The organism is Alkalicoccus daliensis (genome assembly GCF_900103955.1).
In the GTDB taxonomy this organism is placed as follows: domain Bacteria; phylum Bacillota; class Bacilli; order Bacillales; family Salisediminibacteriaceae; genus Alkalicoccus; species Alkalicoccus daliensis.
Map to the genome: position 1 here is coordinate 59,523 of NZ_FNIL01000010.1, position 57,421 is coordinate 116,943.

The 57,421-nt window shown below is 40.4% G+C and carries 60 protein-coding genes and 1 pseudogene (1 of these 61 running past the window's edge); 32 read left to right on the top strand and 29 right to left on the bottom strand.

Features of this window, described 5'->3' with window-relative positions; genetic code table 11:
* From BLP92_RS13910 to BLP92_RS13925, 4 genes are all read right to left on the bottom strand, one after another.
* Positions 1–582: peptidoglycan-binding domain-containing protein (locus BLP92_RS13910; protein ID WP_175444303.1), on the bottom strand; the 582-nt coding region annotated here is incomplete at its 3' end.
* Between the two features lie 156 nt (positions 583–738).
* Positions 739–1,257 carry a GNAT family N-acetyltransferase gene (locus BLP92_RS13915; protein WP_090843562.1) on the bottom strand — a complete coding sequence of 173 codons (519 nt, stop codon included), beginning with the start codon at positions 1,255–1,257 and terminating at the stop codon, positions 739–741.
* A gap of 12 nt (positions 1,258–1,269) precedes the next feature.
* A complete protein-coding gene (locus BLP92_RS13920; protein ID WP_139148960.1) occupies positions 1,270–1,587 on the bottom strand; it encodes a hypothetical protein in 318 nt (105 codons plus the stop codon).
* A 511-nt stretch (positions 1,588–2,098) separates the two neighbouring features.
* A complete protein-coding gene (locus tag BLP92_RS13925; protein ID WP_090843564.1) occupies positions 2,099–2,569 on the bottom strand; it encodes a PulJ/GspJ family protein in 471 nt (156 codons plus the stop codon).
* A gap of 76 nt (positions 2,570–2,645) precedes the next feature.
* On the opposite strand from BLP92_RS13925, the gene BLP92_RS13930 reads away from it, so the two are divergent.
* From BLP92_RS13930 to map, 4 genes are all read left to right on the top strand, one after another.
* Entirely contained in the window at positions 2,646–3,122 is a 477-nt protein-coding gene (locus BLP92_RS13930) for a hypothetical protein (protein ID WP_090843565.1), read from the top strand.
* Positions 3,119–4,225, top strand: a complete 1,107-nt coding sequence (locus tag BLP92_RS13935; RefSeq protein ID WP_090843566.1) for a hypothetical protein — start codon at positions 3,119–3,121, stop codon at positions 4,223–4,225. Before BLP92_RS13930 ends, BLP92_RS13935 begins: the two co-directional genes overlap by 4 nt.
* Before the next feature lie 4 nt (positions 4,226–4,229).
* Positions 4,230–4,391 (top strand): hypothetical protein, encoded by a 162-nt coding sequence (locus BLP92_RS18075; RefSeq protein WP_175444304.1) that lies wholly within the window; start codon positions 4,230–4,232, stop codon positions 4,389–4,391.
* 74 nt (positions 4,392–4,465) lie between these two features.
* Positions 4,466–5,236 (top strand): type I methionyl aminopeptidase, encoded by a 771-nt coding sequence (gene map, locus BLP92_RS13940; protein ID WP_090843567.1) that lies wholly within the window; start codon positions 4,466–4,468, stop codon positions 5,234–5,236.
* 229 nt (positions 5,237–5,465) lie between these two features.
* Here map and BLP92_RS18290 read toward each other — a convergent pair whose 3' ends face one another.
* Entirely contained in the window at positions 5,466–5,597 is a 132-nt protein-coding gene (locus BLP92_RS18290; protein ID WP_280138095.1) for a hypothetical protein, read from the bottom strand.
* Between the two features lie 136 nt (positions 5,598–5,733).
* Between BLP92_RS18290 and BLP92_RS13945 the strand changes: the two genes are divergently transcribed.
* On the top strand, positions 5,734–6,585 hold the full coding sequence (locus tag BLP92_RS13945; protein WP_090843568.1) for an STAS domain-containing protein: 852 nt from the start codon (positions 5,734–5,736) through the stop codon (positions 6,583–6,585).
* 32 nt (positions 6,586–6,617) lie between these two features.
* Positions 6,618–7,466, top strand: coding sequence for a GNAT family N-acetyltransferase (locus BLP92_RS13950; RefSeq protein ID WP_090843569.1), 849 nt, complete (start codon positions 6,618–6,620; stop codon positions 7,464–7,466).
* A 62-nt stretch (positions 7,467–7,528) separates the two neighbouring features.
* Here BLP92_RS13950 and BLP92_RS13955 read toward each other — a convergent pair whose 3' ends face one another.
* Positions 7,529–7,852: a phasin family protein gene (locus tag BLP92_RS13955; RefSeq protein WP_090843570.1), complete on the bottom strand. Its 324-nt coding sequence runs from the start codon at positions 7,850–7,852 to the stop codon at positions 7,529–7,531.
* Between the two features lie 15 nt (positions 7,853–7,867).
* Positions 7,868–9,511, bottom strand: coding sequence for an ABC1 kinase family protein (locus BLP92_RS13960; protein WP_175444305.1), 1,644 nt, complete (start codon positions 9,509–9,511; stop codon positions 7,868–7,870).
* Positions 9,512–9,647: 136 nt separating this feature from the next.
* Between BLP92_RS13960 and BLP92_RS13965 the strand changes: the two genes are divergently transcribed.
* A complete protein-coding gene (locus tag BLP92_RS13965) occupies positions 9,648–10,697 on the top strand; it encodes a carbohydrate kinase (RefSeq protein WP_139148961.1) in 1,050 nt (349 codons plus the stop codon).
* Positions 10,697–11,608 (top strand): pseudouridine-5'-phosphate glycosidase, encoded by a 912-nt coding sequence (locus BLP92_RS13970; RefSeq protein WP_425284447.1) that lies wholly within the window; start codon positions 10,697–10,699, stop codon positions 11,606–11,608. The genes BLP92_RS13965 and BLP92_RS13970 overlap by 1 nt, the downstream gene beginning before the upstream one ends.
* Before the next feature lie 98 nt (positions 11,609–11,706).
* On the opposite strand, the gene treP is transcribed toward BLP92_RS13970, so the two are convergent.
* The 4 genes from treP to BLP92_RS13990 form a co-directional block, all read right to left on the bottom strand.
* Positions 11,707–13,128 carry a PTS system trehalose-specific EIIBC component gene (gene treP / locus BLP92_RS13975; RefSeq protein ID WP_090843574.1) on the bottom strand — a complete coding sequence of 474 codons (1,422 nt, stop codon included), beginning with the start codon at positions 13,126–13,128 and terminating at the stop codon, positions 11,707–11,709.
* 401 nt (positions 13,129–13,529) lie between these two features.
* Positions 13,530–14,552, bottom strand: a complete 1,023-nt coding sequence (locus BLP92_RS13980) for a hypothetical protein (protein ID WP_090843575.1) — start codon at positions 14,550–14,552, stop codon at positions 13,530–13,532.
* Entirely contained in the window at positions 14,545–15,417 is an 873-nt protein-coding gene (locus BLP92_RS13985; protein WP_090843576.1) for an ABC transporter ATP-binding protein, read from the bottom strand. Before BLP92_RS13985 ends, BLP92_RS13980 begins: the two co-directional genes overlap by 8 nt.
* Positions 15,407–15,802, bottom strand: a complete 396-nt coding sequence (locus tag BLP92_RS13990; RefSeq protein WP_090843577.1) for a GntR family transcriptional regulator — start codon at positions 15,800–15,802, stop codon at positions 15,407–15,409. Before BLP92_RS13990 ends, BLP92_RS13985 begins: the two co-directional genes overlap by 11 nt.
* Before the next feature lie 695 nt (positions 15,803–16,497).
* Here BLP92_RS13990 and BLP92_RS13995 point away from each other — a divergent pair.
* Both BLP92_RS13995 and chrA read left to right on the top strand, forming a co-directional pair.
* Positions 16,498–17,382: an NAD-dependent epimerase/dehydratase family protein gene (locus BLP92_RS13995; protein WP_090843578.1), complete on the top strand. Its 885-nt coding sequence runs from the start codon at positions 16,498–16,500 to the stop codon at positions 17,380–17,382.
* A 483-nt stretch (positions 17,383–17,865) separates the two neighbouring features.
* Positions 17,866–19,047 carry a chromate efflux transporter gene (gene chrA, locus BLP92_RS14000; protein WP_175444306.1) on the top strand — a complete coding sequence of 394 codons (1,182 nt, stop codon included), beginning with the start codon at positions 17,866–17,868 and terminating at the stop codon, positions 19,045–19,047.
* Between the two features lie 108 nt (positions 19,048–19,155).
* Here the strand turns inward: chrA and cydS are convergent, their stop codons facing one another.
* The 3 genes from cydS to BLP92_RS14010 are packed head-to-tail and all read right to left on the bottom strand — an operon-like array spanning position 19,156 to position 21,727.
* The gene (gene cydS, locus BLP92_RS18080; RefSeq protein ID WP_175444307.1) at positions 19,156–19,317 is read right to left on the bottom strand and encodes a cytochrome bd oxidase small subunit CydS family protein; all 162 of its coding nucleotides are present in this window, start codon (positions 19,315–19,317) and stop codon (positions 19,156–19,158) included.
* A gap of 22 nt (positions 19,318–19,339) precedes the next feature.
* A complete protein-coding gene (locus BLP92_RS14005) occupies positions 19,340–20,353 on the bottom strand; it encodes a cytochrome d ubiquinol oxidase subunit II (protein WP_090843580.1) in 1,014 nt (337 codons plus the stop codon).
* Positions 20,354–20,380: 27 nt separating this feature from the next.
* The gene (locus tag BLP92_RS14010) at positions 20,381–21,727 is read right to left on the bottom strand and encodes a cytochrome ubiquinol oxidase subunit I (RefSeq protein WP_090843581.1); all 1,347 of its coding nucleotides are present in this window, start codon (positions 21,725–21,727) and stop codon (positions 20,381–20,383) included.
* 169 nt (positions 21,728–21,896) lie between these two features.
* Between BLP92_RS14010 and BLP92_RS14015 the strand changes: the two genes are divergently transcribed.
* Positions 21,897–22,469 (top strand): LuxR C-terminal-related transcriptional regulator, encoded by a 573-nt coding sequence (locus BLP92_RS14015; RefSeq protein WP_090843582.1) that lies wholly within the window; start codon positions 21,897–21,899, stop codon positions 22,467–22,469.
* Positions 22,470–22,473: 4 nt separating this feature from the next.
* Here BLP92_RS14015 and BLP92_RS14020 read toward each other — a convergent pair whose 3' ends face one another.
* A complete protein-coding gene (locus tag BLP92_RS14020) occupies positions 22,474–23,115 on the bottom strand; it encodes an NAD(P)-dependent oxidoreductase (RefSeq protein ID WP_090843583.1) in 642 nt (213 codons plus the stop codon).
* A gap of 127 nt (positions 23,116–23,242) precedes the next feature.
* Between BLP92_RS14020 and BLP92_RS14025 the strand changes: the two genes are divergently transcribed.
* The 9 genes and pseudogenes from BLP92_RS14025 (at position 23,243) to BLP92_RS14065 (ending at position 31,488) form a co-directional block, all read left to right on the top strand.
* Positions 23,243–23,965, top strand: coding sequence for an urease accessory protein UreH domain-containing protein (locus BLP92_RS14025; protein WP_090843584.1), 723 nt, complete (start codon positions 23,243–23,245; stop codon positions 23,963–23,965).
* A 185-nt stretch (positions 23,966–24,150) separates the two neighbouring features.
* The gene (locus tag BLP92_RS14030) at positions 24,151–25,302 is read left to right on the top strand and encodes an acyl-CoA dehydrogenase family protein (protein WP_090843585.1); all 1,152 of its coding nucleotides are present in this window, start codon (positions 24,151–24,153) and stop codon (positions 25,300–25,302) included.
* A 19-nt stretch (positions 25,303–25,321) separates the two neighbouring features.
* Positions 25,322–26,654, top strand: a pseudogene (locus tag BLP92_RS14035) (acetyl-CoA carboxylase biotin carboxylase subunit).
* A 14-nt stretch (positions 26,655–26,668) separates the two neighbouring features.
* Entirely contained in the window at positions 26,669–26,881 is a 213-nt protein-coding gene (locus tag BLP92_RS14040; protein ID WP_090843586.1) for an acetyl-CoA carboxylase biotin carboxyl carrier protein subunit, read from the top strand.
* Positions 26,882–26,896: 15 nt separating this feature from the next.
* Positions 26,897–27,808 carry a hydroxymethylglutaryl-CoA lyase gene (locus tag BLP92_RS14045; RefSeq protein ID WP_244516860.1) on the top strand — a complete coding sequence of 304 codons (912 nt, stop codon included), beginning with the start codon at positions 26,897–26,899 and terminating at the stop codon, positions 27,806–27,808.
* Entirely contained in the window at positions 27,805–28,575 is a 771-nt protein-coding gene (locus tag BLP92_RS14050; protein WP_090843588.1) for an enoyl-CoA hydratase-related protein, read from the top strand. The genes BLP92_RS14045 and BLP92_RS14050 overlap by 4 nt, the downstream gene beginning before the upstream one ends.
* 21 nt (positions 28,576–28,596) lie before the next feature.
* On the top strand, positions 28,597–30,120 hold the full coding sequence (locus BLP92_RS14055; RefSeq protein WP_090843589.1) for an acyl-CoA carboxylase subunit beta: 1,524 nt from the start codon (positions 28,597–28,599) through the stop codon (positions 30,118–30,120).
* 17 nt (positions 30,121–30,137) lie between these two features.
* The gene (locus BLP92_RS14060) at positions 30,138–30,830 is read left to right on the top strand and encodes a CoA transferase subunit A (protein ID WP_090843590.1); all 693 of its coding nucleotides are present in this window, start codon (positions 30,138–30,140) and stop codon (positions 30,828–30,830) included.
* A gap of 16 nt (positions 30,831–30,846) precedes the next feature.
* Positions 30,847–31,488: a 3-oxoacid CoA-transferase subunit B gene (locus tag BLP92_RS14065; RefSeq protein WP_090843591.1), complete on the top strand. Its 642-nt coding sequence runs from the start codon at positions 30,847–30,849 to the stop codon at positions 31,486–31,488.
* 122 nt (positions 31,489–31,610) lie between these two features.
* Here the strand turns inward: BLP92_RS14065 and BLP92_RS14070 are convergent, their stop codons facing one another.
* The 4 genes from BLP92_RS14070 to BLP92_RS14085 all read right to left on the bottom strand — a co-directional run bounded on the left by BLP92_RS14070 (position 31,611) and on the right by BLP92_RS14085 (position 34,946).
* Positions 31,611–32,243 (bottom strand): 3'-5' exonuclease, encoded by a 633-nt coding sequence (locus tag BLP92_RS14070; protein WP_090843592.1) that lies wholly within the window; start codon positions 32,241–32,243, stop codon positions 31,611–31,613.
* 248 nt (positions 32,244–32,491) lie between these two features.
* Positions 32,492–33,583, bottom strand: coding sequence for an ABC transporter ATP-binding protein (locus tag BLP92_RS14075; protein WP_090843593.1), 1,092 nt, complete (start codon positions 33,581–33,583; stop codon positions 32,492–32,494).
* Positions 33,584–33,867: 284 nt separating this feature from the next.
* On the bottom strand, positions 33,868–34,722 hold the full coding sequence (locus BLP92_RS14080; protein ID WP_090843594.1) for a PucR family transcriptional regulator: 855 nt from the start codon (positions 34,720–34,722) through the stop codon (positions 33,868–33,870).
* 17 nt (positions 34,723–34,739) lie between these two features.
* Complete coding sequence (locus BLP92_RS14085) at positions 34,740–34,946, bottom strand: DUF5342 family protein (protein WP_090843595.1); 207 nt, start codon at positions 34,944–34,946, stop codon at positions 34,740–34,742.
* Between the two features lie 135 nt (positions 34,947–35,081).
* On the opposite strand from BLP92_RS14085, the gene BLP92_RS14090 reads away from it, so the two are divergent.
* The 3 genes from BLP92_RS14090 to BLP92_RS14100 all read left to right on the top strand — a co-directional run bounded on the left by BLP92_RS14090 (position 35,082) and on the right by BLP92_RS14100 (position 37,208).
* A complete protein-coding gene (locus BLP92_RS14090) occupies positions 35,082–36,221 on the top strand; it encodes a DUF445 family protein (protein WP_090843596.1) in 1,140 nt (379 codons plus the stop codon).
* Positions 36,222–36,313: 92 nt separating this feature from the next.
* A complete protein-coding gene (locus BLP92_RS14095; protein ID WP_090843597.1) occupies positions 36,314–36,670 on the top strand; it encodes a YlbF family regulator in 357 nt (118 codons plus the stop codon).
* Between the two features lie 100 nt (positions 36,671–36,770).
* Complete coding sequence (locus BLP92_RS14100) at positions 36,771–37,208, top strand: PaaI family thioesterase (protein WP_090843598.1); 438 nt, start codon at positions 36,771–36,773, stop codon at positions 37,206–37,208.
* Positions 37,209–37,229: 21 nt separating this feature from the next.
* On the opposite strand, the gene BLP92_RS14105 is transcribed toward BLP92_RS14100, so the two are convergent.
* Positions 37,230–37,415, bottom strand: a complete 186-nt coding sequence (locus tag BLP92_RS14105; RefSeq protein ID WP_090843599.1) for a YhzD family protein — start codon at positions 37,413–37,415, stop codon at positions 37,230–37,232.
* A gap of 74 nt (positions 37,416–37,489) precedes the next feature.
* Here BLP92_RS14105 and BLP92_RS14110 point away from each other — a divergent pair, with 74 nt between their 5' ends.
* The 5 genes from BLP92_RS14110 to yhaM all read left to right on the top strand — a co-directional run bounded on the left by BLP92_RS14110 (position 37,490) and on the right by yhaM (position 45,320).
* Positions 37,490–38,692: a metallophosphoesterase family protein gene (locus BLP92_RS14110; protein ID WP_175444308.1), complete on the top strand. Its 1,203-nt coding sequence runs from the start codon at positions 37,490–37,492 to the stop codon at positions 38,690–38,692.
* Entirely contained in the window at positions 38,689–41,211 is a 2,523-nt protein-coding gene (locus BLP92_RS14115) for an ATP-binding protein (protein ID WP_090843601.1), read from the top strand. Before BLP92_RS14110 ends, BLP92_RS14115 begins: the two co-directional genes overlap by 4 nt.
* Before the next feature lie 259 nt (positions 41,212–41,470).
* Positions 41,471–42,142: a response regulator transcription factor gene (locus BLP92_RS14120; protein ID WP_090843602.1), complete on the top strand. Its 672-nt coding sequence runs from the start codon at positions 41,471–41,473 to the stop codon at positions 42,140–42,142.
* Complete coding sequence (locus BLP92_RS14125) at positions 42,139–43,500, top strand: sensor histidine kinase (protein WP_090843603.1); 1,362 nt, start codon at positions 42,139–42,141, stop codon at positions 43,498–43,500. The genes BLP92_RS14120 and BLP92_RS14125 overlap by 4 nt, the downstream gene beginning before the upstream one ends.
* An 881-nt stretch (positions 43,501–44,381) precedes the next feature.
* Positions 44,382–45,320 carry a 3'-5' exoribonuclease YhaM gene (yhaM, locus tag BLP92_RS14130; RefSeq protein WP_090843604.1) on the top strand — a complete coding sequence of 313 codons (939 nt, stop codon included), beginning with the start codon at positions 44,382–44,384 and terminating at the stop codon, positions 45,318–45,320.
* A gap of 57 nt (positions 45,321–45,377) precedes the next feature.
* On the opposite strand, the gene BLP92_RS14135 is transcribed toward yhaM, so the two are convergent.
* The 3 genes from BLP92_RS14135 to BLP92_RS14145 all read right to left on the bottom strand — a co-directional run bounded on the left by BLP92_RS14135 (position 45,378) and on the right by BLP92_RS14145 (position 47,162).
* Positions 45,378–45,710: a hypothetical protein gene (locus BLP92_RS14135; RefSeq protein ID WP_090843605.1), complete on the bottom strand. Its 333-nt coding sequence runs from the start codon at positions 45,708–45,710 to the stop codon at positions 45,378–45,380.
* 97 nt (positions 45,711–45,807) lie between these two features.
* A complete protein-coding gene (locus tag BLP92_RS14140; RefSeq protein ID WP_090843606.1) occupies positions 45,808–46,788 on the bottom strand; it encodes a peptidylprolyl isomerase in 981 nt (326 codons plus the stop codon).
* A gap of 194 nt (positions 46,789–46,982) precedes the next feature.
* Complete coding sequence (locus BLP92_RS14145) at positions 46,983–47,162, bottom strand: hypothetical protein (RefSeq protein ID WP_090843607.1); 180 nt, start codon at positions 47,160–47,162, stop codon at positions 46,983–46,985.
* A 168-nt stretch (positions 47,163–47,330) separates the two neighbouring features.
* Between BLP92_RS14145 and BLP92_RS14150 the strand changes: the two genes are divergently transcribed.
* The gene (locus tag BLP92_RS14150; protein WP_090843608.1) at positions 47,331–47,897 is read left to right on the top strand and encodes a YpmS family protein; all 567 of its coding nucleotides are present in this window, start codon (positions 47,331–47,333) and stop codon (positions 47,895–47,897) included.
* A 105-nt stretch (positions 47,898–48,002) separates the two neighbouring features.
* On the opposite strand, the gene BLP92_RS14155 is transcribed toward BLP92_RS14150, so the two are convergent.
* The 4 genes from BLP92_RS14155 to BLP92_RS14170 all read right to left on the bottom strand — a co-directional run bounded on the left by BLP92_RS14155 (position 48,003) and on the right by BLP92_RS14170 (position 51,117).
* On the bottom strand, positions 48,003–48,554 hold the full coding sequence (locus tag BLP92_RS14155) for a DUF3267 domain-containing protein (protein WP_090843609.1): 552 nt from the start codon (positions 48,552–48,554) through the stop codon (positions 48,003–48,005).
* 107 nt (positions 48,555–48,661) lie between these two features.
* Positions 48,662–49,273 carry an HTH-type transcriptional regulator Hpr gene (locus BLP92_RS14160; RefSeq protein WP_090843610.1) on the bottom strand — a complete coding sequence of 204 codons (612 nt, stop codon included), beginning with the start codon at positions 49,271–49,273 and terminating at the stop codon, positions 48,662–48,664.
* A gap of 259 nt (positions 49,274–49,532) precedes the next feature.
* Entirely contained in the window at positions 49,533–50,618 is a 1,086-nt protein-coding gene (gene serC, locus BLP92_RS14165; RefSeq protein WP_090843611.1) for a 3-phosphoserine/phosphohydroxythreonine transaminase, read from the bottom strand.
* Between the two features lie 67 nt (positions 50,619–50,685).
* Positions 50,686–51,117, bottom strand: a complete 432-nt coding sequence (locus BLP92_RS14170; protein ID WP_090843612.1) for an HIT family protein — start codon at positions 51,115–51,117, stop codon at positions 50,686–50,688.
* Positions 51,118–51,264: 147 nt separating this feature from the next.
* On the opposite strand from BLP92_RS14170, the gene BLP92_RS14175 reads away from it, so the two are divergent.
* Together BLP92_RS14175 and BLP92_RS14180 are read left to right on the top strand one after the other, a co-directional pair.
* Positions 51,265–52,011, top strand: coding sequence for an ABC transporter ATP-binding protein (locus BLP92_RS14175; RefSeq protein ID WP_090843613.1), 747 nt, complete (start codon positions 51,265–51,267; stop codon positions 52,009–52,011).
* Positions 52,004–53,209 carry an ABC transporter permease gene (locus BLP92_RS14180; RefSeq protein ID WP_090843614.1) on the top strand — a complete coding sequence of 402 codons (1,206 nt, stop codon included), beginning with the start codon at positions 52,004–52,006 and terminating at the stop codon, positions 53,207–53,209. Before BLP92_RS14175 ends, BLP92_RS14180 begins: the two co-directional genes overlap by 8 nt.
* 675 nt (positions 53,210–53,884) lie before the next feature.
* Here the strand turns inward: BLP92_RS14180 and BLP92_RS14195 are convergent.
* Together BLP92_RS14195 and BLP92_RS14200 are read right to left on the bottom strand one after the other, a co-directional pair.
* A complete protein-coding gene (locus tag BLP92_RS14195) occupies positions 53,885–55,102 on the bottom strand; it encodes a M20 metallopeptidase family protein (RefSeq protein ID WP_175444309.1) in 1,218 nt (405 codons plus the stop codon).
* 290 nt (positions 55,103–55,392) lie between these two features.
* Positions 55,393–56,130 carry a cytochrome c biogenesis CcdA family protein gene (locus BLP92_RS14200; RefSeq protein WP_090843617.1) on the bottom strand — a complete coding sequence of 246 codons (738 nt, stop codon included), beginning with the start codon at positions 56,128–56,130 and terminating at the stop codon, positions 55,393–55,395.
* Between the two features lie 242 nt (positions 56,131–56,372).
* On the opposite strand from BLP92_RS14200, the gene BLP92_RS14205 reads away from it, so the two are divergent.
* On the top strand, positions 56,373–57,421 hold the beginning of the coding sequence (locus tag BLP92_RS14205; RefSeq protein WP_090843618.1) for a transglycosylase domain-containing protein. 1,063 nt of this gene lie beyond the right edge of the window; only the first 1,049 of its 2,112 coding nucleotides appear in the window; its start codon is at positions 56,373–56,375; its stop codon lies beyond the right edge, outside the window.

A 57,421-nucleotide genomic window follows, 5' to 3' on the forward strand; every position in this document is an offset into this window, starting at 1 on the left:
TTCTTCTTCAACAACTTCTTCAGTAGTTTCTTCTGCTGGTTTAGCTGCAACAGCAGGGTTACTTCCGTAATAAAGAGCAGCATAAGTGTCAGGACCTGCTACACCAGTTTGCTCAATGCCATATTTTGCTTGAAAGTCTTTTACAGCTTGTTCAGTGATAGGACCAAATAATCCATCAATGTCATATTTATAAAGCCCAAGATCGTTCAAGTCTTTCTGGAGCTCTTCTACAAGATAACCGTTATCTCCAACAGAAAGTTCAGAAAGGGCACCTACTGTTTGTGCTCCAGCAAGTCCGTCTACAAGAAGATCATGTTCTTTTTGGAATGCTATTACAGCTTCCGTCGTAGCTGCAGTGTAAGTTGCATCTGCTTCGCTCTTGAGTAGATCGCGGTCAGCCAGAAGTTCATTTAACTCTGCCACATGTTCGCTTGATTTTCCTTCGTACATAAGGTTTTCGCCAAATTCGCTTCCTTCGTCTGCGCTTACCGCATTACCGCCTGCAAATAAAATTGCGCCGGCAGCAAAAGCTGAAATACCAATACGCTTAATTGATGTTAGTGAATTATTCATTTTCTTCATAAGTGAAGAAACCTCCTTTAATATCTCGCTTTTCATTTCCACGAGGGTAATCGTATCAAGGAGGAAAGGAGGTATCAAGTACATTACACGTTATTTAATAAAGTGACTTCGAATTGTTACAGCCTGCAATATTAGTGTTATAAATCATAGATTGTTTCATATTTTATTATAAGACTTAAAATCGCTGTCTAATAAAGTCATTTCAATTAGATTCCAGGGTTGTCCAGCTGCGGTGAGGTGATTTACGAGGCAGTTATCTATTTTAAAGCCGAACTTTTTATATATGTAAAGTGCACGGGGGTTATTTTCGAAAACACCTAAATGAACTTTTCGGAGCTTCAAATCTTCAAAAGCCTTTTGGAGGATAAATTGAAGCACTTGGGGAGTGTATCCCTTCCCGCGATAAGAAGAAGATATAAACAGTTTACCAATTCGTGCTGAGTAATGTACATAGTCAATTTTTCTTAATGCCACATGACCAATGATGATTTTTTGGAAAGTTATAGAAAAAAATAATGCATTTTTCTCTGACAAGTATACTTTCAACTGCTGATCTGTCAGCGGAAATTGAAATGTAGGCCCCGCCCAGCGTATCATTTCTTCTTCACTTGTAGTGTTAATCCATTGTTTTAATATAGAAAAGTGGTTCTCTGTAAACGGAATAAGGGTAAGCACGGATTTTCCTCCTTAATTAATTAATTGACCGATAACTCTTATTTCTTTTTCCTTAAGGTTATTACAATCAGTTGCGTTCGTGTTAATAATAGGAGGAGCAATTTGCCCTTTCACGTTTAAGTCGCCTTCCACGCAGAGCCCTCCGTAATCATCTGAGTTTGAATCAGGGTTTCCTATGTTGCCTTCTACGAGCATATTTACGCCCACGTATATTCTAGCAGGCTTTTGATAAAATAAATCCTGCTGAAAGAAGACATGATCGCTGACAATCAGCGTAGAATTCCCCCACAGTACTTTATCGGCACCTATGGTAAGGGTTTCTGTAATCATGGAAGAATTGTCCTGCATATGAAGGTTAGCAGCTGATTATGCTGATTTAAGTACTGAAAGGCTAGACTCTCCCTTTAATATCAATTCTTTGTCAATATGTAAACTGTTTGTTATGAATTCAGCTGTGTTTTGCAACTCCACTTTTCCTTTAATAATCGCAGGGGCCTCTGTCTCATAGTAACCACAGCTGAGTATATTAAAATCTCCTCCAATCCAAATTGAATTTCCTGCTGGTACACAGATAGTGTCATGAGATATTAAATTATTCTCAATAAAAAGCCCGTGGTCTACAAGCAAAGGTATTCCGTTTTTCCATTGAACGCAGCACCGTTAAGAAACACTATACTCTCATTACGATTCTAATTTTCTTTGCAGACTTCCCATTCATGAAAATTAGAAATTGTATCCCCATGCCATTTACAGTCGGGAGGCGAAAATCGCTGGGTTTCTCCGCTGTCCGGAGGAGTGGGGAAAACAATTTTTCCTCAGGTTCGGGAGCAGGAGCAGCACCTTATTCAGACTCGCCGCTGATATGCTCTTCCGGTACATAATGAAATTCTTCCGGCCTGTTGGTTGTTACAGTAATTTCATGCGTATAGCGGCCGCTCATAAGTTGAATATCAAAAGTCACACGATTCGGATTAAGTGTGTATGTACTATTTTTATCCAATATTTCATTGTTTACCGAAAGGGAAACCACCTGCACTTCATGGTGATTTAATTTTCTTTCAGAGCTGCTGGCTGCATATAGATTTCCACCCTCATCCCAATATATAGCTGCTGACTGCTGATGGAGAGAACGTAATTCTTCTGTAAGCAAATTACTTTCCTGTATCAGATCAATGCGTTCTTCTGATCTTTCTTGAAAAACATAGCTGTTGAATAAGAAATGATAAGAAACTGCTCCTATAAAAGTGAGGAGAACTAAAGCTGCAAATAATTCAATTAACGTCGCTCCGCGCTGGCTTAGTTTTATTAGCATAAATGTGTCTCCCTCACCAATTAAAATGTATAATCATAGTATAGTAGACATAAGCAGAAAATGGGAGCTGGAAATCATGAAATATTTTTATGGGCATAAAGAACGTGGCGCCACCCTGCTGGAATTACTAGCAGCTCTTATCATTATATCTTTCATTGTTCTTACTTTCTCAATTTTTTTTACACAGTCCCAGCTGTTTACGAAAAATACAGAAGAAAAAATAGATATTGTGAATTTAAATCAATACATACTTTATGAAGCGGTAGACTTTTTACACGAAGGGAATATAGAAGAAGTACTGCAAAATGAAGTGCATAATTCATACTTTTCTTTTTTAGAGCAGTCGGAAACTGGTTATTTTATTCAAGGGAACAATGATCAAATGTATTATCCATTTATCTTTGTACACAGAAACGAAGTGCAGCAAGAAGAAAGTATTCAGTCATTGAAAGCTTACCATGTTACTGTCAGCTTAAGAGATGAAACAAACGAAACTATTTCTGAATTATATGAGCTTATTTATGAGACTGACCTGAAGGAGGGATTAAATTGAGGAGGTATGTGTCGCAGGAAAAAGGATATGCATTGCTGGTAGTTCTATTAACTATCGTAATAACCTCTCTTTTAATTGTTCCTCTTATCAGTAATGCACTTTCAGGTGCGGTTCAGGTAGAAACTACTGAGGAGATTGTCAAAGCAGAAAATTTAAGGGATTACAGCCAGCGTTATTACCGGCAGCTGTTAACAGAAGAAATCACTGAAACAATTAAAGCATTAAGAGAAATAGAGGGGAACGGAAAAAGCGACCGGGAGATTTTTGCGCCGGAAAATTTTATCCCCTATTTAACCTCAGATATTATTGAGCTGAATATTTTTCCAGTAGAAAACCAACGTGGAAGAATTGACAATTTAACTTTTACAGCTTCGACTCCTGAAGAAGCTTTGCCTTATTTAGATATTGAAGCAGAATATACAGGTATTCATGAAGGAAGAGCAAAATCAAAAACAGAAATACTTCGACTCACTTTTCCAGGGTTAGCAGCTGAAACTGAGGAATTATTATCAGATATTGAGAAAATAAAGCAGTTTTACGAAAGGAAAGATGAAGCTGCTATTCAGTATTCTGAGAAAAAAACATATCAGGAACATTTTAACTATCTGGATACAGTTCTTTATCAGCAGTCGTTGGAAATGTCCGGACATGCACAATCGGATATACAGGGATTTTACGAAAAGGACTTATACATTGAAGAAGAACTAGACTATTCCCAAAATGACAAGATTTATGTGAAAGGAAATGTGTATTATGGAAGTGACAAACAACTGAAAACTTTTCCCGGGCAGGGGGGCAACAGAGAATCTTATTTAATCGTAGAAGGTGATCTGCTGGTCAGGGAATTGAAAGTGCATAATAATTCCAAGGTATGTGTCAGAAGGAATGTTTATTATATAGATAGAAATGATCAAATTGAGAATCTGCTGACAGCTGAAATGGTGAATCCGCTGAATCCTTCCATTGGGGAAAGCTGTGACGATCCTGATACATGGGAAAAGGGGAAAATAAACTTCATGGGCGAAACGGGGCAAGATACGGTAGTTCCAGGCCCGCAGATTACCCCCGGATCAGGCTGGCAGATAAGCACGGTAACGGAGTGAGGATATGAAATTTGAATTAGTGGGTCTTCTTTATGTGCTGGCAATAGCAGCGATAGCAGCAGGACCTGTGGCGAGGTTTACAGGATATGGAGCAGCAGAATTTTATATTATAAGTATCCTTGGACTTATCAGTTTAGGTTATCTGGCAAGAAAAAAAGTAAGATAAGTTGAGCACGAAGCATGGACTTGGTATGATAGAGAGCGGAATAATCATGGAAAAGATATAAAGGATGTGGCAAAATGATTCAGCGGAAATCTCAAAGAGAAATTGAACTAATGAAAGAAGCAGGAATACTTGTTGCGAGTATTCACAAAAAAATTGCAACGATGATTCAGCCAGGAATTACTACAAAAGAAATTGATGCTTTTGTAGAAAAAACTCTTAAAAAGCGTGGGGCAAAGGCGGCACAGAAAGGTTACCAGGGATACCAGTTTGCTACCTGTGCTTCCATTAATGATGAGATCTGCCACGGTTTTCCCCGAAAAGATAAACTTGAAGCAGGAGATATCGTCACGATGGATTTTGTGGTGGACTTAAATGGAGGACTTGCCGATTCCGCCTGGACGTATGTAGTGGGGGAACCTTCCGAAGAGGCAGCCCAGTTGAACCAGATTACCAAAGAAGCATTGTATAAAGGGATTGAGCAGGCGAGACACGGTAACCGGATAGGAGATATAGGCGCTGCAATACAAGCTCATGTTGAACCTTACGGCTATGGGATTGTCAGGGACTTTGCAGGTCATGGAATAGGGCCGACAATTCATGAAGAGCCGAATATCCCACATTATGGCCAGGCAGGGAAAGGAACACGGTTAAAAGAAGGTATGGTAATTACAATTGAACCTATGATAAATACTGGAGGCTGGCAGTCAAAAATGGATAAAAACGGCTGGACTGCCCGGACCCGCGATGGCTCCCTGTCCTCGCAGTATGAGCATACGCTTGTTATACAAAAAGGCGAGCCCATTATTACAACAGAGCAGGACAGAGACGATCTAATTGAATTATAAAGGCTCTGTCCGATGATAATTGAAACTTTGATTCCGCACGGCCTGGCGAGGATGAATTCCTCAGTTTCCTCGTTGAGCTGCGGGATTTCTCCGTTCGTTCTTCTCTTTTTCAAGTTAGGCATAAAGAAAAAACCTTTGAATTTAATTCAAGGGTTTTTTGGTGATAAAGGAAAAAATACGGAATCGATCGGCATATATACAGAGCCAAACATAGCATATCTAATTAAATTTACCAGCCGGTATAAAAATAACTTCCGAAAATGCCTGCAAGGATAACCGGTAAAGCGACTGTATAAAGTAATTTCTGCAAGCGTGATTTCTTCTTAGCATGTAAAGGTGATATAGGAATGTGACCAGACATAAAACTCCTCCAAACATATAAATAACCTTATACATTATAACAAGTTTTGCTTAGAAATATTGATAATTTTTGAATAAAAGCAGTCAACCAAGTTAAATTTTAGTATGATAGAAGTAGAGAAGAGGGAGGGAATGGAATGGGATCTACAAAATTATTAATGCAAAGTATCGGAGAAAAAATCAACGATCTTAAAGAAGAAATTGCGCAGGAGATTTCCGGGGATTTTCAAAAAGCTCATGGAGTGAATTATGCTAAAATGCCGGAAGAAAAAATCCAATTCCATATCGTGACACTGGTTTCTTTATTTGCTGAGGGCTTTATTAATGGAGACGTGGATCATGGCAGAGAGGCAGTGCATAATTGGGGGCTGGAATTCGGTACAGAAGCCTCTGAATTAGGTCTTTCTGCAGAAAAAGCAATGCTTGTTGTGCCTATATTAAGAAAAGTAGTTTACAAATATATACGTGCAGAGTTTAAAGAGGGAGAGCAGAAATTCGAACAATATTACGATTTGGCAGATACTATTAACCCGCTTATTGATCAGGCGACATATTCATTTACAGAAGCATATGTAAATCAAAATGAACGGATATTTCAAGAAGCAAAAGAGAAGATTGTGGAATTGTCTGTTCCTGTAGTCCCGTTGACGAAAGAGGTTGCAATACTTCCTGTAATCGGTTCTGTAGATACAAAACGTTCCCAGGAGCTTCTCTCGCAGGCGCTTGAGCGTGGAAAAGAACTTGGGCTATCTACATTAATTGTAGACTTGTCAGGAGTGCATATGATCGATACTTATGTAGCGCATAATTTGTTTCAGCTGAATGATGCTCTTCGCGTTACAGGAATTAAAGTCATTTTTTCAGGCTTGAGACCCGAAATAGCGCAGACTGTAGTAGCACTGGGAATTCGATTTGATGATATGACGGTAGTAAGCAGTCTTGCGCAGGCTTTAAAGACTTCCGGACTTTATGTAAAAGGCCAGACGTAACATAATACTTTTAAAAAGCGGGGGAGACGAGGATGAAATTTGAACAATTTTCAAAAGCATCTGATCTGCTTCAAAAAGTAGGGTATTTTCTTGAGAAAGAGGAAGTCCAGCATAATTTACCTCTGGGCGTTCTCAGGCAGCTGGAGCGGGAGGAAAAAGAAGGGAAGGCTTCTTCGCCTTTTTTAGCAGCTGGTTTACTGAAAGGCCGTCCTGAAGCTCTGCTGATTCAGACACCACCGCGGAGAATGATTGTTTGCGGCAGTCCGCAAGCGATGCCTGAGGCCGCCTCCTGGCTGGAGGAGATAGATTATCCTATCACTGGAATAGTCGGCTGTGAAAAAGTTGCCAAAGCTTTCTCGACAGCGTGGGAAGCAAGAACAAATGAAACCGCGGAATTGGTAAAGCAGCAGATTATTTATGAACTTCATGAGGTGAAAGACTGGAAACAGCCTCCTGGAAAACTGACTTATGCGAGTGAAGATGATGTTGCTCTCGTTATGGACTGGACTGAGTCATTTGCAATGGGATCTCTGCGAAAAGAAGATATAGACAACTTAGAAGACACCGTCCTTGATGAAATACGTCATAACCAGGTGTTTTTGTGGAGAGACAGAGATTATACTCCGGTCTCCATGGCAAAAAGAGCCCGGGAACTAACGAATGGCATAGTAGTGAATTATGTATATACGCCGGAGGAATATGAGAGGAGAGGATTTGCTACTGCATGTGTAGGAGCGCTTGCAGAAAGAATGCTGCAGGAAGGTTTTCAGTTTTGCAGCCTCAACACGAATGAAGAGAATAATGCATCAAATGCAATTTATAAAAAGCTTGGATTCGTTCCAGTTGGGAAGTCACTGGAATATGAATTTAAGAAGAAATAACTTAGCGAAAGTGTAATTTCAATGCAGTAAATAAAAAAGCAGGGGGCATGCCCCCTGCTTTTTTATATATCCCGGTGCTGCTGGTTCTCAAGCGCAGACAACCTGTTTTCCAGCGCTTCCAGTTGGACTTTCAGCGCATCGTGTTCTTCTTTCGTTACAAGATCAAAATCCTTTAAAAAATCTCTTACTCTTTCCTTAGAGCGGCGGTTCCAATCCTGTTCTGTTTCTTCCCCTCTTTTAAGAAAATTTTGATAAAGTTCATCTGCTTCCGCAGGAGTGACCTTACCTTTCGCAAGTAAATCATCTACATATCGATCTACCTTCTCCTTGCTTGATACTGCTGCACCTAACCCTAATAAAAAACCAGTCTTGAGTAAATTTGCCATTGCCTATCCCTCCAATTAAGAATTTTCTTTAAAAGATGAAACCCAGCGCTTATGACGAAATAATACAAAAGCACCGCCTAAAATACTGAATCCCGAAACGGACGCTGAAGTATAAAGGAGTATGAAATGCTCCATCCATACAGCTGCAAAAACAAATGGGACAGAAACGGCAAGCAGCAGAATGAAACCGGCATAGCCCCATAAAAAACGCTGATGGTCGAATTGCCGGAACTGAATCCGCTGTGCTTCCCTGCGCGCATAGTTTGGAGCTTCCAGCCATTCGTTTAAATTACGCGGTATAGAAAGAAGCGGCTTCAAAGAATCTTTTAACACCCGGGCCTGAATACTTCCTTTTCCTTCTTCTGCATCTTCCAGCCATTCCATTACTACAGGTTTGCCAAGCTCAATAAAGTCAATGTCCGGATCAACAATAGTAAGTACTCCAAGACCAATAGAAGCTGCTCTTCCTAAAAAAGCAAATTCTGAAGGGAGCTGAATAGGCTGCTCTCTTACTATATTCTGCAGATCTTCAAAAATGTCCTCTACAACTTCCTGGTCCAGCTGGGATAAATCTGAAGAAAGATACATATTTACATAGTTGCGGAGTACAGACTCCAGTTTTGATTTATTTGCATGTGGTAGAAGAAAGCCTAATTGCTGCAGTTCATCAATAACCAGCTGATAATCATCAAGTACAAAGCCTTGAATCATCCTTCTGATACTCGCTGAATCTTCTCTTGTGATATATCCTACCATACCAAAGTCGAGTATGACGATTTTTCCATCCTGCCTGATTAAAATATTTCCCTGGTGAGGATCAGCATGGAATCTTCCTTGATCTAAAAGCTGATCCACAAAAAACTGAAAAATATTCGCAGCTGTTTGTTGGCGGTCTATTCCATGTTCCTCCATGTAGGACAAGTCAGTAACTTTTCGGCCTTCCATCCACTCCATCACAAGAACTCTTCGAGTACAGTACTCTTCATACATTTGAGGAATATAATAAGCGTCGCTTCCTGAGAAGCGGCGCTGAAAATTCTGGGCGTTCCTCATTTCTTTATCGTAATCCAATTCATCGCCAATTACCTGGACAATTTCCTTGTAGAGGGAAGCAGTATCAATTTCTTTACCAAACTTGGTAAAAGTTTTCGTGATCCACAGAACGATACGCAGTGCTTTAAAATCTGTTTTAATAATTCTGTCAATTTTAGAACGCTGGATTTTAATCGCTACTTCCTGGCCGTTATTCAATTTTCCTTTATACACTTCACCGATAGAAGCGGAAGCAATTGGTTTGTCACTAATTTCAGCAAGGTAATAGTCTAGCGGCTGCCCCCATTCATTTTCCAAAATACCCTTCGATATTGCTGGATCTATGGAAGGAACCTGATCGATTAAGTCAGCGAGTTCCTTCAAAAAAACTTCAGGCATAATATCAGCCCGGGTACTTAAAAACTGCCCGACTTTTATCATTAATCCCTCAAGATGCAAAGCTTTTATGCGATATTCTCTTGCCTGCTTCTGCACGAGATTTTCCCAGGCCTGCTGTGTATGTGTATCCCAGGCGGGGTTTCTTTTGTTAAACCAATAAAGCTGCAGGACGAATTTCAAGAACATATAAACGATGACTGCGATTCGGTAAAAAGCGTTATTCTTCACTTCACCCCTCCTGTAATAATGAAATTTATAATAATTACTATACATTAAAGTTAACACAGATAGCGAAAACTACGAATTTAAACATTTGACTATTTAATAAACATATGTCTTAATTAAAGAAAGGCAGGTGAAAATTTTGCTTAAAAAAGAAAAGATTCTGGCGCTTATCAAGCAAAACCCCTATATTTCCCAGCAGGAGATCGCGAGCGAGTTAAAGCTGTCCCGATCTGCAGCAGCTGGATATATTTCCAGTTTGATGAAAGAGGGAAAGATTTTAGGAAAAGCTTATATTCTTAAGGAAGAACCGGCAGTCTGTTGCATAGGTGGTGCGAATATTGACAGAAAGCTCAGAACAGAAAATTTTCAATGGGGAGATTCAAATCCTGTTTCCGGAAGTGAAACTATAGGCGGGGTCGCAAGAAATCTTGCAGTGAATCTGCAGACAATTGGTGTGCCTTCCGCTTTGTTTACTGTAGTAGGAGAAGATTCAGAAGGGAAAGAAGTTTTATCCCAGCAGGAGATTGACCTTTCACTTATTCAAAAGCTGCCGCAGCATAAAACCGGCACCTATACTGCTGTACTAAACGAAAAAAGCGAAATGATATTTGCTTTGGCAGAAATGAATATTTACGATGAATTCACACCAGAATTGTTAAAAAATCAGTGGAACAGACTGACATCCTATCAAATTCTTGCTGTGGATACGAACATACCATTACTTTCACTTGAGTGGCTTCTTGAAAATAAAAACTCTCATCAAAAAATTGTGGTTGTTCCAGTATCGGCGGCAAAGATTAATAGGATTCCATATGACTTACGGGGAATTGACCTTTTAATTCTGAATAAATTGGAAGCATCGGTGCTTGCATCCAGATACGAAGCTGAAGAAAATACCATAGAAGAAACTGCAGAGATTCTTTTCCGTCAAGGTGCAGCAAATATAGTGATTACTGCAGGAGAAAACGGGGTGTATGTTAAATCTGCACGTGCAGGATTTAAAAAGCCGCCACCGGCAAATGTAGTGGATGTAACAGGAGCAGGAGACGCATTTGCTTCTATTCTTATTCATGCATTGTTAAATGAAGAAGATCTGCTGGAATATGTAGAAAATGCTTTTCAAAGAGCAAAAGCAACGATTGAATCTGAGGAAACAGTAATTAAAACGAAAGAGGGGATAAAATTATGATTTCTAAGTATGTGGAATGCTCACCTGAAGTGAAAACAGCATTAGAGGAAGGTAAACCAGTTGTGGCCTTGGAGTCAACAATAATTACACACGGCATGCCGTACCCTGAAAACATTGAAACTGCTAAGAAAGTAGAGGAAATTATAAAGGAACGTGGCGTGGTTCCGGCAACGATTGCATTAATGGACGGAAAAATAAAGGTTGGTCTGACTGCGGAAGAACTGGAAATGCTGGCAAAAGCTGATGATGTAGTAAAAGTAAGCAGAAGGGATATTGCATCTGTGCTTGCTGAAAAATTGTATGGTGCCACCACAGTGGCTGCAACAATGATTTGTGCAGAAGCTGCAGGTATTAAAGTGTTTGTAACTGGAGGAATCGGCGGTGTACACCGTAACGGGGAAACAACAATGGATATTTCTGCAGATCTTCAGGAATTATCTAAAACAAATGTTGCTGTAATATGTGCAGGTGCAAAATCAATCCTGGATATCGGACTAACACTGGAATACCTGGAAACATACGGAGTGCCGGTTATTGGGTATAAAACAAATGAATTTCCTGCCTTTTATACCAGAGAGAGCGGATTTGAAACAGGGTTAAGCGCGGATTCTGCGAAAAAAATTGCAGAAGCAATGCGTATTAAGTGGGAGCTTAATTTGCAGGGAGGTATTGTAGTAGGCAACCCTGTTCCGCAGGAAGATGCGCTTTCAAAAGAGTGGATAGATCAGCTTATTACAGAATCATTGGAAGCAGCAGAGCAGGAAGGGATTCGTGGAAAAGATACGACCCCATTTTTATTAGACCGCTTGAAAGAGGTAAGCCAAGGTTCTACACTAAAAACGAATATAGCACTGGTGGAGAACAATGCAAAAGTTGGCGCTGATATCGCAGCAGCCTATTATAAAAACTAAGAAAAGCTTTATAACACACAGGAACCCCTTCATCTATGTGATGAAGGGGTTCTGCATGCTTTTCAACAAATCTACATTATGACGTAAGCATTTTCAAATTAGTTAAACTGATTCTTTGCAACAAATTTTCCGTATAGGAAAGTCAGGATAAACGGCAGTACAAAAGCTATTACCATCCCTATAAGGAAAATAAGCCGATAGCCATCCATAATGGAAAGGAAGCCTGGTAAACCGCCAATACCAATGGAGAAAGCACGAACACTGTATAAAGAAATAAATGTTGCAGCAATGGAAGAACCAATAATCGCACAGACGAATGGGAATTTAAATCGTATATTTACACCAAACATCGCCGGCTCCGTAACACCGAGATAAGCAGAAACGGAAGAAGTACCTGCAATACCTTTTACATTCTCATTTCGGCTGATAAACAGCATAGCTAATGCTGCAGAACCCTGGGCAATGTTAGAAAGCGCAAGTATCGGCCACAGGAACGTTCCATCTCCAGTTCCAATCAGCTGGAAGTCAACTGCGAGGAATGCATGGTGCATCCCTGTAATTACCATTGGAGCGTAAAGCAGACCATACAGGAATCCGCCTACTGCTGGCATCACATCAAACATCCATGTAAACACGCCTGTAATTCCATTACCTAAAGCAAAGGTAATTGGTCCAATGATAATAAAAGTAAGCAGTCCTGAAACAAGTAACGCTACAGGAGCAATTACCAGCATTTGGATCGCATCTGGAATACGCGGACGGAGCCACAGTTCAGTTTTTGCCAGTAAATACGAGGCGAATAACACCGGCAGTACCTGTCCCTGGTATCCAATTGCTTCCACCTGCAGACCGAATAAATTCCAGGTTGGAACTTCTCCAGCTTCTTGTGCGTCAGGATAAGCGTAGGCACTTAATAAATCTGGATGAACCATAATAAGACCAAGTACGATACCTAGCAGATCACTTCCGCCAAACCGTTTAACTGCCGACCACCCGATTAAGGCAGGGAGAAAAGCGAATGCAGCACTGGCTATGATATTAATCATTTCTGCTAGACCGGCCCACTGTGGGTAAGCTTCTACAATAGATGTATCAGCAATGAAAATTCCTTCCCCAGTTAGGATATTGTTCAGTCCCAGTAATAAACCGGCAGTAACAATCGCGGGAAGAATAGGGATAAAAATATCCGCCAGAGTTTTTACCCCTTTTTGTAAAGGATTCATTTTTTGTGCAGAAGCATCTTTCACATCGGATTTGGAAGATTCACCGATACTGGTAAGTTCCACCATATCTCTGTAAACTTGGTCTACTGTACCTTGACCAATAATGACTTGAAATTGACCATTTGTGGAAAAAGAACCTTTCACTATGTCGATCGCTTCCAATTTGTCAGTATCCACCAAGTCTTCGTCTTTGAGTGCAAACCGCAGACGAGTAACACAATGTGTCGCTTTATCGACGTTTTCTTCTCCGCCGATCGCTTCAAGAATTTCATGAACCTGCTGTTCATATTTAGCCATTTGTATACCCTCCTAAAACGTTTTCATTATATGGACCACTTGTATATACAACATTGACTCCTTTTACATTATAATTTGTATATACAAGTTTTGCAACCGTTTTAATTTTACTATCTCAAGGGAAAATAAGTCCTGTAATTCAAAACAACGTTTGAAGTGACAGGACCTTAGAATGTCTGAAATACAATGACTGAAGTAAAACAAAAATATTTTGTTAATTAGAAAGGCTTTTAGTACTCGTTTACTTTAGGCGGAGGCTTGCATTCAACTAATTCTATACTGCTGCAAAATTTCAGTCTTCGCTGGATCATGTTCCGCAGCATGGGCAGTTTTTATTTACTTTAATGCAGAGATTTATTCTGTATAGGTGACCGCTGAAAATCTATGATAGAGCGGCATGGTTATGTTGGTTTTCCAGAGAACGTAATATTCATAATGATTAACCTGCGTATTAAAAGAAGCGCAAATAAAAGAAAAGTACTAAAGCCAATCCAGTAAGAAATAATTCTTAAAGCATTCGCTCCCCATGGAGCAAGGGAGGAAACTATTAACCCACCGAATAATGCAATAATAATTGTCAAAATAACAATAAATACAGGATTTAACTGCTTGAAAATTAAAAACTCACCATTATATTCGATTTTATTTCTTTCATACAGCGCAGCTCCTCCTAACGTACATATTATAGTGAATAAAACAGCCAGAAAAATTCCAATCATTTCTCCCATTTCTCCAATCGTGTAATAAAAGGGAGTAAGATAGGTAATAAATCTGGGCTGGGAACCGATAGAAAAGAAAAAGAAATCATGGACCTGCATAAATTCCTGAAATAAAGTTAATAAGATTAAAGGAAGAAAGCCAAGTAAGAAAGTTAAAACTACCTGGGAAACCATTTCTCCAGTGATCGCACCTATCAATAAAGCGAATGTATAGAAGAAAATATATCCCAGAAGCGGGGCCCAGAAAATTTCAAGTGAACTTACCAGATTCAGCCCATAAGCAAACTCAGACTGGTGAATAATAATATAGGAAGGAATATAATTTAAAGCAAAAAAGCCGGTAATTACTGTTACACCGAGTGCCCATTTTGCATAAAATAACGTAGATCTTTTGTAAGGAAGAGAAAAGGTAAAATCATTTCGTCTTGTATTTCTCTCCAGTCCTATTAAGAGGCTGGCCAGTAAAACGAGAGCGACAGCCACGAATACCGTAAACATGCCCTGGGAAAAAATCTGATTAATGTCCCAGGCCTGTACTTCATATACATATTCATCTGTTTCAGCAGCCTGCTCTGCTCTTTCTGTCCAGGTCTCCAATGATAATATCGCCTGCAGGGGCATCTGAAGAACAAACAATACGAGCAGAATCCAAATGATAAATTTTGATTGTTTATAATTTTGAAACCACAGCCCTTTTTCAAACATTATCGTCACCTCCGAGCTTCGCTATAAAATAATCTTCCAGAGACATAGAAAGCTCTTCATAAAGAAGGGGGTGATAACTTGAAATCAGTTCTTCCACTGCAGTACTGTCTCGCGGTATTAAAACTGTAGAAACACGACCTGTCTGCTCAAGAACATAAGTATTCTCAGCAATTTCTTCCGGAAGCTCAGTCTCAAACACCAGTTGTATCTTTTTATAAAGTTCTTTCATGGAGTCAAGCTCATAATGACTGTCTACACGGCCATCCTTAATTAAAATTACATCGTTTGCCATAAATTCCAGCTCATCCAGCCTGTGTGATGAAATAATAACTGCCACATCTTTATCTGCTACTTCCTCTATCAGGATCTGCAGAATCTGTTTCTTGATAATGACATCAAGACCATCTGTTGGTTCATCGAGCAGAATATATTTCGCTTTTGTAGCGAAAGCAACAATTAGTGTAAATAAAGCTTTCATTCCTTTTGAGTAATTTCCTATTTTATTAATAGGTTCCAGTGAAAAGCGATTCATTAAAGCTTCTAAGTACTGCTGATCAAAATGAGGATAGATAGATTTATAAAGATAGATAAGTTCTTTTGTACTGTAATTCTTTAAAGCTTCTGAAGAGTCCGGTACAAAGATTGTCTGTGCTTTAAGAGAGGGTTTTAGGAAGATGCTCTGCCCATCTATTGTAATATCTCCTTTTGTCGGCTTTAAAATACCAGCCATTGAGCGGAGCAGCGTAGTTTTACCGGCGCCATTTCTTCCAACAATACCTACAATATTTCCAGGAATTACTTCAAATTCAATGTCTGCAAGAATTGTCTGGTGATGAATGACTTTTGATATATGTTTAACTTCCATCTTCCTTACCCTCCTTTCCACTAAAACAATCATTTATCCAGGTTATTATTTCCTCTTTTGAAAGGCCTGCGTAAATACAATCAATTGTTGTCTTTCTCATTTCTTTATAAAGTTTATCTTTTTCCCGCTGTGTTACTGTGTTTTCAGTTTTATCAGCAATAAAGGTTCCTTTTCCCTGGACAGTAACAAGCAGTCCCATGCGTTCTAATTCCTGATAAGCTTTGCTTACAGTATTTGGATTAATTACCATTTTGGAAGATAGCTCTCTGACGGAAGGAAGTTTTTCTCCGGGATGCAGCAGCCCTCGAATAGTAAGGTCTTTAACCTGATTGACGATTTGTTCATATAAGGGGATAGAACTTTTCGGATCGATATGAAAATACATTAAAACACTCCTTTCACTGTACTGCCTGCACTATTACACGTAAAACGTATTATACTTCCTAAACTTTGTCAAATACAGCTCTTGTAAATTTAATATCTAATTAAGCCATTGTGCTGTTTATCCAAAATAATATCTTGTTTTTACTGGGACAAAAGCAAGAGCTTCTTAATTGGAATGCGGTAATACGTTCAGCTCCAGCTCGGCAGTTTTGTCATGAACGAGCTCCTCAGCTTTCTCTCTCTTTCAGGGCTGCGTGAATTTTCGAAGCCGGATGTATTCCAGCGCATCCTATACGCAATGATTTCAAATGAATAGATAATAAATAAGCATGTTAATTAAAAAATATTTTTTGCGGTAAAGCTTAATGTAATTGATAAATGGGAACTGAATCATTATATGAATAAATTTCATAAGTCATATCCATTAACTCTTTATTTCAGGCTCCCGCTTAAATAAAATTTCTATTCCACCGCTGCACTCTCGGAAAGGCTTGTCCAAGGGCTTGGCTTCCACTGTTTATGGCAAAAACAAAGTTCGCCAAATTAGATTCTAGAACTGTGCTGATTCTCAGGGGTCTCCTTTCCGTCAAACGGAGCGGAAGCGGGGTTATCATTATCCACAAGAACTTATCAAGAGCGGACGCACCTGCAAGCTGTGTGAGGATGCAGTGCAGTATCTAAAAGGAGGCATAATAGATGCATAATGTGTTAATACTAGGCGGCACAAGATTTTTCGGTAAAAGGCTGGTAAAGAAATTGGAAGAAAAGGGAATAGAGGTAACGATTGCAACGAGAGGAGAAAAAGATATTTCTTTTTCTAAAAAAGCAAAACATGTAAAAGTGGACAGGTTTAACAGAAAGTCGATGGAAGAAGCATTCCAGGACACTGTCTGGGATGCTGTTTATGACCAAATTTGCTTTAGTCCGGATGATGCCCAGGATGCTGTTGATATATTTCAGGGTAAAACAAAGAAATATATTTTTACTTCCACTCTCTCAGTATATGACATGAATGATAAGGGGGAGAAAGTAGAAAGCGATTTTAATCCTTATTCCTATCAGCTCAAAAAAGGACGTAAAGAAAAATTTGAATATGGAGAAGGGAAGCGGCTTGCAGAAGCTGTATTTTTCCAAAAAGCGGATTTTCCAGTTACAGCTGTGCGACCGCCAATTGTGCTGGGGGAAGACGATTATACAGAACGGCTGCACGATCATATAAGAAGAGTTATTAACCAGGAGAAGATAGGTATTGATAACCTGGAAGCAAAACTTTCTTTTGTAGATTCAGATGATTTGGCAGATTTTCTAATGTGGGCAGGAGAAAAAGATGTCACAGGCCCGGTAAATGCTTCTTCCCCGGATCAGCTTACTTTAGCAGAGTTTATAAAAGAAGTAGAAAAAGCAGTAGAGAAAAAAGCAGTAATAACTTCTTCCACTGAAGGAAAGGCGTCACCAATGAATTTTCCTGTTTCATTTTATCAAAGCGTTCAGAAGGCGGAAGAATGGGGCTATCAATTTAAATCATTATCTGACTGGTTCCCGCCGCTCGTTCGTTTGTTAGCTGAAAAAGAAATCCAATAAAATCCTGGTTTCAGAAAAGTATTAAAGCGATATTGTTATAAGGTTCACAGCTGGATTTTCAATGATGGATCAGCCAATATGTTTTTCTTTCTGGAAAAAAGTTAGTTAATTTTTCCACAGCAGTTTGCAGATGATACAAAATGGGCAGAAACTTAAAAGAGCGGCTGGCAGATCATCACCGTGTAAAATGTAACAGGACGAATTTTTTATCGTCCTGTTTTTTATGGGCACGTCTTTGAAAAACAGGCTGCAATGATTCAGTTATCTTCCTTACATTCATCTAAGATTAGCTGAAATTGATTATGTTGGCAAAGTATAAAAAACCATGACATCATTCCAATTCAATTTTTGTTATAATTTAATGTGTTATTATGCTTTATTGAATTAAGTTTTCTTTTTGCAGCAATTAGCTTATGAGGATTAAGTACATATGTATAAGGCAAAAAAACTGTAAAAATGTATCTTAATTGTGGGGAGAGAAAAATGAAAGAATCATACATAGGACGTTTGATCGAAATCCTGATTGTTTCTTTAAGGCTGGGCTTAACTTCATTTGGAGGTCCTGTAGCTCACCTGGGTTACTTTCGGGAAGAATATGTGGAAAGAAGAAAATGGCTGAAAGAAAATGAATATGCAGACCTGGTGGCTTTATGTCAGTTTCTTCCAGGTCCCGCTTCCAGTCAGGTCGGAATAGGCATTGGAATAATAAGAGCCGGCATTCCAGGAGGAATTATTTCATTTCTTGGTTTCACAACACCTTCCGTCATTATACTGATACTTGCGGCTGTTGGCTTTCAGCAACAGGGCTGGGTCGATATCGGAGTTGTAGATGGCTTGAAAATTGTTGCGGCAGCAGTTGTTGCACATGCAATTATAGGGATGGGGCAGAACTCGGCGCCGGATAAATTAAGGGCAACTATCGCGGCAGCAAGTTTTATTATCTTAATACTGCTGCCCCAGACATGGATGCAGATCAGTGTGATAGCCGGGGCTGCCCTTTTAGGAATATTCATTTACAAACAGGAGGAATCTGGAAATAAGGCTTCCTTTACCGTGCAGATTTCTCAAAAAACTGCTTATATCAGTTTAGGGCTGTTTTTTGGATTGTTGGCATTTCTGCCCATAGTGAGAGAGTGGACAGATTTTCTCTGGATACAAATGTTTGACAGCTTTTACCGAGCAGGTGCTCTTGTTTTTGGCGGGGGGCACGTCGTCCTTCCGCTGCTTGAAAGAGAAGTAGTGCCTGCAGGACTGGTAACTGAAGAGATTTTCTTAGCAGGGTATGGTGCAGCGCAGGCTGTGCCGGGACCGCTTTTTACTTTCGCCAGTTATTTAGGAATGGCGGCGAATGGAATCCCAGGGGCTCTCATTGCTACTGCTGCGATATTTTTACCTGCTTTTTTACTTGTGATAGGAACTTTCCCTTTTTGGATGAAGCTTAGTACTTATACAAAAGCGAGAGCAGCTTTGAAGGGGGTGAATGCTGCAGTAATAGGAATTTTACTGGCGGCATTTTACGATCCTATTTTTACATCAGCGATTAATTCGGTAGTGGATTTGGCATTTGCTGTTTCATTGTTCGTGTTACTTATGTATTGGAAAGTCCCTGCCTGGAAAATAGTACTCTTAGGAATTGGAGGAGGAATGCTGGTGCATTTCATCTAACTTTCTCACAAATGCCGAACTTCATATAATTTAAACAGCGCCTGTGTCTCAATAATTGAGAACACAGGCGCTTTATAATGATTGTATCCAAATAAAATTAAATGCCGGTCAGTTGTAGGTTTCCTCTTCAGGATTCTCGTAGTCAGTTTTTTCTGCTTCCTGCAAAAAGGCTGGTGGAGCTGCTTTTGCCCCCCAGATAAACACAAATACTACACTGCATATAAGCACTAACTGAGGAGCGACAAAAATTAAGAAATCATGAAAGTCCATTTTAAAATCCCTCCTTGCATTATCATCGTCTTCCTTCCACGTATTCCGCATCAAAAAGGAACAGCCGCATTAACAGGTACAACGATGGAACAAGCAGAAGAAGTCCACCGATAAACGCGGTGATCAATGCTATTGCCATCGTTTCGTTTGTAAATCCATCATATATCGTTAAATAAGGATATAAGAGGTACGGCAGGTGAGAAGCCCCGTAAGCAAAAAATGCTGCGAAATACTGCACCATAACCAGAATAAAAGCGATGCCGTAATTACGTTTTTTCCAGATCAGCCAGGTGGCAGCGGCAAAAGCAATAAAGGAAATTACAAACATCCACCACAGGTCCAGCATACTGTTGAAATGTACCGGATTTCTCCGGCCCAGCAGAAGGAAAACCACTATCCCCATAATAATAGAAGGGAAAGCCCAGCTGAGTGCATATTTGCGAAGTAGAGATAAAGCTTCCTCATCTTTTGCTCTGGCTGCATAATAGGTAAGGAAGGCTGCAGATATAAACAAGACACTTACAATAGCCAGTCCTACTACGCCCCAGGAATATAAACTCGTGAAGAGTTCCCCATAAAGCATTTCTACGTTTCCATTTTCCACCCGAATATATCCGCCTTCTGAAATTGTTAATACGGTAGTTAGGGAGGCAGGAATTAAGAGTCCGGTAGCTCCATAAAGAAAGTCATAAAAACGGCTTTCTTTCGCGCCATAAGTAGCAAAAGCATAATAGGAACCGCGTATGGCGAGTAGAATGATTGCAACGCTTCCCGGTACCAGCAGCGCTGTTCCATAATAATAGGCCGTATCTGGAAAGAAACCGACAATGCCGATGAAAAAGAAAACCAGAAACACGTTCGTGACTTCCCAGACAGGGGAAAGATAGCGCTGGATGATAGAATGAATTACGTGATTTTTATTTGTCCGTTTTGAATAGTAGCTGAAGAATCCAGCTCCAAAGTCAACGGAGGCTACGATAAGATAGCCATATAAAAACAGCCATAGAACTGTGATTCCTAAAACTTCATACGTCATCAAACCCCTCCTTTACTCATACTGAATCTATACTTCATAATTATCTATTTTCCGTTTATGCATTTCTCTTTCCACCGGATTCTGTTTGAACATTTTCCTCAATACTCCGGCACATGTCACGCCTAGTACCAGATAGAGCCCAGCAAAAAGAATCAGCATTAAACCGACCTGCTCTGAACTTGTTGCAGCTTCAGAAGTTCTCATAATTCCATTTAAAATCCATGGCTGACGCCCGACTTCTGTAAAGATCCATCCGGCTTCTATAGCGAGGATGGAAAGCGGCGCACCGGCAGCAATCATCATCATAAGCGGTTTATTAAACGGGTTCCAGTTTTTCTTCCAGTTCATTACTACAAATAGTGTACTTACGGCAGCAAGATACATACCAATAAACACCATCAAATCAAAAAAGTAATGGATAAATAATGGAGGAAGTTCATCTTCCGGAAACTCATTCAATCCTATCACTTCTGTATCTGGAGCAAACCCTGCTAAAATACTGAGAGCATATGGAATTTCCAAAGCGTACTGAACTTCATTGTCTTCTGTGAGTATGCCCCCAAGAATTAATGGAGCTTCTGTTTCCGTTTCAAAATGCCATTCTGCAGCAGCAAGTTTTTCCGGCTGGTATTCGTGAAGATATTTTCCGGAAAAGTCTCCAATAATTGCAGTACTGATTGCAAAAACTGCTCCCGTAAGCATTGTCAGGTGCAGGGCTTTTTTATGGTAAACAGATTTATTGCCGCGGAGTATTTTCACGGCTGCAATGGCTCCGAGAACGAACGCTGCTGTTAAGTAACAGGTAATAATTACGTGTGAAATTTTTGTTGGAGTAGCAGGGTTAAACATCGCTTCCAATGGATTCGCACTTGTAACTACTCCATCTACAATTTCAAATCCCTGCGGCATATTCATAAACGCATTTACCGTTGTAATGAAGAACGCACTAGCTGTAGCCCCAATTACTACGGGAATAACAAGCAGAAAGTGTCTCATTTTAGTTTTGAATCGATCCCAGGTATAAAGGTAAATCCCTAAGAAAATAGCTTCAAAGAAAAAAGCGAACACTTCCATAAACATAGGCAGTCCAATTGTATGGCCGGCCGTCTGCATAAAATTCGGCCAAAGCAGACTAAGCTGAAGACCTATCGCGGTTCCGGTAACTACTCCGATTGCTACAGTGATTACAAAACCACGCGCCCATCTGCGTGCGAGAAGTGTGTAATGAGGATCTTTGCGTTTTATGCCCATCCACTCAGCAATTGCTATCATCATGGGAATTCCCACACCGATCGTAGCAAAAATAGCATGAAACCCTAAAGTTAAATAAGTCAAAATTCTGCTTAAGAGGACCGGGTCATTATCAAAAAACATTCTTTCTCCCCCTCTTTATTAATCAATCAAATTAGCCTTGAAAAGGTGATAAGGTTATAATAATAGATAATATCATGCAGGTTGATAGGGGATAACCCCTATATTATGTGAATTTGTGAGCAAATTTTGAACAGCAGCTTATTTTTAGTTTATTAAGGAGGTATTTTGGATGAGAGTGCTGATTGGAATTGAACAGGAACTTATGCGGTACGGTTTTATCCAGCTCCTTAATGATTTAAAGCATGTGGAGTACACAGTAGCAAAAATAACCAGGGAAGAAATTCTACGTGCTGCAAGAAAGTATCCTTTTGATTTTATCGTACTCCACACCGATCTGAAAGGAGCTGTAGGTTACGACTCCATTTTTAATATTGCGTCTCCAGAAACTTTTAAACTGCTTATAACAAGTCAAAATCAAATAATAAGCTCAAGTCAGGCTGATGCAGTTTTATCAGAAACTTTGACGCTGGACGAATGGATGGTTATGCTCGATAAGCTTTTCAGCGGAGAAAAATTGTTTAATTCCACAGCTGAAGCATCTTCTCAAAATGAGCTGATAACTAAGAGAGAAGAAGAAGTATTCCGGCTGAAGCTGCAGGGTTACAGCGTGGGTGAATCAGCTGCATATTTAAATATATCCCCTAAAACAATCGAAAACCACCGGCGAAATATAGCAAAAAAAGCGGATTTAAAAAGTAATAAGGACTGGGTGGAAACCGGAAAACAGCTGGGATTTATTTAATGTATTATTTTTCCGCCTCCACCAGGCCGACCCGCTGCATGAAAAACATTGAATTCATCATATTATTATAAGTAAACCAGGCAGTATTGCCTGTCGTAATCTGCGAGCCGCTCTCCGGAAGAAAATCAAGATCAAATTGGACATTTTTAGTTATCTCTCCCTCCGGAAGGTAAGTGGGGCAGAAGATAGTCCATGTTAAATTTGATTTTTTGAGTAAATGATAAACTTCTGCATGTTCCTGTGCAGCTCTCGTAGATCTTCTTTTTGATTCATTGGATTGAAAGCGAAATTGAGATGGCTCTGATCTCGCCTGAAGAATACCAGCAGTTCCAATAGAGATAAACCTCTCCACCTTTTTATTCTCCATTTCTTCAATAATTGCAGGGACTGCTTCAGTAAGGGTGGTCGTCTTATCAGTGGATAAAGCGCTGAATACAATATCAGTGTTGTTTGAGATTGCCCTGGATATATCTGCTGGATTTTTGGCATCTCCAACTACTGGCTGAAAATTTTCATTTTTTTTCACAGCATCGGCTAACCGATTTTCATTTCTGACAAGCGCTGTAACTTGATGTCCATCCTGAAGAGCCTGCAGTGTAAATATTCTGCCGACTCTGCCTGTTGCTCCCAGTATAGTTATGTTCATTAACAAAACCTCCAATAGTTACAATTTCAGTGAGTAGCTATTCCCATTATAGCTCTTTCCTAACCGTATAGCTCGACAGAGAAACTATAAACTTTGTACTATGGAAATAGTAGAGGTGGGGGTTGAAATGTTTGAAATGGTGGATGCAATCAGTCAAATTTTTAGGGAGCCATTTATGAATGCAGCGAATCAGGCAGAATCAATTCCTGTATTGTTTGCTTTTTTATTAGGAGTGGTCGGCGCTATGGCACCCTGTCAATTATCAGGGAATATAAGTGCAATGACATTGTACGGCACGAATTCACTGCGAAAAGGAATCTCGTGGAAGGAAACCTTCATGTATGTACTAGGAAAAATAACTGCTTTTTCCGGGTTAGGGCTGATTGTTGTTCTTCTTGGTAAAGAATTTCAGCGTCAGCTGCCGCTGTTTTTTGAACCTATGAGACTTATTCTCGGACCTTTGTTAATAATTATTGGGTTATATATGCTGGGAGTCTTCTCCTTAAAATTTTTTATGTCTTTCTGGCCGAAGAAAGTAAATAAAAGCGGGAAGTGGGGAGCTTTTTTATTAGGATTCAGCTTTTCCCTGGGGTTTTGCCCCACGATGTTTCTATTGTTTTTTGTTATATTAATGCCTGTGTCCCTGGCATCAACTGCCGGCTCTTTTCTTCCTGCTGTTTTTGCACTGGGCACTGCCCTTCCGTTCTTATTTTTGATTTTTGTCATATGGTATCTTGAATTAGGAGGAAGAGCGGTATCTAAAAGCCGCAGAATTGGAGAAAGAGTCCAGCAGGCTGCGGGGATTTTCATGATAGTGGTTGGGGTGTTTGATATGCTGACATTTTGGTGAATAATTCAAAATCAGCGTTGAGCAGCAGCTGCTGATGCTAATATTCAAAATTTGTTTACTTTTCAATATATGTATTTTATAATTTTATGTAACAGTGGTGTCATCCTGAACGATTGCTCAGTCTGCCGCCACTATCTTTTTGCATCAAAATGTAAGCCCTTACATTATTGAAGGAGAGTGGCAGAATGGATTTATCTCTTACGAAAGAACAAAGCATGATTCAGGAAATGGTTCGTGATTTTGCTCAAAAAGAAATAGCTCCTCTCGCAGACCAGATTGATAAAGAGGAAAAATTCCCGGAAGAAATTTTTAGAAAAATGGGAGAACTCGGTTTAATGGGAATACCTTTCCCAGAAGAATATGGAGGATCAGGCGGTGATACGATCTCTTATATATTAGCCGTTGAAGAAATAGGAAAAGTCTGTGGCAGCACCGGCTTGAGTTATGCAGCTGCCGTGTCGCTTGGAGCCTCACCGATTTATCATTTCGGATCAGAAAAGCAGAAACAGGAACACTTAATACCTTTGGCAAGCGGAAAGAGTCTGGGAGCCTTTGGCCTCACTGAACCAGGAGCGGGTTCAGACGCAGGAGGCACAAGAACAAAGGCTGAGAAAAAAGGAAACCAATATATTCTCAATGGGGAAAAGAGCTGGATTACGAATACTTCCTATGCCAGAACCGTAATTGTGACCGCCCGAAATGGCGAAGATGAAAAAGGCAGAAAAAAAATATCCGCTTTTATTGTCCCTACAGATGCTCCTGGCCTAACAATCCGGGCTGAATATGAAAAAATGGGGGTGCGGGGATCCAATACTACAGAGTTGATTCTTGAAGACATTCATGTGCCGGAAGAAAATATACTGGGAGACCCTCAGAAAGGATTTCATCAATTCCTTTATACACTGGATGGCGGAAGAATTTCCATCGCAGCACTGGCTTTGGGAATAGGCAGGGCAGCTTACGAAGCAGCCTTGCAGTACAGCAGCGAACGCAAACAATTCGGTAAACATATCGGCAGTTTTCAAGCGGTGCAGTTTAAGCTTTCGGATATGGCAATGGAGCTGGAGCTTGCTAAAAATATGATTTTAAAGGCAGCCTGGCTGAAAGATAACAATAGACCTTTTAAAAAAGAAGCGGCTATGGCAAAACTTTTCGCTTCAGAAGCTGCTACAAGAGCGTGTAATCAGTCCCTTCAAATTCATGGGGGGTATGGATATATGCGTGAATATAAAATAGAACGTTACTTAAGAGATGCGAAACTGATGGAAATTGGAGAAGGAACTTCAGAAATTCAGCGGCTCGTTATTGCCAGAGAAATTGGATGTCCGGCAAATTAATGGGACAGGAGGAAAAGAAATGATAAAAAAGTTATTAATAGCGAACAGAGGAGAAATCGCCTGTCGTATCATTCATACGTGCAGAAAACTCAATATCAGAAGTGTAGCAGTGTATTCAGATGCAGATGCAGAGAGTATGCATGTACTTTATGCAGATGAAGCGGTTCATTTAGGTGGTTCAAGAGTAAAAGAAAGCTATTTAAATATGGAGGCAGTATTGCAGGCAGCGAAAGATACGGGAGCTGATGCAATTCATCCGGGCTATGGACTCCTCTCTGAAAATCCAGTATTTGCAGAGCGTGTGGTGGAAGAAGGTATCATTTTCGTAGGGCCGGAAGCGGAAGTAATAAAGCAGATGGGAGACAAAATTCAGGCGCGGACAGCTATGGAAACTGCAGGGGTACCGGTAGTACCTGGCATTACTCTCGACACCCTGGAAGAGTCACATGTGATAAAGGCTGGAAGAGCTGTAGGCTATCCTCTTATGATAAAAGCTGCTGCAGGAGGGCGGTATCGGTATGCAGAAAATAGAAAATGAAGCAGACCTTATGCGCGCAGCTGAATCAGTACAGAAGAAATCTGAAACTTTTTTCGGTTCTGCCCGCCTGTTTATTGAAAAATATATTGAAGAGCCCCGGCATATTGAGGCACAAATTATCGGAGATAATTACGGCACCATTCGTTCAATAGGCACAAGAGATTGTTCGATTCAGAGACGACATCAAAAGGTAATAGAAGAAGCCCCGGCACCGAACTTTTCAAAAGAAGCGGATAATGCGCTGCAGGAGGGAGCTGTGAAAGCAGCAAGTGCTTTGGCGTACACAAATGCAGGCACTGTCGAATTTTTAGTAGATAAAGATGAAAATGTTTATTTTCTCGAGATGAACACACGACTGCAGGTGGAGCATCCGGTAACAGAAGAAACCAGCGGTACAGATCTTGTAGAATGGCAGCTTCTCATTGCAGATGGCAAAAGTTTTGAAGAACTGCCTGTTAACAATACACCGTATCCCTGCGCGATGGAAGTTCGGGTATATGCAGAAGACCCAAAAACATTTTTTCCTTCCCCGGGCACGATCACTCAATGGAACTTTCCAACTCCGGAGAAGGTCAGATTTGATATGGGGGTGCGAAAGGGAGATAAAGTAACCCCTTATTACGATCCAATGATCGGAAAGATAATAGCCTCCGGTGATTCCAGAGAAGACGTGATAAATAACCTGATAAATGTACTGGAAGGATCTGAAATAAGTGGAATTAAAACGAACATTCCACTGTTGCTGGACGTACTGAAGGATGACAAATTTAAAAGCGGAAAGATCTCAACACATTTTTTAATGCAGACCAACTAAGGAGGCGTTTATAGATGGCGGAAATTAAAACCACAATGGCAGGGAATGTCTGGAAAATAAATATCAAAACAGGTGATACGGTAGCTGCAGGTGATGAAGTGGTAATTCTGGAATCAATGAAAATGGAAATCCCGATTGAATCAGAAGCCGCTGGAACTGTCACTGAAATCCTGGTGGAAGAAGGAAGCTTTGTAAATGAAGATGAAGTAATTATAAAGCTTGATTAAACTGGAGGGATGAAGTTGACAATACCTCAGGAAGTAATCATAAAAGAAGTGGGGCCAAGAGACGGACTGCAGAATGAGTCAGTGATTATATCGACTGAGAAAAAAATTGCCTGGATTGAAAAATTGACGAATGCCGGAGTGAAGTATGTGGAAGTTTCTTCTTTCGTTTCTCCAAAGTGGATTCCGGCGCTGGCTGATGCCGATGATGTTTTCCGTTATTTGAAAAGAAAAGAAGGAGTTACTTACGCAGGCTTAGTCCCCAACGAAAAGGGACTTGATAGAGCGCTGCGGGCGAACGTAGATGAAATTGGAATATTTGTTTCTGCAAGTGATACGCACAATCGAAAAAATGTAAACAAATCGATTGACGAAACGTTGAGTATATTAAAAGATGTCGTCAAAACTGCCAAACGAGAGGGGAAATCCGTCCGTGGTTATCTTTCCACAGTGTTTGGATGCCCGTATGAAGGCCACATATCTATTGGGCAGGTGGAGCGCATTAGTAATATACTGCTGGAAATGGGAGTCGATGAGCTCTCTCTTGGAGATACGATTGGAGTAGCAAATCCAGTCCAGGTAAAACAGGTCATCCGTCAACTGAAAACTACGATACCGACTGGGAAACTGGCACTCCATTTTCATAATACAAGAGGGCTGGCAGCTGCAAATATCGTGGCAGGTCTGGAACAGAATATCCAAGTATTTGATGGAGCAAACGGAGGATTGGGAGGCTGTCCATACGCACAGGGAGCCACAGGCAATGTGGCTACGGAAGATGTGCAGTATTTAATGGAATCTTTAGGAGTAAATACCGGGCTCAGTCTGAAAGGGTTAGTGCAGGCCGCAAAATATATCGCACCTCATGTTGGCCTGGAACTTCCAAGCTATCAGCACCGCCTCGCACAAAAGGAGGATGACGGAGCATGATTCAGGCAAAAGTTGAAGAGGGGCTTGCAATCTTGACGCTTGATCGAGCAGAAGCTGCAAACGCGCTTTCAAATGAGCTGATTGAGAAAGCAGTCCAGGTACTTCAGGAATGGCATGAAAGTCAAAGTATAAAAGCGGTCATCATCACAGGGAGCGGAGATCGTGTGTTCTGCGCGGGCGCAGACTTGAAAGAACGCGCAGGAATGAATCCCGACGAAGTGCGGGCTGCGGTAAAAAATATCAGAAATTTTATTGAGAAAGTATATGAAATGCCTCAGCCGGTAATTGCAGCAATTAATGGGGCGGCGATCGGAGGAGGAGTGGAACTTGCCCTTGCCTGCGACTTCAGGATCGCGGTACAATATGCAACATTTTCACTTGCGGAAACAGGTCTTGGTATTATACCCGGTGCAGGAGGGACACAGCGGCTTCCGAGGCTTATTGGCGAACAAAAGGCGAAAGAATTAATTTTAACGGGAAAGAAGATTTCCGCAGAGGAAGCTGTTTACAGTGGACTTGTACTTAAAGCATTTTCAAGAAGTGAATTATTACCGGAAGCAGAGCATTTTGCACGCATTATTGCTTCCAGAGCTCCTTTGGCTAACAGGTATGCTAAGTCCGCGATAAATCAAGGACTGCAGAAAACACTGCAGGAAGGGCTGCAGGTGGAGCAGGCTGAGTATGAAAAAACTATAAACACTAAAGACAGACTGGAAGGACTCGCTGCTTTTAAAGAAAAGCGTCCCCCGGTCTTTCGTGGAGAATAAAAAGGCAGGTGCTGATGATTGATGAAACTTGATAAATCGTGGCAGGAAAGAGTAGAAGCAATTGAACAGGGAGGAATTAAGAAGTATCACGATGCGAATGAGCAGAAGGGGAAAATGTTTGTCAGAGAAAGACTGCATAGCTTGTTTGATGATGGTACTTGGAAGGAAGACGGAAAATTTGCCAATGCTGAAGCAGAAGGACTGCCTGCGGACGGCGTTATTACAGCGATAGGAAAAATAGACGGAAGAACCTGCTGCGTAATGGCAAATGATTCCACGGTAAAAGCTGGTTCCTGGGGAGCTAAAACAGTAGAAAAAATTATTCGGATGCAGGAAACTGCGATGAAACTGAAAGTTCCAATGTTTTATCTTGTAGACAGCGCCGGAGCGCGGATAACTGATCAAATTGATATGTTTCCCAACAGACGCGGGGCAGGACGGATTTTTCATAATCAAGTTAAATTATCCGGCATGGTGCCGCAGGTCTGTATACTATTTGGTCCCTCAGCCGCAGGGGGAGCATATATTCCTTCCTTCTGTGATGTTGTCATTATGGTAGAAGGTAATGCCTCCATGTATCTTGGGTCTCCAAGGATGGCAGAAATGGTTATAGGGGAAAAAGTGAGTCTGGAAGAAATGGGAGGCGCCCGAATGCACTGTTCTGTGTCCGGGTGCGGGGATATCTTAGTCGAAAACGAAACTGAAGGTATACAAAAAGCAAGAGAATATTTTACTTATATGCCGGAGAATTATCTGCATAAAACGGAAAAAATAAAACCGTTTGCTCCGGAACAGCTCGATTTGGAAAAGCTGGTACCTGATAATCAGAACATGCCTTTTGATATGCTTCAATTTATAAAAGGTCTTGTAGATAAAGGCAGCTTTTTTGAAATTAAAGCACTGTTTGCAAAGGAATTAATCACCGGATTTGCAAGAATAAACGGCAGTACTGTAGGTATCATAGCAAATCAGCCAAAGCAGAAGGGCGGGATATTGTTTCATGATTCTGCTGATAAAGCTGCAAGGTTTATTACCTTATGCGATGCGTTTCAAATACCGCTGCTGTTTTTAATGGATGTTCCCGGTTTTATGATTGGAACAAAAGTGGAAAGAGCAGGGATTATCCGCCATGGCGCCAAAATGGTCGCTGCGATGTCTTCAGCAACGGTGCCGAAAATTTCAGTAATTATAAGAAAAGCATACGGGGCAGGTCTTTATGCAATGGGAGGTCCTGCATTTGAACCGGACAGCTGTATTGCGCTGCCGACTGCGCAGATTGCAGTAATGGGACCTGAAGCAGCGGTAAACGCGGTATATGCAAATAAAATTGCAGCTTTGGATGAAAAAGACAGGGCAGATTTTATTGCAGATAAAAGAAAAGAATATCAGGAAAATATCGATGTGTACCGTCTGGCGTCTGAATTAATTGTAGATGATATTATTCCAGGAAATGCGCTTCGGGAAACGTTAATTGAGCGGTATGAACTTTACAGCAGCAAAGAGATTCAATTCTCCGGAAGAAAACATCCAGTGTACCCAGTATAAAGGGAGGGATTTTATAAATGAAACAAATTTATGAAACTGCTGATGAAATCATTGATGGAATAGAGGATGGAGCTACGATCCTGGTTGGTGGTTTCGGATTGTGCGGAATTCCCGAAAATGTCATTCAGGCACTCGTAAAAAAGGGCACCACAAATTTAACAATTGTTTCAAATAACTGTGGTGTGGACGACTGGGGGCTCGGTTTACTGCTGAAGAAAAAACAAATCAAGAAAATTTATGCCTCTTACGTTGGCGAAAACAAAGAATTTGAACGGCAGGTAATAAATGGAGAATTAGAAGTGGAACTTGTTCCACAGGGGACGCTTGCGGAGCGGCTGCGTGCCGGAGGAGCAGGAATCCCTGCTTTTTATACACCTGCAGGAGTCGGCACACCTGTTGCTGAAGGAAAAGAAATTCGAACGTTTGAAGGCAAGGAATATCTGCTGGAACGAGCGATTAAAGGTGATGTTAGTATCGTGCGGGCACATACAGGCGACACGTACGGGAACCTGGTCTATCGGAAAACTGCACAGAACTTTAATCCGATGATTGCAGCAGCAGGAAAACTTACGATAGCGGAGGTAGAAAATTTACAGGAAGCAGGTTCCATTGATCCTCATCATATTCATACTCCCGGCATATATGTGAATCGGATGCTGGAAGCTGCACAGGAAAACAGAATCGAGCGAAAAACTGTAAGGGAAGCTTAGAAAGGAGGGGAAGACAGTGGATAAAAAAGCATCCAGAGAAAAAATAGCCAGAAGAGCTGAGCAGGAAATAAAAGATGGAGACTATGTAAACCTGGGAATAGGGATGCCGACGATGGTGGCGAACTTTTTATCAGAGCATAAAAAAGTAATGCTGCAGTCTGAAAATGGATTATTGGGAATCGGCCGCTATCCTACAGAGGAAGAATTAGATGCGGATCTGATAAATGCAGGAAAAGAAACAGTAACTGCTGCAAAAGGAGCGGCATATTTCAGCAGTGCGGAATCTTTTGCTATGATCCGCGGCGGCAATATAGACATTGCTATTCTGGGAGCAATGGAGGTAGCTGAAAATGGAGACCTTGCGAACTGGATGATCCCGGGTAAAATGATTAAAGGCATGGGGGGAGCAATGGATCTTGTTCACGGTGCCCAGCGGGTTATTATAATCATGGATCATGTCAGCCGGGATGGTACACCTAAAATTGTAAACAACTGCAGTCTCCCTCTGACCGGGATAGGAGTCGTAGATAGAATTATTACAGAACGGGCAGTAATTGATGTCACAGAAAGCGGACTTATTCTTCAGGAAATACTTGATGACTCAAGCTTTGAAGAAATACAGAAAGTCACTGAGCCAAAACTTAAAAACAATATTTGATAAAAAGCGGCCTGCTGTGCAGGCCGCTTTTTCCAGGCTGTTGATATAGTCGTTTTCCTACTTAATAAATTTTTAAAATCTGCGTACCTTTCCACATTAAACTGGGGAAGGCTCAGGTTAATTTATTTATTTTGCATCTGTGGAGAGAGGGCCATGATTTTTTTCTTGAAGTTTACGCCGGGAGTGGCGTATTTACCAGGGCCGAGAGTCCCGTTAGACATTTTTAAAGTACGGAGCATAGTTTCTTCATCGAAAGCATTATGAATTTCTTCCGCCCGAAGCATAATTTCTGCCGCAACTTTTGCATCCTCCAGTGCATGGTGGTGTTCAAAAGTGACATTTAATTCATGTGCTATCGTAGACAGTTTATAATTATAAAACTCAGGCCATGTTTTTTTCGCCACCTGGACTGTACAGTTGTAAGATGCAGCAGGATAAGGAAGCTGGTAAACATCCAAAGCAGATCTTAATACTCTTATATCAAAACTGGCATTATGCGCCAGTAAAAGATTTCCTTCAAATAAATGTGCAATCTCATTCCAGAGTTCTTCAAAAGTCGGGGATTCTTTTACGTCCTCCCAGGTTAAACCGTGTACTCTGACACAATTAGGATCAAAATAGGGAGAAAAAGGCCGAATAAGTGAGTAAACTTCTTCTACTATTTCACTGTTTTCCACATGAACGATGCCTATGGCACAAGCACTGCCTTTTTCGGATGAGGCTGTTTCAAAATCTATCGCTGTAAAATTCATCATTTTCCTCCTGCAAACGTATGTTTCCTATATTTTAGCAAATATTTTATAAAAATAAAAGCTCTGGTAAAGGTGATGATAGAAGGAAGGGCGGCTGCAACGGGAAAGCTCATACACCTCAGGTCTAGCTGGAGCAAAGTTTCTTCTAATTAACAACAACGAACGATATCTTAGCTGAAATAAAAGAGACACCGGCTGAAAAGCCGATGTCTAAAAGGGGGGAATAAATCTATGAAACCAAATATAGGGTATTAGCGGATTCGCTGCTCAGTATCTGTATCAAAGAAGTGAGCTTTGTTCATATCAAATGCAAGATCGATTTTAGTACCACTGGAAACGTCAGTACGGGAATCAACCCGGGCAATAAATGTATTATCACTTACAGTAGAGTATAAGTAAGACTCTGCACCCATCAATTCTGCTACATCAATAGTAGCGGTGAAGCGGGAATTTTCAGAAGCATCAAGGAAAACCGGCTCGTCATGAATATCTTCTGGACGAATACCAAGAAGAAGTTCTTTCTGATCGTAGCCTTCGAGAGCTTTCATTTTACCAGCCGGCACTTTTACTGTGTGCTCTCCAAGCTCGAAAGTATCACCGTTAAGTTTTCCGTGCATAAAGTTCATTGCTGGTGATCCAATAAATCCGCCTACAAAGATATTTTCCGGATAATCATAAATATCTTTCGGAGCGCCTACCTGCTGTACGATACCATCCTTCATAACTACGATACGGGAAGCCATTGTCATCGCTTCAGTCTGATCGTGTGTTACATAGATTGTAGTAGTCTGCAGACGGTGGTGCAATTTAATGATTTCAGAGCGCATCTGTACACGAAGCTTAGCATCAAGGTTGGAAAGCGGCTCATCCATCAGGAATACTTTAGGGTTACGGACAATCGCACGTCCCAGAGCTACACGCTGACGCTGACCGCCGGACATTGCTTTCGGCTTACGGTCCAACATTTCTGTTAACCCAAGAATAGTAGCAGCGTTTCTTACACGCTCGTCAATTTCATTTTTAGGGAATTTACGAAGCTTCAGCCCGAATGCCATGTTTTCATATACGTTCATGTGAGGATAAAGTGCATAGTTCTGGAACACCATTGCGATATCTCTATCTTTTGGAGCTACATCATTAACTCTGTCTTCCCCGATATATAAATCTCCTTTGGAAATATCTTCAAGCCCTGCTACCATACGAAGTGTAGTAGACTTCCCGCAACCAGATGGACCAACGAATACGATAAATTCTTTATCAGCAATATCGAGGTTAAAGTCAGTTACTGCTTGAACATCACCATCATAAATCTTGTATAAATTTTTAAAAGTAATATCAGCCATTATTAATTCCTCCTGTGTAATGTAAGCTTTTTTGAACTGACTTCAGTGTAACTTGTAAGGGGTTTCATTACTATTGTCAGCGTGCACAAAAAACATCCAGGGTTTTTGTGCACGTTGCAAGCGTTAACATTTCGAGGGGGGATAGGAAGTGTTCTGGAGAAAATGTTCTAAAGAAGATGCAAGGTTGCTTCTCATGCATAGCAGAACAAAAGCAGGGTATCATCCAATGATCCCTGCTTGGTAAATAACATATAGAAAAATAACAGTCTGCTTTCCTTACTGCACTAATCTTCTTTATATAACACGGGAATTGCAAGCAGCATTAAATATACTGCTACCGCATTTGGGAACTGTTTTATATCTACGGCTGTTTTCTCAATAAACTTATCTACACGGTACTGCATTGTGTTTCTGTGCATATACATTTTTTTCGCTGCAAGGCTGGTGTTCATGTTGCATTCTAAATAACATCTGACTGATTCCAGCAGTGTAGTGTCTGAAGCGACTGGTGCAATCAGTCTGCTTACATCAGAAAGTGTCTTATCAGAAAATCTGCTTAACAGGTAATAAAGCGTCAATTCCTGCTCATGAAATAAATGTTTTTTTGGAAATGCAAGAGTAACCTCATGAAAAAGGTGATTTTCCCAGTCGGCATGCGCTTTTAAGCGCGCTGGATCATGAATAAAGGAACCTATAAAAATCGTAGGCCGGGTGAAAAAATCTGCTGCAAGTGTATCAACGATAGAACTGCTCTCAATTTCAACTTCAAACTCTTCATCAGCTTCCTGAATCAGCAGTCCTTCTTTTTGAGAACGCCATAAAAAGATATGACTTCCTGGAAAAAGTGCTTCCATGGCTTCTGTAAAGCCTTCTCTGTCTTCAATTACTTTTGTGAATCTTACATAAATGAGCCGGAGTGGAAAAGTGATTTTCTGGTTCCATTCATTTATGGGAATCTCTTTTTCATTCACGAGTAAATCGTGGAGCTTTCTCACTGCAGGATCTGCCGGGTGATCTTCAGCCGGACTTTGCAGCAATTTTTCTATTATTTTCTGTTCATCTTCCGTCAGTTCATCTCTTGCAAATTCCTTTAATGTGTCCCCCTGCTGTAAAATAATTTTATTTTGATTTACCAACATAGAAAAGAACCTTCTTTCTAATGATCTTCGTAGACATGGTAGAGCATAAGGTCATGTACAGTTGATTCTAAAAAAGCTGCATCCTTTTCATTTATATCCTCCGGATGATGCCACCGAATTACACCGTCTTTCTGATAAGTTCCTTTATAACGCATTTGTTTATAGTAAAAAGAAAATGACCACCCAAAAGGCGGACGTTCTTTCCATTGAAAGTGCTGTATCATGGAAAACCTCCCTGCTGTATCTTGTCATATCTTATCATGAACTTTTACCTTAGAAAAGCTTCCTATCATTGGTATCGGTGAAGGGAGTACGTTATAATAACACAATGTGACGTATGTTGTTGAAGGAGGTTTTTTATGGGCGAATGGGGAATGCTGCTGGTAATAATCCTCATTGGAGCAGTAATAGGCGGAGGAACGAATATTGTAGCGATCCGCATGTTGTTCCGACCTTATAAACCTTGGTTTATAGGAAAATTCAGGGTTCCGTTTACACCAGGATTGATACCAAAGCGAAGAGGGCAGATAGCAGATAATCTGGGAAAGCTGGTGGAAGAACACCTGGTAACACCAGAGGGAATGCAGGAAAAACTGGAAGATGGAGTTTTATTTGAAGAAGTAGAGGCTCGCTTAAAACAGGGGGTAAAAGAACTTCTTGAAGAAGAAATGACACTGGACGAGTGGATGGAACTGCATCTCGGTAAAAAAGATCAGCTGCTGTCCTTTAGAAATAATATAGAGAACAGCCTGCATATTAAATTACTTGAATTATTCGAGGAGTTTAAACATCGTCCATTTGAAGACTGGGTGCCGGGAGAGTGGGTAGAAGCACTGGAAGAAAGATTTCCAAAAGTTTCTCATCAAATAACTTTTAAAGCTGCAGAGTATGTAAGTTCTCCTGAAGGAAGAGAGCAAATCGATCAGCTGCTTACGAATTATCTGCAGTCGAGAGGAAATGTTTCTTCTTTCTTCAGCAGATTTTCGCAGAGATTTTCGCTGGCTGACAGTATTGCGAGAGAACTCGTGAAATTCCTGACAGAAGAAGACACAAAAAATTTGCTTACGGAACTCTTAATGAAAGAATGGAAGCAGATTCTTGCAACTGCTCCAGATCAGTACATTACAGATGAAAAACTTAATGCGCAGCTGGATGCATTTACGAAAGCAGTTATCGGAAGAACTCCGGTCGTAGGTGAATGGAGTGCTCCATTATCTGCCTGGACGGGAAAGTATGAAGACCTTCTTAACAAAACTGTTATACCCTCTGTAATGGCTTCAGCGTCTATGATATTGTCGAGATATATTAAGTCGATAATGAAGCAGATCGGTATAAAAGATTTAGTGACAAAGGAAGTTAATATGTTTCCCCTGGCAAGGCTTGAAGAAATGCTGATCGTTATTGCAAATAAAGAATTGAAGATGATTGCTGTTTTAGGGGCACTGATTGGAGCCTTCGTAGGAATGATTCAGGGGATACTATTAATTTTCGTATGGTAAGGGATGCATTCCTCTGTAATATATGTTACAGTCGATAAGAATTGCTAAAAAGCGCCTATTCGCGCGGAAAGAAACCAAGGAGGCAAATATTCATGGCGAATCCATTTGATAAGGCACAGGAACTAGCGAAAGAACTGCAGGAAAGTGAAGAATTCACGAACCTGAAACAGCTTCACGAAGAAGTAAACCAGGATGAAGTAGCAAAGAAAATGCTGGATAACTTCCGACAGGTACAGATGGAGCTTCAACAGAAGCAGATGCAGGGAGAACAGATCTCTGAAGAAGAAGTTCAGCAGGCACAAAAGCAGTTTGAGCTTGTTCAGCAGCATGAGCAGATCATGAAGCTGATGGAAGAAGAGCAGAAAATGAGCCAGCTTGTGGGTGAACTCAACAAAATCATTACAGAACCACTTGAAGCTCTCTACGGTGTAGAAGATCAGGAAGGTTAATAAGTTTTGTACGTCCCGGCGGTTTTCCTCCGGGGCGTTTTTTTGTTGTTAACGTCCTTTATTGGTTTCATGATAATATAATTAAAAGGAGTGATTTACATTGAACAGCGAGGAATTAGTGAAAAAAGCAGAACGAGCAGCTGAGGTTCATAATGACGGATCTCCGAATGTATTTTTGTATTCATTATTTGATTTTTCTTTTGATTATTTAGAAGAAACCGAAGAAGTAATTTTAAAAGTTCCTGTATCTGACCTGATGTATAACCCTGTAGGATTTATTCACGGCGGTGTTGTTGGATATATAGCGGATACAGCAATGGGACATTTGTGTGCTGCCTTTAATGAGCGTCCTTCTGTGTCCCTGGAGCTTAAAACCCAGTTTTTAAATACAGCGAAAAGCGGTACGCTGGAAGCAAAAGCTTATTTTTTAAAAAAGGGGAAAAATGTCCAGTATGTAGAGTGCACTATTCATTCAGAAGACAAAAAGCTGTTAAGTAAAATAAGCGGAACATTTTATACACTGCCGGATGAATCATAAGCCGGCAGTACCCTGCAGTCTTCAGGGGTGAAAATGAAGCATTCCTCCGGAGGATTTAACCAGTCTGCTCGGAAGTTCCTGTAAATTTTCCTCTTCCAGCCGTTTAACAGCATTTTCGATTGCTTCCTTGTCAGTCTCCGCTTCCAGAGTTTCATTTATTAAATGTTCACCTGTTTTACTGTACGCAGTTAAATAATAAAGCTTCATTTAAGCAACCTCCTTTTTTACTATCCTATCATATAATGAATTATCATTCATTAAAAATATCAGAGGTGATCTCTATGGTCTCGTTTATTCATTGTGCCGATCTGCATTTGGATCGACCTTTTCAGCTTCCTGAAAAATTACATAAAGATATTGAATTAAAATTACTGCGTGCTGCCTATAGTTCTTTTGAGAAACTTTGTACTAAAGCAATAGAATATAATGTAGATTTTATGCTTATCAGCGGAGATTTGTATCATCATGAAAAACGTTCTGTCCATGCACAATGGTTTGTAAAAAAACAAATGGAAAGATTGAATAAAGAAGGAATTCAAGTTTATCTGATACATGGAAATCACGATCCTCTTCTTCAAAGCAGTGCGCTGGTACCATTACCTGAAAACGTGCGTGTTTTTTCTGTCACTGGGGAAACTTTTATTCACGAGACCGGGAACGAAAAAGTTTGTTTATATGGATTTAGTTATCCTTCCGCCTCTTTCTCAGAAACTCCGATGCCTATGTATCGCAAAACAGAAAGTGCTGACACTCATATTGCTTTACTGCATGGACAGGAGGCTGCAGAGACTGAACACGAACCCTATGCACCTTTCCGGCTGCAGGAACTGAAAGTAGCAGATATGGACTACTGGGCGCTCGGGCATATTCACGAAAGAAAAGAATTATCTTTAGATCCACCTATTGTTTACCCGGGAAATATTCAGGGATGCAACCGTAAAGAAAACGGACCTAAAGGGGGATATTTCGTAAAACTAGCTGGAAGCAGAGTGGATGAATTAACTTTTTTACCTACTTCAGATGTAGAGTGGCGCCGTGCAGCTGTTTCAATTACAGAAATTAATACATTGGAGGAACTTTTTGAAGAAGTATTCCATAAATGTATTAATGAAGGTAAATATTGTGTGTATACTGTGGAGCTTTCAGGGAGCGGTCCTTTGCATGCCCCACTGCATCAGAGAAAAGCAGAAATTGAAAATTGGATCAAGGAAGAAGCAGAAGGTATTCATCTGAGTATTGAGTCCCTCCAGCTATATACAAAACCAGAATTGGAACAGATTGACAGTGAGCTGGGGAAAGAAATAGAAGCTGCAGCTGCTTCATTAGGAAGTGATCCGGAAGAGTTAATGAGACGGCTGAGCAGCTTGATGGGTCATCCTGCAATTCAGCGCCATATGGAGCCGATGCAGCAGACAGATTTAGCTGACATAGTAGAAGAGGCACGAGTGGAGCTTTTATTAGCTATGCAGGAGGAGGAAGAATGAAACTACTTCGCATACAAATAGAGTCATTTGCCAAATGGAAAAACCAAACCTGGGAACTGGGAGATGCGACACTTTTGTTCGGTTTAAATGAAGCCGGAAAAACTACGATTCTTTTATTTATTGAGAGCGTTTTATTTGGGTACCGAACTCCGATTTCAGATAGATCTGCGGGTTCTCTACTTTTTGATGAAGACGGAAAGCGCTGGTATATTGAACGGCGTCAGGGCAGAACAAAGACCGGTGAAGTTATTGTTACATGTAATGGAGAACGCATGAATGCATCTGATTTTTTAAATCATATTGATTTATCAGCGTTCCGGCATTTATACCGGATTGATCTGGATCAGCTTCAGCTGATGGAAGATGGAGATCCGGAGGAAATTAATCGTTTATTATTTGATACTTCTCTCTCCGGAATTCTTTCTTTGTCTACAAGACAGAAAGAACTGAAAAAAAATTCATTGGATTTATTTAAGCCGAGAGGCAGAAAAACAGAAATTAATGTGCTGGCAAAAAACATGGATGATACAAAAAGAGCGCTTGATGAATGGAGCAGTAAACTCGACAGATACGGACTGCTCCGGGAAGAAAAAAAAGATATCCAGGAAAAAATAGACATAAAAACAAAGGAAGAACAGTCTCTTCAGGATAGAAAACAGCGTGAAGAGCTAAAACAGCTGCTTATTCCACTTGCTGGACGATGGAAGGAAACAAGTAATTATTTACAAAAAGAGGAAGTGCTTCCGGCATATGCAAAAGATTCTTTTGAACAGCTGAAAAAATCCTTTCAAATTTTAAAAGAAGAAATTGCAGTGCAGGAAGCGAAAATTCCAGAATTACAGAAAGCGAAATATTCACAGGAAGAGCTTACTGAATTAGGCAGCCTTATTGAATCATTTGCAAAAGCTGATATGTATGAGCAGCAGCTTACAGACTCAACCAATGAGCAGGAAAGAATTAATTTAGAGATAGCAGAGTTGGAAAATACAATCCCGGATGATGTAGATATGAATCATATACGTTATTCTCCTCCACTTGTAAAAAGACTCGATGATCTGACAGAACAGCAGCGTGATCTGAAGCTGGAGGAAAAGCAGCTGGAGAAAAGATCCCGGGAAACAAACACCCTGAGTACAGGATACAAATGGCTGAAATTTGGAGCTGTCGGGCTTTACGCAGGTGGAATTATTGCGCTGCTTTTAGGTGAATGGGTGTCCGGTATAATTTTTGCGCTGCTTGGAACCATTACTTTACTTTATTTTATTTTTAACATCGACAAAAATGGGGAAAAAGACAGTAATTCTTCTTCCAGGCTTTCGGATCTTCAACAGGAATGGGGGAAACTCCACAAAGAAATAGATAACTGGTGCGATGATGCAGGTTTTATTTATGGATTGGATATACATACATACCGATATGTATTGGAATCCTCCCAAAAGTGGCAGGAACTGCAGAAAAAAAAGCAAAAAGAGATAAAGAAAAGCCAGGAAGCAGCTGCCTGGATCACCCGCCACAAACAGCAAGCATCCATATGGACTGGAAATGGGGACCATTCCATTCAGGAGTATGCGCAGTCCTTGAAGTTATTATACTCAGAAGCTTTACAAAGCCTGGATAAAAGAAATCAGGACATAAGGAAAAAAGAAAATTTAGAAGAAGTTATCCGAGAATTGGAAGCGAAGTCAGCCAAGCAGGAAGAAGAAATTAATAACTGGCTCCTGGCGGCAGGAACAGAAGACGAACAGAATTTCTGGAAAATAGTTGAACGTGATGCTGAATTAAGAGAATTGAAACGGTCGGCTCAGGATACATGGCAGCAAATTTGTGCAGTTGCTCCTAACGAGGTGTTGAGAGAAGAATTAATAGAAGAAATAGTTTCTGAAGAAAATGCAGAAAATAACGAAAATATCGAAGGGAAAATATCAGAGGTACGCAGAGAACTTGGAGAGTTATATGAGAAAAAATCCGAGCTTGCGATTTCTCTCAAACAGATGGAGGAAGGGGGGAGTTTTGCAGAACTGCAGCAGCGATATGAACAGGAAAAACTGGAATTAACAGCACTCGTCAAAAGGTGGGCGGTTTACGAAACTGCATCCATGCTGGTAGATGATATTAGAGAAGTCTATGAAAAAGAGAAGCAGCCCGATGTGCTGAAAGAAGCGGAAGCAAAATTTACTCGCATGACAAATGGAGATTATCTCCATGTTCATGTGCCCGTGGAACAGAAACATTTTGTGGTGGAAAGAAAAGATGGAAAAACCTTTACTCCTTCCGAACTGAGCAGAGGTACCAGAGAGCTTTTATACGTTGCATTGCGTCTTGCTTTGATAAAAGAGCACCCTGCGCTCCCGATCTGTATTGATGAAGCGCTTGTCAATATGGACCATCCAAGAAGGCATGCACTGTGGGAGGAGCTTGCGGAAGTGGCAGAAAATCATCAGGTTTTATTCTTCACTTGTCATAATCACATTAGAAAAGAGTGGGAAAAAGAAGTAAAGGGAATCGTATATAAACTATAAATTAGAAACCGCAGACACTGCATTACTGTAACCAGACGGCGTTTTTTAAAAATAAGTGGATAATCAACAGACGTTATCATGAGCATTATTTTTAACGAGCGTATATATTATGAAAAAACTGTATTATGAAATTTCTTCAATTAAGAGAATTTTACGAAGATCATGTAAAAACCTCGCTGTATTTTCAATCTGGGAGAGGTTATATTAAAATAGTAGGAGAAAACTAATGCAGTTTAAACAGGAAGTGAGGAGAATATAGATGACACAGTTTATTGTAAACTTAGTAGAAGATGAAGAAAATCTTGGAAAAGTCATCAAAGCTTATATGGAAAAAGAGGGATGGGAAGTAAATCACTATACAGATGGTAAGAAAGCATCTGAAGAAATATCAAACCCTCCCCATTTATGGATTCTCGATATTATGCTGCCGGGAATGGATGGATATCAGCTGTTAAAGTCTATTAAGGCGGAAGCAGATACTCCGGTTATATTTATTTCAGCAAGAGATAAGGATCTGGATAGAGTACTTGGCTTGGAATTAGGAAGCGATGACTACCTTGCAAAGCCATTTTTACCGGAAGAATTGGTAATTCGTGCGAAAAAAATGCTGACACGAGTGTATCCGCCGGAAGTAAATGAAAAAGATGATATAGAGCTGAACGGATATATTATTGATCCTACTTCGCGAACTGTACATGACGGCAGCGAACATATTGAATTAACTACAAAAGAAATGGATCTGGTTATTCTGCTTACGTCCCATATCGGTGAAGCCCTCTCCAGGGAAACTATTATTGAATATGTATGGGGTACAGATTATTTTGGTTCGGAACGGGCAGTGGATGATGTTGTTCGCCGCGTGCGTAAGAAGCTGCCAAGGATACATCTGGAAACACTTTACGGATATGGGTACCGGGTTCTGCTCTCATGATTCGTCTCAACCTGACGCAGAGAATCTGGTTTTCGTTTATTTCGATTCTCCTGCTTGTAGCGCTTCTTATCGGTGTGATCTATCCGATATCTTTAAAAGGAGCACTTACGGAGGAAACATACCGTATTATAGAGCAGGAACAAATGCGCTGGGCGAATCCGCAGGGAGAACATGTAGTACCTCCACAATCGGAGCTTGATTTTATTGAGAGGCGGGAAGCGGAGCGCTCCGTGTTCCATTTCTTTTTAATGAATCAGCTCGCGACAATTGAAGGAGATCCTGTACCTAATGAAGTTCTTCAGGAAATGGGGGAGCGGGCACAGGAGCAAATGACACGACGAGGCCGCTATGAGTTAACATACAACGGGGCTACGCTTTTTTATGTAGTTTATAAAGTATATACAACAAGCGGCGAAGCATATCACGTGTCATATATGTGGGATACGTACAGGGATCAGATGGTGGACCGGTTATGGGGACGGCTCAGCTATATAATGCTTTTTGCTGGCCTGATGAGTCTTGTACCTGCTTTTTGGCTGAAACACTATTTGCGTCAGCCTTTAACAAGCCTTGGTAACCATTTTGAGCAGATTGCCGAAAGAAACTGGAAAGAGCCGTTTTACTGGAACGGAGATGAAGATTTTGAAAAGCTCTCCAATCAATTTGAAAAGATGCGACAGAATCTGATCCGCTACGATTCCGCGCAGAAAACATTTATGCAGCATGCTTCCCATGAACTGAAAACACCGATTATGATAGTAAAAAGTTATGCTCAGTCTGTGAAAGATGGAGTCACTCCAAAGGAAAATATGGATGAAACCATGGATGTAATAATTGAAGAATCCAACCGGATGGAAAAGCGGGTAAAAGATATGCTGTACTATACCAAGCTGGATTCTTTAAGAGAAACACCGATGGAAGTTACTGAATTTCCTTTTGGCTCGATTGCTTACAGAGTAGAGCAGCGTTTCCGGGTGACGAGAGAAGATGTGAAGATTATCGTGCAAGGTGATCAGACAGTGATCCGGGGTGACAAAGAACAAATGAACGTACTGCTTGAAAATCTTGTGGAAAACTCGCTGCGATATGCAATTGATAAAATAGTACTGAGAGCGGAAGAAACAGAGGATCAGGTACTTATCCATGTAAGTAACAATGGAGAAAATATCCCTCTGGATGAGGTGGATCATTTGTTTACACCTTTCAGAAAAGGTAATAAGGGCCAATTTGGCCTTGGGCTTGCAATTGTGAAAAGCATCTGCGAACTGCATCATGGCTATCCGGTAGTGACGAATGAAGAAGATGGAGTCACTTTTACTATTCACTTACCGAAAGACCAGAATTTCGATGTGAAGTAATTAAATTTAAACGTAAGAAAAGCCTTGTAAGTGGCAGGGCAGCTGAGAAAGCTGCCTTTACACACAAAAGCATCAAAGAGAATATTTAAACTGAATATTTCTTGTTCAACAGTCCTCTGTAATGAGGACTTTTTTTATGCAGGAAATTATAAGTGACTTTTTCTATGGGTAACCTGCCAGGAGATAGACAGGCAGCAGAGAAGAAGGGCCATGCGTGAAAACATCATCCGCAAGGTACCTGCAGATAATCATAGTGGTCCATTATGCCACGTCTTTAATAAAAATTAGGAGTTCGAAACAAGAAAGGGCCACAAGGGAGATAATAGAATAAAAATATTATGAATGATATTCTCTCCATAAGAAAAGCCAGGAATACGAGTGGAATGGTAAAGAACCATTATCCAAAAACATTCGTGACATTGCAGGACAGGGAAGTATCGTAAAAAGTCAAAGCGCTTTTGTTTTTAACGGTAGTGGACGGGTGGCAGGTGCATACGGTAAAAATGTATTCGAGTGGCCGGAAAATGAATTAATGCAAATTAAGTACTTTAAAAATGAGTAAAGCATGCCGGCGCGGGAGTGAAAGGTTCATACGTGAGTAAACTCTGTTTAAAATGAGTAAATCACGATAACGCGATAGTAACGAGTCCACAGTGAGAGTAAATCAACATATATTCTCAGGAGAAGATGTAATATTAAACAGACGAACTTTTTCCTTAGATTTAGAAATTTGTTTAATGAAGAAATTTAATATTTAAGTTCTGCATTATATAAAAAGTCCGCTCCTTTAAATTTACAGGAGGAAGAAAGTGATCTTTTTAACGAACGTGCGTTTCATGTTATAATATTGGTATTCAGCTGGAAAGGGGCGGCTTCTTAAAATGAAAAAAGGAATCGGTCAGCATCAAATAGGAGAGACGGTAGATTTATACTTATTAATAAAATACGCAAAAAAAGGAATAGCAAGTAACGGTAAACCTTTTTTAACATTACATTTTACAGATAAAACTGGAGAAATTGAGGCGAAAATGTGGGGGATTACCCCTGAGGATGAAGCTAAATATATTTCAGGTACGGTGACACAGGTGAGTGGAGACATTCAGGACTTCCGCGGGAATCGCCAGCTCCGGTTAAAAACAATTCGAAAGCCGGACAAAGAAATGAAAGCGGAAGATTTTATGCCTTCTGCACCTATGGCGAAAGAGATAATGCTGGAACAGGTAAATCAGTATCTGTTTGAAATGAGCAATGCAAAAATCCAGCGCATTACACGCCACCTGTTTAAAAAACATCAACAGGCTTTTTCGGTTTCTCCTGCTGCAACGAAAAACCATCATGAATATGTATCAGGACTGCTGTATCATGTACTGTCCATGCTGGAGCTGGCAAGGGGAATTGCAGATCAGTATGTTTCTTTGAACAGGGATCTTCTTTATGCAGGAGTAATACTTCATGATATGGCGAAAGTGCGGGAATTATCAGGACCGATGGGTACCCAGTATACTTTGGAGGGTAAGCTGCTTGGTCATATATCCATTATGGTTTCCGAAGTGGATGAGGCATCCAAAGAGCTTGGGATCGAAGGAGAAGAAGTACTGGTATTACAGCATATGATCTTGTCTCATCATTCGAAGGGAGAATGGGGCAGTCCAAAACCTCCTATGGTGAAAGAAGCAGAAATACTTCATATGATTGATAACATTGATGCAAAAATGAATATGATGGACAGAGCCTTGGACAGAACGCAGCCAGGAGAATTCAGTGAAAGAATTTTCGCCATGGACCAGCGTTCATTTTATAAACCAATTTTTATCGACTGAATACGTAAAAAAGAGCCCTTATTGATTAAGGGCTCTTTCGTATGTGATAATAATCTATTAAGTAAGAGGTTCCATTGTATTCTGCTCTTTTTGTGAACCATGATGCATCGTATCAGTTTCAAAATTCTTAGATTTAAAATCTACTAATACATCATTATAAAATTTATCGTAGCAGGAAGAGCTGAACCACTCATCGACCGTTAAGTCACTGCAGTTTTCAAAAACTTCCTTCCAGTGAATGAAAAGAAAAGATTCAACTCGGTCATGTACAACTGGAAAGTAAACCAGTGGACTTTGTTCAACGGTGTTATCCATTTGATCCATTACAGATTTCACGAGCAATTGTTGAAATTCTCCGTAGCTGAGTTCTGATAATTTAGTTCGCGCCATATGATAACCTCCGGTAAAATAAGTATTACTAGAGGTGTTCCCGTTCTGCGAATTTACAAACACTATAAATTGTATAAATTTGTGGGAGTGAAAAAGATTAATCTAAAGTGAATCCCTCCAGTTCTTCATCATGAATTGTTATTTCCACATTTTCGAGTAAAGCTTCCTTATGGCGATTCTTTTCATACATTCTTCTTTCATTCACAGAAGTATACAGCTGTTCGCTTACTTCTTCATACGGATCGTCAAACGGAATGCGGTCTAATACTTCTATAATGTGATATCCAAACTGGCTCTGGACAGGTTCACTAATTTCTCCTGCTTCCAGGGAAAAAGCTGCTTTTTCAAAGGGGGGAGTCATAGTACCTCTTCTGAAAAAGCCAAGTTCTCCTCCTTCTTCACTTGACCCGGGATCCTGCGAATAACTTTCAGCAAGTTCAGCGAAGTCTGCTTCACCATCATTCAGCAGGGATATTAATTCTTCTGCAGTTTCTTCATCTCCTACAAGAATATGTCTCGCTTCGACTTCCTGTCCTTTTTCATATTCTTCCAATAAAGACTCTTCTTCAATTTCGCTGCTCAGGCCAGTTAATTCTTCCATAACCAGATGCTCCAGAATTCTTCCGCGCAGCTCAGCTTCGCTGCGGACTCCCTGCATTTCCATGATTTGATAAAATTCCTCGTTGTTTTCCATCCCCATGGTATCCATTAAAAAAGAAATTTCCGATTCTATGTCTGTTTCTGTAATACCTAACGCCTCTGCTTCATTTTCAAAGACTTTATTATGAATTAACAATTCAAGAATTTCTTCCCCGTACATTTCTTTTAAAACCGTGACAAACTCTTCTTCCGCTACATCTCCAACACTTGTTTCAGCTGTGAGTATAACTTCTTCCTCTTCTTCCACAGCTTCAGGCTCATTGACATTTTCTTCAATATTATCTACAGAATTATTATCTTCCTCGAGTTGCAGGTTGTTATTGTTATTTTCATCCGTTACAGCTTCAGTTTCATTGACTGCATCGTCTGTGTTCGTACAGGCAGTTAGTAAAACAATAAAAAATAATAAGAATTTCATTTTATTGCCCCCTCACAAATACTGACTATTATATTAGCACATTATGTATCTGCTGGGTATTGCTATATTATCCAGGTATGTAGTTACAGAGCCAAATAAAATGTAAATTGCTGGTTTGGTAATGTGGGGATTGAACAGGAATTAAAAGAGCTCCTTCACTGTCATTAGTAAAGGAGCTGCTTAACTTGAATTTCTTAAGCTAAATAAATTCTAACAAAGGATGAAGTAATGAGAATAGTAATAAGAACATTTACTGTGCGGAAAATTTTTGGCTGCTTTTCTTCAGGAATTTCCTTCGTTACACATAAATTATTTGTCATCGTATTAATAACAAAAAGATAAAACATTGCAAATAATATAAATGGAATATACATATTTTGCCTCCTGGGGTAACTTACTGGCTCATTCACGCCTGCATAAAAGGTAACATTTCTTATCCGTTGCACAGGGTACAAAGAAACTGTACATTTAGTGTATCAAATATTTGTTTGAAAGAAAACGAATCATTATTATTCGTTTACTGGAAGGGGGAGATTTTAAACATGTGGAAAGCAGCGTTTTTTATATTATTAGCGCTCGTAATTATTAGCATAGCGGGGCTTTGGATCTGGGTGGATCAAAATTTAACTGTAGAGGAAACTGAATCTTTTACAGCACCTGAAATTGAAAATGTGGAAGGACCTTCTTTTCTGGTTTCTGCCACTAGAGAAGATGCAAATGCATGGCTTCAGAGAGAATTGGAAGAAGAAGAGGATGCAGATGATTTTATTTTAACTATTGATGATGCAGTTTATTTCGAAACAAGTCTTACTGTATTTGGTATGAACATTCCATTAGAAGTCGATTTTCAGCCTGAAGTATCAGAGGATGGGAATATATGGCTGCGTGAGGACGGCTTTCGCCTGGGAGCACTTGAGCTGCCAGCAGCACAAATTTTTCATTTGATCGGAGATAATATTGACCTGCCCGAATGGATAAGTGTAGCACCGAATGAAAGTTCATTATATTTAAATTTAAGAGAATTAGAAACAGAAGAATTTGTGATTGAAGCCCAATCTGTAGATTTGGAAAATAATGATATTGAATTTCGAATTACTGCAGCAGAATAGAGGCAGCCTGGATATTCAAGGTAAGTAATTTAGAATAATAAAAGAGCACGAGGATAACTTTCTATCCGCGTGCTCTTTTATTTGCCGATTGGATATTTCATTAAATTATTTAGCTTCCTGCTCTACCATTGGCCGAATAACATGAAATCCGTTCACGTTTTCTTCTATCAAGCAAGCACTGGGCGCTGTCATCATCTGTCGGAAAGCAAAGAAGTCATACGTGCTTAATCCGAAGTTTACCGCTGACAAAATAGCAATGTAATGCGTATGCGCTGGAAATAGCGCAGCTAAAATAATGGCAGCTGAAGTAATAGTCAATACAGGTGAAACGGTAGAGATCATACTTAAGTTTTTTGTTAATGGCTGTTTAGCGGAATAATAAAAATACGGCCACTGAAATTTGCGGTACCCGAAACGTGCTTGTTTACCTGAAAGCCAAATAGGAAGACAGTGCAGGATCAGGTGAATCGGGACAACTGCTGCAATCCCTGCTATTACAGGAAAGAAGCCGTAATCGACCAATGGCCTCTGTGTACCAAAGGTCTGAAACATAGTAAAGAAAATAAGAAAATATGAGAGCATCACCATAGCGGAAAGAAACCACATGCGTGTTCTGCCAATTTCTTTTGCCACAGATACAGTTTTTAAACAATTCATATAAGAAAACCCTTTCGATAACAAGTTAATTAGTAGCACTTTGCTAATGTACTCCTGTATCGAAGAGAAATCAATACTTTTTACAAAAAAAATAAAACTGACCGGATTTATTTTCCAGGCAGCTTTTTATAAGAATCCACAGGCTGGGGCTTCCTATTTTTTGGCACAGGAATTAATTTTCCGTCTACTTCGTCAAAGTCTTCCTCAAATTTGCTCATTGATTTCTCGAAAATCTGGATAAAATCAGGTCCATAAACGTGTTTTACAATACTGATTAATTCCGAAAACTCTGGAAATTTACCATATAAATCTTTAATGGGCAGAGAACCGGTATATACACTGTAAGTATCAGGGTTATAGCTTTCAAAAGATTCCAGAAGCAGTTCTTCTCCTTCTGCTGTTAAGTATACATACGTATTCCTTTTATCATTGGCTCGTTTAGAAAATGTAAGTAATCCGCGCTCTTCCAATTTTTTAGAGAAATTAAAAGCAGTAGAGACATGCATAACGCCGAACTTAGCAATATCTGAAATAGAAGCACCCTCAAGGTGATAAGCTATCCACAAAATATGATGTTCGTTAATATTTAAGTCAAATGGTTTAATCCATGCCTGCCAGTCCTTTTCAATAGATTTCCATAAAGCTTTGCTTAGCTGCGCTATTTTATGACTGAACATAATAGATTGTTTCATTGACTGCATCTTGGGATCCTGGTCCATAGCTTTTCCTCCTGTCTCAATTCGTAACTTCATTTTGCTCAGCTATTACTTTACTGGGAAAATGTTATACATATAATAACACAGGCTCCTTTGCCGACTCAATATCATTTCTGTATTTTCTGAAAATTTATTATTAGAAAGAGGAAAATGCCTTATACAGACGATATTTTTCGACAAAGTAATTCGAAAAAACTGTCTGGTTTCCCAGAAAGGGTATAAGGACATTTTCCTTAGATATTATTCTACGAAAAGAGATTTATTATTTATGCTTATTTTTAAAGGCTATCATCATATCCCGTAATGCTTCTACATGTTCTAAAGGTACGGCGTTATAAATAGAAGCGCGGCACCCGCCTACACTTCTGTGACCATTTAATCCCATATAACCGGCATTAGCTGCCTCCTGGAGAAATTGTTCCTCCAGCTTTTCGCTGCGAAGCCTGAATGTTACATTCATAAGTGAACGTGCTTCAGGTTCTGCATGTCCAGTATAAAACCCTTCAGACTGATCTATAGTGTCATAAAGCATCTTAGCCTTAGCTTCTGCCCGCTTTTCAATTTCTGCCAGGCCGCCCATATCGAGAATCCAGTCTGTGACGAGCTTTGTAATATAAATAGCTCCAGTAGGAGGAGTATGATAAAGCGAATCCTTGGATGCATGCTGTGCATAAGAAATAGATGGCGGAAGGGAAGTATTCGCTTGTTCCATAAACGACTTCCGGATAAACACAAGGGTAACACCAGCCATTCCAGCATTTTTCTGAGAACCGGCATAAGCCAGATCTACATTCTTCCAGTTAATTTGCTTACTCAAAATATCACTGGACATATCTACAATAACCGGGTGGTTACCTTTTGCCGGCAGTTCTTTCCACTGTGTGCCAAAAATAGTGTTGTTGGAAGTCAGATGCACATAAGAAAGAGATTCTTCTACGGAAGCAAGGTCTACTTCAGGAATCGCAGCGTAGTTTGAATCTTTAGAAGAAGCAAGTACCACAGTTTCGCCAAAAGCCTCGGCTTCTTTTTTCGCTTTTTCCGACCACGAGCCGGTAAGTACAAATCCGGCTTTTTTATCTTCCTCGAGGAAATTCTGGGCTGTCATGGAAAATTGAAGTGTAGCTCCCCCCTGTAAAAACAATATGTCAAATTCTTCTGGGACACTCAATATATCTCTTAGCTGCTTTAAAGCCTGAAAGTGAATTTTCTCATAAAGACTGCTGCGGTGGCTTAATTCCATTACGGCCGCGCCTGATTGTTCAAAATTGAACATTTCCTGCTTTGCCTTTTCAAGAACAGGAGTTGGAATAGGTCCTGGTCCGGCGTTGAAATTGTATGCTCTTGTCATTTATAGATCCTCCTTTAGAATGGGAACGAGCCTAAGAAAGGTAAAACCCTCCCCAGACTCGTATATATCATTGATTTGCTGAAATTTCTTCTGCCATTTCTGTTAGATCACTTATCTCATAATCTTTGCTGTTATCCGCCCATGAAGCCTGAAATCCGTCATTATCTCCATAACGCGGAAGCAGATGAAGGTGGTAATGAAAAACTGACTGGCCTGCAAATTCTTTGTTGTTGTTGAGAATGTTCATACCTTTTGGCTGAAATGTTTTGTTTAATGCTTTTGCTATTTTTGGTACTGCTTTAAATAAATGCGAAGCTGTTTCCTCTTCCAGTTCAAAAATGTCTTTTTCGTGGTTTTTAGGAATAACGAGAGTGTGTCCTTTTGTAACCTGACTGATATCTAAAAATGCATACACGTGGTCGTCTTCATACACTTTGGACGAAGGAATGTCCCCATCAATAATTTTACAAAAAATACAATCTTGTGCTGCCAAGTTCATCACCTCTTTAATTTGTGGGAATTTTCACGTAATACGAATTATCTTATCATAATTTTTTTGAGTCTGCGACAGAAGAATGAGTTCGCAGCTTTTCTTTTTTTATTGTATTCGCTATAGTTAGGGGGGGAAGATTGGAGGAATTTTATTATGGATCCATTATTAACAATTGAACATGTAAACGGCGGCTATCAGAGGACCAAACCTGTCCTGCACGACATATCTTTCACGGTGGGCCGGGGAGAAATTGTAGGCCTTATCGGATTAAACGGCGCTGGAAAAAGTACAACTATCAAACATATCCTTGGGTTAATGGAACCACATGAGGGTAAAATTAAAGTTTCCGGCAGAGAGCTTACAGATGATATAGATACATACCGAAAGCAGATTGCCTACATTCCTGAAACACCACTGCTTTATGAAGAATTAACGTTGTGGGAGCATTTGGAAGTAACGGCTATGGCTTATGGAGTGGAAGAAAAAGTATTTGAAGAAAGAGCAGAAGCTTTGCTACAGCAGTTCAGAATGAAAAAAATGAAACACTGGTTTCCGGATCATTTTTCCAAGGGGATGCGGCAGAAAGTAATGATTATGAGCGCATTTCTTTTAGAACCGGACCTTTATATTGCTGATGAACCATTTGTCGGCCTTGATCCAGTAGGTATAAAATCATTTTTACAGAGAATGCAGGAAATGCGTGATGATGGATGCGGGATATTAATGTCCACCCATATTCTTGCGACAGCAGAAAAGTACTGCGACCGGTTTATTTTTCTGGACCAGGGAAGAGTACTGATGCAGGGAACATTAGAGCAGCTGCAGTCACAGGCGGCTATGCCGGGCGCCGATCTTGATGATATTTATGTAAGAATGACAGAGGAAGATTCCCATGAATGAAGCTTTAAAAGTATGGGAAAAAAGAAGGCAGGAATATTGGACGCTCGCAGTTAAATATTTAAGGCTGATAGGAAACAGCGGTTTTTTATTTACTATTTACATTCTCTTTTTATTTGGCAGTTATTATTACGGCCAGTTTCTGGAGTGGCTGCCTGAAACTTTCCCGGCAGTTTTGTTCTTTACCCTGTTTTTTACATGGATTGTAACGAGGGGCAGAGTCAGAACATTTTTAAAGCAGGCAGACGTAGTTTTTCTGCTTCCCATGGAATCACGTTTAAAAAAGTATTTCCGGGCTTCTCTTAAATACAGCTGGATGATGGAAGCATTTTGGGTGACTCTTGCCTTTTTACTGCTGGCACCTTTATTTAATGATCGGATTGCTTCCGGCGGAGGAATATTATTAAGTGTGCTTCTGGCAATTTTTCTATTGAAACTATGGAATCTTGCTGCTTCCTTTGAGGAGCAGCGAATTCAGGATGACCGGAAATACAAAGTCCATTTATGGCTGCGGGCCTGTTTAAATGCAGGTGTACTCTATCTCTTATTTTCATTTATGCATGTAATATGGACTGCAGGGGCGGCACTGCTTCTTGCAGCAATTTACCAGTTTTATTTTTCCCGGATCAGTGGCAGTCTGCAGTGGGAAAGGCTGATCAGGATAGAAAACAACACGGTGAGAACTTTTTTTAGAGTTGCCAATAACTTTACAGACGTACCACATTTAAAACAAAGCATTAAAGAAAGGACATGGCTTTCTTTCCTTTACCGGCTTGTTCCTTACTCGAGAGAGAACGCTTATCGTTATCTTTTTGGAAGAGCAATGATTCGTTCGGGAGATTATTTTGGGATTTATATCAGGTTAACGGTGCTTGGAATGATTTTTCTTGCCGCTGTAGATATTTCATGGGGAATGTGGCTGTTAGCCGGGCTGTTTGCCTATATGACTGTAATTCAATTGGAAACACTGGCATATCACTTTCAAACCAGTCAGATGCTGCCACTTTATCCTTTAAAAACCTCCTGGAAGCTCGCTGGCGTGAAATTCTGGATTTGGGGGCTGGGCCTCCTGCAGGCAGTTTGTTTTATTATTATCGCAGCAGGTGAATGGTTAAATGCAGTAATAATTTTGATTATTACTTTGGGAATGTATTTTTATGGAATAAACTATCGTCTTCCCGGGAAAATAGCCGCTGACTAATATGAAGGCAGCAGCCCTATCCTTTCTTTAAATAAAGCTCTGTTAATGCTCACTGTTGAAAAGAGAAAACTTCGCTGCAACTGGCCTGCCGTGGACGAGCTCCTCAGCTTCCTCGCTGCGCTGCGGGATCTTCCCAGCTCGTTCTTCCACAGGCGGTGTGTACTTTCACCGCCGGAAGCATTTGCGCAGCCGACCAAATGATCTTAAAGTCAGCTTCACGCTCTTGGAGAAGATGACTGCTGGTCGAGCGGAGCAATGCTCACTCTCTACACAGGCGTCCGCCGGTTTCCGCTTCGTTCTTTCCTTTGCGAAACAAAAGAAAGAGAGTGTTTCTATTACAAGATTTCAATCAATAAAACGAAGACAAGGCGGTGAAGACGCCTGCGGAAAAAGAAAGGCTGAAGATCATCCCGGACGAAAGGGAGGGATAGCTGAGGGATTTCTCCGCGGCAAGCGCAGAAAAAGGAGCCGCAGGCGTACTTTTTTTGTATCAACATCAGACTTTAACAGATACACTCATGCAAAATTTTTGCACCATGAAGTATGAAAATTAATACTGCTGTGTAACGAAAGTGAAGCAACAGTATTAATTATTTTTAGCAGAAGTTTTATTTTCAAGGTAGCCTTAAATAAAAGCAGCCCGGCAGAAATTTCTGCCGGGCTGCTTTTTAAAAATTATTTCATTTGATCAAATGTTTCCAGGACAAGACCGCCAAGTACATTTGCAGCATTCAGCATCGCGCGTTCTTCAATGTCGAACTTAGGATGATGATGAGGATAAGTCACCTTCGCATCCGGCTTCATTGCTCCAGTAAAGAAGAAAGCCCCTTTCACATGCTTTAAATAATAAGCAAAATCTTCTCCGCCCATCTGCGGGGATGTAACTTCTACATGATCAATTCCTGCAGACTGCTCTGCTACTTTTCCTACAATTTTTGCCTGCTCCTCATGGTTAATAACTGCGGGATATCCTCTTTCATAAATTGCTTCCGCTTCCGCCCCATAGCCGGATGCAACTCCTTGTGCCAACGTGATAATCCTTTCTTCCAGTAAATCACGGACATCTTCTTCAAACGATCTCGCCGTTCCAATGATTTTTACCTTATCGGCAATAACATTATATGCGTTCACTGATTCAAAATGCCCTACACTTACAACTGCTGAATCCATGGGATCAACATTTCTGCTGACGATATGCTGTAAAGTTTGGACGATCTGGGCGCCGATTAATATGGAATCTTTGGTCATATGAGGCTGAGCTCCATGGCCGCCTTTTCCTTTTACGTTTATAGAAAATTTATCGGCTGCAGCCATTATTGGACCTTCTGTATATTCTACTGTTCCATGAGGAATCATAGACCATAAGTGCGTCCCGTAAATAACATCTACTCCATCAAGGCAGCCATCGGCGATCATTGCCTGCGCCCCGCCGGGAGCATATTCTTCAGCGTGCTGATGAATGAAAACTACAGATCCTGCGAGTTCTTCTTTCATAGAAGTAAGAACTTTCGCAAGTACCAGCAATTCAGCAGTATGGCCGTCATGGCCGCATGCATGCATAACTCCATCAGTTTTTGAAGCAAACGGCAGTTCTGTTTCTTCGTGAATTGGCAAAGCATCAAAATCAGCTCGTAACGCTACCGTAGGTCCGGGTTTTCCGCCTTCCAGCACTGCGACTACGCCTCTTTCCCCTACTCCTTCTCTTACTTCGTTTCCAAGTTTTCTCTGGTAGTCGGCAATATATTTAGGAGTTTCCACTTCCTGAAATGACAACTCCGGATTTTCATGTAAATGACGTCTGATTTCTACCATTTCGTCATAATGATCATTTAATAATTGCTGCATTTTTTCTAACAAAGTGAATCCCTCCTCATAAATACTTATCTTTATCATACTTTCTGGATAACAGGTTGGAAAGCATAAGCTTTATTGTATAAGGTAAAACTTTACATAATAGCTTCTATGAAAATAAAATTTTTGTTTAAAAGAAGTAATAACGCTGCTGCACTTTCAAAGAAGCTGATCCAAGGGTTTGTTCCCGACTAATTTCTCCTGCATGTAATATGGCCAAAACTGACTTGGGTGGAATGGCAGAACCCTGGTTTCTGAACGGAAGGAACAGCTGAAAAATTTCTCCGCGGCGCGAGTACTTTCCTTGTAGCATTACCAGAAGATAACAGCGCCTAAATAATATAGTATTGAGAAAGATAGCCGGCAATTCTTGCAAACCATCCGGTAAACAGCATAATACCAAGTATGATCATGATTAATCCGCTCACTTTTTGAAACACCGGCAGGTACCGGTTCAAATTTCTGATACGGTCTATTGATTTTGCAAACAGAAGTCCCACAAGAATAAATGGAATACCAAGACCTGCAGAATAAAACAGAAGTAATATCATTCCGCCGGCAGGATCATTTTGAGCTGCAAGCGCTAAAATCGACCCAAGTACGAGACCAATACAAGGAGACCAGCCTGCTGCAAAAACAAGCCCAAAAAGTACAGAACGCCCGAAACTGGCAGATTTTGCGGGGTTTTTCATCCGCTTTTCACTCATCAAAAAATTCAACTGGAAAATTCCCATCAGCTGCAGCCCAAATAATACGATAATGATGCCGCCCAGTTGTTCAACCAGCTGCTGATTCTGCAAAAAGAGCCCTCCAAGAAAAGAAGTGGAAGCACCGAGTGCGAGAAATATGGAAGTAAATCCTAGAATAAAGCCGAGACTGCGGGATAAAATTAACTTCCGGTCTGCAGATAATTTATTCTGCGAAATTTCAGCTCCTGTAAGCTGGGCTAAGTATGCAGGAACCAGGGGGAAGACACAGGGGGACAGGAATGATACAATCCCTGCAAAAAGCGCAATCCATAATGAGAAAAAAGTAACTTCATTTATGATAAAAATACTTAATGTATACAACAGGGAAACCTCCATCGTTTATAATATGCCCCTTTACTATACAGTATCCATCAAGCTTGCGAAATGGAAGTCACTTAAGTTTCACAAAATGATAAACGTAACTTTTTTCTCTGAAAAGCGTATATAATACCGAAAACAATTTAGACCATATGATATCTTGTGAGCATTGTTTAATTGCTGGAGTCGTTAAGTAGAAGTTAAATTTAATCAGAAGAAAATATATACAGAGGGAGGTGGGGAATTTGTGGGGAAAAAGGATCGCCTACAGCATAATTGCAGTTCTGATTATTGCAATAACAGTAGTTTCAGTGTATTTAGGAATAATATTATTTGGAAATTATGCGATCGATGAGAAAGATTTGGTGATGAAAGAATCTACTACGGTGGTAGATACTGAAGGACAGGAAATTACCAGGCTTTTTTCTGAAAACCGGGAAACAGTTTCTATAGATCAAATCCCTTCTCATGTACAGGAAGCTTTTATCGCTGTAGAGGACCAGCGGTTTTATGACCATACAGGGATCGACCCCCGATCTATTTTAAGAGCGCTTTATCGGGATATTATTGCCCGGTCTGCTTCGGAGGGCGGGAGTACAATTACGCAGCAGCTGGCGAAAAATGTGTTTCTGTCACCTGAAAAATCGTTGTTAAGAAAAACGGAAGAAGTATTAATAGCTTTAAATCTGGAGCATAGATATTCAAAAGAGGAAATTCTGGAAATGTATATGAACCGTATTTATTTTGGTCACGGAGCGCATGGAGTCCAGGCTGCATCTCAGTTATATTTCGGAAAGTCGATTGAAGAGCTGGATGTGGAAGAAGGTGCTCTTCTTGCAAGCCTGCCAAAAGGACCTAATCTATATTCGCCTTTCATAGATGAAGATAAAAGTAAATCGCGACGGGACCTGGTATTAAGTCTTATGCATCAGCAGGGATATCTGGAAGCGGAAGAAACTGTTCGTTTACAGGGTCGGACGATCCCCCAGGATCAGCACAGCATTACTTCGGATCCAGCATATGATACTTATGTGGATATGCTGATTGAAGAGATGGAAAACGTTTATCATATTAGTGAAGAGGAAGTGTTGAGCGGAGGGTACCGCATCGTTGCTCCTATAGATACATCACTCCAGTTAAAATCATATGAAACTCTCCACGCAGAGGATGCCTACCCGATAGAGGGCATGGAAGGAAGCCTGGTGCTGCTTGATAATGAAACTGGAGGAGTAAAAGCAGTCCAGGGCGGACGGAATTATGCAAGAAAAGGATTTAATTATGCAGATGCTCCGAG

Bases quoted from the DNA above. Each gene is read 5' to 3' on its own strand.
- BLP92_RS14085 (WP_090843595.1), bottom strand. From the start codon at position 34,946: ATGATACAGCACTTTCAATGGAAAGAACGTCCGCCTTTTGGGTGGTCA.
- BLP92_RS13995 (WP_090843578.1), top strand. From the start codon at position 16,498: ATGCATAATGTGTTAATACTAGGCGGCACAAGATTTTTCGGTAAAAGG.
- BLP92_RS14145 (WP_090843607.1), bottom strand. From the start codon at position 47,162: ATGTATATTCCATTTATATTATTTGCAATGTTTTATCTTTTTGTTATT.
- BLP92_RS14115 (WP_090843601.1), top strand. From the start codon at position 38,689: ATGAAACTACTTCGCATACAAATAGAGTCATTTGCCAAATGGAAAAAC.
- BLP92_RS14110 (WP_175444308.1), top strand. From the start codon at position 37,490: ATGGTCTCGTTTATTCATTGTGCCGATCTGCATTTGGATCGACCTTTT.
- BLP92_RS14060 (WP_090843590.1), top strand. From the start codon at position 30,138: ATGAAACAAATTTATGAAACTGCTGATGAAATCATTGATGGAATAGAG.
- BLP92_RS14050 (WP_090843588.1), top strand. From the start codon at position 27,805: ATGATTCAGGCAAAAGTTGAAGAGGGGCTTGCAATCTTGACGCTTGAT.
- BLP92_RS14155 (WP_090843609.1), bottom strand. From the start codon at position 48,554: ATGAATTGTTTAAAAACTGTATCTGTGGCAAAAGAAATTGGCAGAACA.
- BLP92_RS14005 (WP_090843580.1), bottom strand. From the start codon at position 20,353: ATGACGTATGAAGTTTTAGGAATCACAGTTCTATGGCTGTTTTTATAT.
- BLP92_RS14095 (WP_090843597.1), top strand. From the start codon at position 36,314: ATGGCGAATCCATTTGATAAGGCACAGGAACTAGCGAAAGAACTGCAG.
- BLP92_RS14140 (WP_090843606.1), bottom strand. From the start codon at position 46,788: ATGAAATTCTTATTATTTTTTATTGTTTTACTAACTGCCTGTACGAAC.
- BLP92_RS13990 (WP_090843577.1), bottom strand. From the start codon at position 15,802: ATGTATTTTCATATCGATCCGAAAAGTTCTATCCCCTTATATGAACAA.
- BLP92_RS14010 (WP_090843581.1), bottom strand. From the start codon at position 21,727: ATGTTTTTTGATAATGACCCGGTCCTCTTAAGCAGAATTTTGACTTAT.
- BLP92_RS14030 (WP_090843585.1), top strand. From the start codon at position 24,151: ATGGATTTATCTCTTACGAAAGAACAAAGCATGATTCAGGAAATGGTT.
- cydS (WP_175444307.1), bottom strand. From the start codon at position 19,317: ATGGACTTTCATGATTTCTTAATTTTTGTCGCTCCTCAGTTAGTGCTT.
- BLP92_RS14120 (WP_090843602.1), top strand. From the start codon at position 41,471: ATGACACAGTTTATTGTAAACTTAGTAGAAGATGAAGAAAATCTTGGA.
- BLP92_RS14020 (WP_090843583.1), bottom strand. From the start codon at position 23,115: ATGAACATAACTATACTGGGAGCAACAGGCAGAGTCGGCAGAATATTT.
- BLP92_RS18075 (WP_175444304.1), top strand. From the start codon at position 4,230: ATGAAATTTGAATTAGTGGGTCTTCTTTATGTGCTGGCAATAGCAGCG.
- BLP92_RS13925 (WP_090843564.1), bottom strand. From the start codon at position 2,569: ATGCTAATAAAACTAAGCCAGCGCGGAGCGACGTTAATTGAATTATTT.
- BLP92_RS14040 (WP_090843586.1), top strand. From the start codon at position 26,669: ATGGCGGAAATTAAAACCACAATGGCAGGGAATGTCTGGAAAATAAAT.
- BLP92_RS13920 (WP_139148960.1), bottom strand. From the start codon at position 1,587: ATGATTACAGAAACCCTTACCATAGGTGCCGATAAAGTACTGTGGGGG.
- BLP92_RS14170 (WP_090843612.1), bottom strand. From the start codon at position 51,117: ATGAACTTGGCAGCACAAGATTGTATTTTTTGTAAAATTATTGATGGG.
- BLP92_RS13950 (WP_090843569.1), top strand. From the start codon at position 6,618: ATGAAATTTGAACAATTTTCAAAAGCATCTGATCTGCTTCAAAAAGTA.
- BLP92_RS18290 (WP_280138095.1), bottom strand. From the start codon at position 5,597: ATGTCTGGTCACATTCCTATATCACCTTTACATGCTAAGAAGAAATCA.
- BLP92_RS14015 (WP_090843582.1), top strand. From the start codon at position 21,897: ATGAGAGTGCTGATTGGAATTGAACAGGAACTTATGCGGTACGGTTTT.
- yhaM (WP_090843604.1), top strand. From the start codon at position 44,382: ATGAAAAAAGGAATCGGTCAGCATCAAATAGGAGAGACGGTAGATTTA.
- BLP92_RS13930 (WP_090843565.1), top strand. From the start codon at position 2,646: ATGAAATATTTTTATGGGCATAAAGAACGTGGCGCCACCCTGCTGGAA.
- BLP92_RS13955 (WP_090843570.1), bottom strand. From the start codon at position 7,852: ATGGCAAATTTACTCAAGACTGGTTTTTTATTAGGGTTAGGTGCAGCA.
- serC (WP_090843611.1), bottom strand. From the start codon at position 50,618: ATGACAAGAGCATACAATTTCAACGCCGGACCAGGACCTATTCCAACT.
- BLP92_RS13945 (WP_090843568.1), top strand. From the start codon at position 5,734: ATGGGATCTACAAAATTATTAATGCAAAGTATCGGAGAAAAAATCAAC.
- BLP92_RS14160 (WP_090843610.1), bottom strand. From the start codon at position 49,273: ATGGACCAGGATCCCAAGATGCAGTCAATGAAACAATCTATTATGTTC.
- BLP92_RS14070 (WP_090843592.1), bottom strand. From the start codon at position 32,243: ATGATGAATTTTACAGCGATAGATTTTGAAACAGCCTCATCCGAAAAA.
- BLP92_RS14075 (WP_090843593.1), bottom strand. From the start codon at position 33,583: ATGGCTGATATTACTTTTAAAAATTTATACAAGATTTATGATGGTGAT.
- BLP92_RS14080 (WP_090843594.1), bottom strand. From the start codon at position 34,722: ATGTTGGTAAATCAAAATAAAATTATTTTACAGCAGGGGGACACATTA.
- BLP92_RS14150 (WP_090843608.1), top strand. From the start codon at position 47,331: ATGTGGAAAGCAGCGTTTTTTATATTATTAGCGCTCGTAATTATTAGC.
- chrA (WP_175444306.1), top strand. From the start codon at position 17,866: ATGAAAGAATCATACATAGGACGTTTGATCGAAATCCTGATTGTTTCT.
- BLP92_RS13985 (WP_090843576.1), bottom strand. From the start codon at position 15,417: ATGGAAGTTAAACATATATCAAAAGTCATTCATCACCAGACAATTCTT.
- BLP92_RS14090 (WP_090843596.1), top strand. From the start codon at position 35,082: ATGGGCGAATGGGGAATGCTGCTGGTAATAATCCTCATTGGAGCAGTA.
- BLP92_RS14195 (WP_175444309.1), bottom strand. From the start codon at position 55,102: ATGATAAAGATAAGTATTTATGAGGAGGGATTCACTTTGTTAGAAAAA.
- map (WP_090843567.1), top strand. From the start codon at position 4,466: ATGATTCAGCGGAAATCTCAAAGAGAAATTGAACTAATGAAAGAAGCA.
- BLP92_RS13980 (WP_090843575.1), bottom strand. From the start codon at position 14,552: ATGTTTGAAAAAGGGCTGTGGTTTCAAAATTATAAACAATCAAAATTT.
- BLP92_RS14125 (WP_090843603.1), top strand. From the start codon at position 42,139: ATGATTCGTCTCAACCTGACGCAGAGAATCTGGTTTTCGTTTATTTCG.
- BLP92_RS14175 (WP_090843613.1), top strand. From the start codon at position 51,265: ATGGATCCATTATTAACAATTGAACATGTAAACGGCGGCTATCAGAGG.
- BLP92_RS14180 (WP_090843614.1), top strand. From the start codon at position 52,004: ATGAATGAAGCTTTAAAAGTATGGGAAAAAAGAAGGCAGGAATATTGG.
- BLP92_RS14105 (WP_090843599.1), bottom strand. From the start codon at position 37,415: ATGAAGCTTTATTATTTAACTGCGTACAGTAAAACAGGTGAACATTTA.
- BLP92_RS14055 (WP_090843589.1), top strand. From the start codon at position 28,597: ATGAAACTTGATAAATCGTGGCAGGAAAGAGTAGAAGCAATTGAACAG.
- BLP92_RS14135 (WP_090843605.1), bottom strand. From the start codon at position 45,710: ATGGCGCGAACTAAATTATCAGAACTCAGCTACGGAGAATTTCAACAA.
- treP (WP_090843574.1), bottom strand. From the start codon at position 13,128: ATGGCTAAATATGAACAGCAGGTTCATGAAATTCTTGAAGCGATCGGC.
- BLP92_RS14025 (WP_090843584.1), top strand. From the start codon at position 23,243: ATGTTTGAAATGGTGGATGCAATCAGTCAAATTTTTAGGGAGCCATTT.